Consider the following 57,671-nt stretch of genomic DNA (forward strand, 5'->3'; position numbering starts at 1 on the left):
TGGAAGTATATGTTGATTATGTCGGTTTCAACTATGTTAGGGTCATTTGTCTTTTGGTTTGACATTCACCGTTATGTTGGTGGGCCGGTCAAACACTTTTATCAATATCGCGCGACTGTTAAAGCAATTATTACTCTTTTGATTCCGCAAATTGCCACCCAAATTTATACTTCTCTCGATAAACCTATCTTGGGCCTCTTTCAAAATTCGACGCAGGTTGCCTTTTATGACAATTCCCAAAGAATTTCTAACATGGTTTTGGGAATTGTAACCAGTATTTCCTTAGTGATTATGCCTAAAATGGCGGGTGAAGGTAAAAAAGAACAACGGATAGTTTTAAAAAAATCCCTGGAAGCGACAGTGATGCTGGGAACTTTGTTTGCAGTTATTATTATGGCGAATACTAAAGAATTTGTGCCTTTCTTTTTTGGACATAAATTTATCCCGATGACGCCGTTAATGTTTTTCTTCACTTTGACTATCATAATGATTCCAACTGGTGGGGTTTTTGCCAATCAATTTGCCCTTGCCAATCATCGAGACCGAGATTATGCCATTCCTGTCATAGTTGGTGCTTTCTTGGAAGTAATATTAAGCTATTTTCTGGATCAACTGTACGGTGCAACAGGAGCAATGATTGCAATTTTAATAACTGAGTTTATAGTTTTGCTTTTACGACTATGGATTGTTCGTGATGGCTATGATTTTAAATATTCTTTTCGTGAAATTCCTAAATATTTTATAATTGCCATTATTGTTTTGGCAGCAGGGATGCTTTTGCCACAAATGTTTGCATCAGCATTTCTTAACATGCTAGTCAAATCAATCATTATGCTTGTTTTGTATATCGCTTTAATGTTCTTGTTGAAATTAGACTTTAATCAAGACATAATTTTGCTATTAAAGAAATTTTTTACTAGAGGTTAACTTATGATTCCTAAAATAATTCACTATGTCTGGGTGGGGGGCAACCCTAAGCCTAAAAATATTCAGCGTTGCATGAAAACTTGGACCAAGCATCTGCAAGACTACCAAATAATCGAATGGAACGAGCATAATTTTGACATCCACGAAAATAAATATGTTGAGCAGGCTTATCAAGCTAAAAAATGGGCGTTTGTTTCCGACTATATCCGGGCTAAAGCAGTCTGTGAAATGGGCGGCATTTATATGGATACTGACGTCTTGGTGCTAGATGATTTGCATGATTTATTAAATAATAGAGCTTTTGTTGGTTTTGAAAATAAAGAGAATCCGTTTACGGCAGTCTTTGGCGCTGAAAAAGGTCATCCATTAATTAAAGACATGCTTTCTTATTATGATGACCGAGATTTTACATTTGATAAGCAGGACCAATTGGCGGGAGTCAATACTGTATCGGTGTCTGACATTTTAAAAAATAAATATGGTGCTCAGCCTAATAACAAGGAGCAGCAATTGCAGGAAGGGATACATGTCTATCCTGACGGTGTTCTTTGTAATCCGTCAGCACAGTCAAAAACTATTCATGTGTTTACCGGAACATGGATGGAAGGAGCTAAGCCACTGAAAAGAAAAATAGTGACGGCTTTAAAAGTCAGGATCAAAACGAAAAAAGAGGCAGCACTATATGCCAAAGTTTTCAGATAATCTGACTGAAGAAGAATTACAGAACCTGGTGGCAGAAGTTTCTTTTAAGTATTTTGGCAGACAGTTTAAGCACCAAGTAAAAATTAATAAGCGCATGACAACAACTGGTGGTCGGTATCATTTAGATGATCACCACATTGAAATTAATGCGCATTTTTTAGTGCCGCAATATTATCAAGAATTGATTGGCATAATTAAGCACGAACTGACGCATTATCATTTGCACTTAACTCATAAAGGATATCGCCACAAAGATCAAGATTTCAAGGTTTTGCTTGATAGAGTAGGTGGTTCACGGTATGCCCCGGACATAGGTCTTAAACGCAAAAGAAAAGCAAAATATTTGTATGTTTGCACTATATGCGGTCAACAGTTTGTGCGGGTTCGGCGCGTTAATGTACGTCGTTATGGCTGTGGCAAATGCGGCGGCAGGTTAAGATTAGTCAGTTATAGATAAAATAATAAAATTTATTTTGACATTTTATTTGACAAAATGTTAGGTACCAAACTATAATTAATTTATAAAATATATTAGGTACCTAACTTTTTATTACATAAAAGGAGCATAACTATGAGTCAAGCAAGTGATCAATTAATGGAACAACTTCATTTTATTTTGCGGGCTAGTCGTTACTATATGTTTCAAAACAAAGAACCGATATCGGGACAAAAACGGGTATTGGCTGTTTTAAAGCTGGAAGACGGTTTAACCCAAAATTATTTAGCTGAAATCTTGGCTTTGAAACCCGGGTCTTTAGCAGAATTATTGAAAAAAATGGAACTAAAAGGTGATATCTCACGTGAAGTTGATGAGCAGGACAAACGAGTTAAACGTGTTTATCTCACAGCAGCTGGGAAAGAAAAGGCTGCCAAGCTGGCTGAATTAAAAGACAAGCAAGATACTGAGCCTTTCTTTGCCGGTTTGACTGCTGAAGAGCAGGAGCAATTTGGTCAATATCTGCAAAAAATTGCTGCTGGCTGGGATGAAGATTTTAAGGAAAAAGCCACCGATTTTGTTGATCCTGCCTACCGTATGGAAAGGATTAAAAAATGGCGTAAATATGCTTCAGACCATGACTTCTCCAGGTCTGATATGCGAGATATGTGCCGCCACATGTATAGGGCGCATCACTGCCATCATGACTTTGAACCAGGTGATTTTACCAAAAATTGTTACAATTATGATAAGATGCATAAATATGAGCGGGACTTTTGGCGCAAATTCTGGCATAATGAAAATGAATGATTATAATTAGCAAGATAAAATAAAGAGCTTTTCAATTATTGAAAAACTCTTTTATTTAGTCTAACTAAGGAAAGCCGGTATCTTTTATGGCATTCAAGTCACTTAAAGATAAAACACAAGGTGTTAAATTCAGTGATTTTTTAAACTTGCTAAAAAGTTTGAATGTTAAAAAATCGTTATTTGCACTAGGGCTGTTTCTCAGTCTGGTCACAAGTGTAGCAAATTTAGTATTGCCACTATTAACAAGAGAATTAGTGGATACGAGCAAGTGGGATAATTTTAATTACTCGAGCTTAATTATTATTATCGTTGTTTTTGTCCTACAATTAATTTTAGGAACAGTTGGCGGATTTGTTCTGCGCTATTTTGGTGAAAGCGTAGTTAAGAGCCTTCGTGAACGCTTATGGGGACATCTTTTAAAGTTACCTGTTACGTATTTTGATGTTACCAAAGTAGGTGAAAGCAGTTCTCGCTTGGTTAATGATACGGGAATTATTAAAGATTTGCTGGCTTCTCAATTCCCTAACTTTATTACTGGCGCAATACAACTCTTTTTCTCATCAATCATCTTATTTGTGATGGATTGGCAAATGGCTACCTTAATGTTTACTGTAATTCCTATTGTGGTAGTAATTTTATTGCCAATTGGTCGCATTATGGTGAGACTTGGTCGTAAATTGCAGTCAGAAACAGCTAAATTTAACGGTGATGTCAGTGAAAAATTGTCTGAAGTACGTTTAATTAAATCCAGTAATGGCGAAAAGTATGAACAAGAATCGGGTAACCACAGGATCAAGAAGATTTTTACTATTGGCGTACTAGATGCCCGTGTTGAAGCTATTTTGCAGCCGATTATCATGACTTTGATGATGGCGGCTTTTGCTGGCATCCTGGCATTTGGCATTATTCGCGTAGGTCAGGGTTCTTTGACCAGTGGGTCTCTTGTAGCATTCTTACTATATTTATTTAACGTGATTGCACCAGTTGCTAATTTTGCCACTTTCTTTTCACAGATACAAAAAGCCTTGGGTTCAACTGAACGCATACAGGCAATTTTACAAATTGAACCTGAAAAGAATTTAAGCCATCACACTTATGATTTGAGTAATAAAACGTTGACAGCACAAAACGTTTGCTTTAGTTATGTTAAAAATGAACCCGTTTTACAATCTGTTTCATTTGTTTCAAAACCCAACTCTGTAATTGCCTTTGTGGGACCTAGTGGTGGTGGCAAATCTACCATTTTTGCCTTATTGGAACGCTTTTATCAGCCTGAAAGTGGCAAATTCACTATTGGGGATGAGAATATTCAAGATATTGACCTGGCAAATTGGCGCTCCCAAATAGGCTATGTTTCTCAGAACAGCGCTATTTTTTCCGGAACGATCCGGCAAAATTTGGTTTACGGTTTAACCAGAGATATGACTGACGATGATCTTTGGCATGGACTCGCTTTGGCTTATGCCGATCAATTTGTGCGTGAATTTCCTGATCAAATGGAAACTGAAATTGGTGAACGTGGAATTAAACTATCTGGTGGTCAGAAACAACGTTTAGCTATTGCCAGAGCCTTTTTGCGTAATCCTAAAATCTTAATGCTGGATGAAGCTACGGCAAGTCTGGACTCGGAATCCGAGGGAAAAGTACAACAGGCTCTTGATAAACTAATGGTCAATAGAACCACTTTGGTTATTGCACACCGCCTGGCTACAATAGTTAATGCTGATCAAATTTATTTTGTAGAGCACGGTAAAATTACAGGTCATGGCACTCACCACGAATTAATGCAAAATCACAGTTTGTATGCCAAGTATGTAAATGAGCAAATGGTCGATTAAACCTTTTTAGACAAAATGAGTAAGAAAAGTCTTGTGTTAAATTTAATTTTGGGTTATAGTATTGAATGTGTTGCGGGCATGGCGGAATGGCAGACGCGCAAGACTAAGGATCTTGTGATCGCTTTTAGATCGTGGAAGTTCGAGTCTTCTTGCCCGCATTTTTTAATGGAGCTTTGGCTCCATTTTTTTGTATATTTAATTATAAATGAGCAAAATTGTTATGTTAGCTTACTACTTTTATTTTAAAAATTAATTACATTGCATAATTTATACTCAAGAGAGGTTATACTTAAGAAGAGATTTTTAAAGCAAGGGAAAACAAATGGCGAGAAAACGAAAAAGCAAGAAACTATCTAATACAGCGATCATCATTCGAACATTTATAATTCTATTTTTATTGATTATTGCTTTTGCAACTTTTCGTTATTATCGCAGACAGGCAATTCAATCAGAGCAGATTAGACAGGAGCAGCTTGCTCGAGAACAGGCCAGGCAGAAAATCATCAGGCAACACAAAGCTTTTATCAGAGAAATAGGTCCGATAGCTAAAGAAGTGGATAAATCCTTTGACCTTTTGCCAAGTATTACTATCGCTCAGGCTTGTCTTGAAAGTGACTATGGCAAAAGCGACCTTTCACAAAAATACAATAATCTGTTTGGCGTCAAAGGAAATAATCCTAATACTTCGGCAGTACTTAAAACCAAAGAGTTTGAAAAAGGTAAATGGATAGTTGTTAAAGCTCGTTTTCAAATCTATGATTCCTATGAAGCTTCTATAAGGGCTCATGCCAGATTGTTCCAAAAGGGGACAACCTGGGACGCAAAACAATATCGTCACGTTTTAGCTGCTAAGAACTATCAAACGCAGGCTCGAGCTCTAGTTAAAGACGGCTATGCGACTGACCCCAATTATGCGGACAAATTGATTAAGTTAATCGAAGAGTATGATCTTGCGCGTTTTGATAAATAGAATGCAATCAACTCAAATTATGGTCATGATTTTTGGTACAATAGAATAGTTAAAAAATTTTTGGGGTGAAAGAATTCAAAATGAGCGCAGAATCAATTTTAGCAGGTTTAAATCCACAGCAAAAAAAGGCTGTAAAAATCACTGAAGGACCATTATTAGTGGTTGCAGGAGCAGGTTCAGGGAAAACTTCTGTTTTAACCAGAAGAATTGCTTACCTTGTTGCTGAAAAAGGGATTGCGCCATGGAATATTTTGGCTATCACTTTTACCAATAAGGCTGCCACTGAAATGAGAGAGCGTGAGCATAAATTATTGGGACAGCAGGCTGACAGTATTTGGATGTCTACCTTTCACGCTCTTTGTGTGCGAATATTACGGCGAGATGCAGAAAAAATTGGTTATACCAGTAATTTTTCTATTGCTGATTCGGCCGAACAGCTCACTTTAATTAAGCATATTCAAAAAGAACAAAATATTAATCCTAAAATGTACGAACCACGCAGAATTTTGTCTGCTATTTCTAATGGCAAAAACGATTTACTCACTCCAGATGCATATTCTGCCAGTGCTACTTCACCTTTTGAAAAAGTAACTGCGCAAGTGTATCAAGAATATCAAAAACGTTTAAAGAATGATCAAATTATGGACTTTGATGATTTGATCATGCAGACCTTAGTTCTGTTTAAAACCGATCCTACAGTTTTGCATTATTACCAAAATAAGTTTCGCTATTTGCTAGTTGATGAATACCAGGATACCAACCAGGCCCAATATGAATTGTGTCATGCATTAGCTGCACAATATAAAAATATTTGCGTTGTGGGGGATGCGGATCAGTCTATTTATGGCTGGCGTGGCGCTAACATGGAAAATATCATGAACTTTGAAAAAGATTATCATGATGCAGGCGTGCAAACCGTCAAGTTGGAACAAAATTACCGTTCAACCGGTCATATTTTGGCTGCCGCTAACGCAGTCATTAAGAATAATAGCAACCGTAAGGCTAAAAAATTATGGACAGACCAAGGTGAAGGTGCAAAAGTAACTTATTATCGCGCTCAAAGTGGCGACGATGAAGCGCACTTTATCATTGCTAAAATTCAAGAAGAGGTCAAAGAGAAAAAACGTTCCTACCATGATTTTGCGGTATTATATCGTACTAATGCCCAGTCTAGAACAGTCGAAGAGTCATTCGTAAAGTCGAACGTGCCTTACCAAATTGTCGGTGGTCATAAGTTCTATGACAGAAAAGAAATCATGGACATTATGGCTTATCTGAAATTGGTTGCTAATCCTAGCGATTCAATGAGTTTTAACCGCATTATTAATACCCCTAAACGTGGTATTGGACCAGTTAGTGTCAGACGTTTTCTAGATTTTGCCCGTGAAAATAATTTGTCGATTCTAAAAGCTTTTGATCACATTACCATGTCAGGCATAACTACACGGGCAGCTGCCAAACTGACTGACTTCGGAGCTAAGTTGAGGGATGCAATTAAATATGCCAAAAATCATAGTGTTACCGGGCTCACGGAAAAAATACTGCAGGATTTTGGCTATACAGCTGCCTTGAAAGCTGAACATACAATTGAAGCAGAAACCAGACTAGAAAACCTGGATGAATTTTTGTCTGTTACGAAACGTTTTGATGACGAATATGAAGAAAATAACGACAGCGATGAGACCGAAAATGCTCTTAGTGACTTTTTAGCGGAAGTATCTCTTTTAAGCGACCAGGATGATTTAGCTAATAATGATGATCAGGTGGCATTAATGACGTTACACGCTGCCAAAGGACTGGAATTTCCAGTAGTCTTTTTAGTGGGGATGGAAGATGGACTTTTTCCTTTATCACGTGCTTTAATGGAAGATGATCAGCTGGAAGAAGAACGTAGACTGGCTTATGTGGGTATTACTAGGGCAAAGCGTGAACTGTTTTTAACAAATGCGTACTCACGTATGATGTATGGTAGAATGCAGAATAATCCGCCATCCAGATTTTTGGAAGAAATTGATCAAGATGATCTGGATATTGAAAATTCAGTTCCAATTACTTTCTCAAATGACAATTACCAGACACAAACTGCTCCGTTTGCTAATAGCGATGAACGAGCCCGTGCACAGGTTTACACTCCTAAAATCAAACCTGCTGGTGCAGTTGGAGCTGAGAAAAAGGGATGGAATGTCGGTGATCAAGTAGAACATAAGTCTTGGGGAAGAGGCGTTGTAACTAAGGTTAACGGTAAAGGCGAAGATATGGAGCTTGATATTGCATTCAGTGGCAAGGGAATTAAGCGGCTTCTAGCAGCATTTGCACCAATTAAAAAGGTATAATTAAGGTAGAAGTAAAAAAATACTATTTTTTAATCAGGAGGAAGAAAATGGCAGATTTAACTCTTGATGAGGCCAGAAAAGAAGTTGCTGCGCTAAGAGATAAGCTAGATGAATGGGCAAATGCATATTATACAAAAGACACACCTGAAGTTGAAGATAATGTGTATGATAAAAACTATAATCGTTTAGTTGAACTTGAACAGGAATTTCCGCAACTGGTGTCGCAAGATTCAATTACCCAAAAGGTTGGGGGTCAGATTGACAATCAGTTTGCTAAGGTTAATCACGAAATTCCGATGTTATCAATGGGTGATGTCTTTTCAAAAGAAGAATTACAAGAATTTGATGACAGAGTACAAAAACAGATTGGTCATGAAGTTGCTTATAACGTCGAATTAAAAATTGACGGTTTATCAATTGCACTTGAGTATACTAACGGTAAATTAACCAGAGCTTCAACTAGAGGTAACGGTCAAGTAGGTGAAGACGTTACTCCTAATGCACGCTATATTGCAGATATTCCCCAAACTTTACCTGAAAAATTGACAACGGAAGTACGGGGCGAATGTTATATGGGCAAAGAGCCTTTTGCAAAGCTTAATGCAGAACGTGATGAAAAAGGCGAAACAACTTTTGCTAATCCCCGTAACGCAGCAGCTGGGTCTTTGCGGCAATTAGATGCCAGCATTACCAAGCACCGTCATTTAAGTACGTTTATTTATACTTGGGTTAATCCACCAGCAGAAATTACCAGTCAACACCAGGCTATTGAGAAAATGACTCAGCTTGGTTTTCACACCAACCAAACTGGGAGCAGAATTGCTAAAATGTCTGACATTTTTGCTTTTATTGATGAATATACTGCAAAAAGAAATTCACTTGATTATGGCATTGATGGTATCGTCTTAAAAGTTGACGATCTGGATTTACAACAAGAACTGGGAAACACGGTTAAAGTGCCTCGTTGGGAAATAGCTTATAAGTTCCCACCAGAAGAGCAAGAAACTGTGGTTCATGAAATAAAATGGACTGTCGGTCGTACTGGTGTCGTAACGCCGACTGCTATCATGGATCCTGTGCAACTTGCTGGTACCACAGTTTCTCATGCAGTTTTGCATAACGCCGATTTGTTGCAACAAAAGGATGTCCGCATTGGTGATACCGTTATGCTGCATAAAGCGGGTGACATTATTCCTGAAATTTCAGAAGTGGTGCTAGCAAAACGGCCTAAGGATGCCCAGCCGTATCCAATTCCGACGAATTGCCCATCGTGTGGTGAAAAGCTGATTCATCTAAAAGATGAAGTGGCTTTGCGTTGCGTTAATCCGTCTTGTCCCGCTCAAATTGAAGAAGGAATTACTCATTTTGCCTCAAGACCTGCAATGAATATTGATGGTTTGGGACCAAAAATTGTGCGACAGCTAATTAAGAACGATCTGGTACATAATGTGGCTGATTTATACCATTTAAATGCATCTGATTTGGCAAAACTAGATCATTTCAAGGATAAGTCCATCAGCAATTTATTAAATGCAATTAATAATTCGAAAAGAAATTCAGTCGAATTATTGTTAACTGGACTGGGTATTGATCATGTTGGTGCTAAAGCTGCACGTTTGATTGCACAAAAGTTTAAAAATATGGCAAAGATTATGGCAGCGGACGTGCAAGATGTGGCTGCAATAGATACAATAGGCATGACAATTGCAGAATCTTTGACTACTTATTTTGCTCAAGATGAAGTCGTAGATTTAGTCAATGAACTTAAAAATAGCGGCCTTAATATGGATTATCTTGGTGCAGGTCCAGAAGAAACTGAGTCTATTCCAGATAATTACTTTAAAGATAAGACTGTTGTTTTAACAGGGACTTTGGCTCACTATACTAGAAGTGAATTTACTAAAAAATTGCAATCTTTAGGTGCAAAAGTAACTAGTTCTGTTTCTGGTAAAACAGACTATGTCATTTATGGTCAGGATGCTGGTTCCAAATACTCCAAGGCTCAGAAACTGGGCGTACCATTATTGACTGAGGAAGAAGCAATTGCTCAAGTTAAATAAAGGACCATTTAAAGTGAAAAAATACTTGCATATATTAGCGCTTTTAGGAATATCATTATGTTTGACGGCTTGTGGAAACTTGAAAAATTCTGACTTGGCGAATAATGCCAAAACATCTTCTAATTCCAATTCTAAAACTTATCAGACTACTGATACTGGTAACAACGGATATACTGTTTTACTTAAAAACGGGCATTATGTAACTAGTCCAATATCTGGTTTAACGGCAACTAATAATGATAATTCTGTGGATACCAGAGAATTAGAACGAGGCTTGGTTCAGATTTCTAAGGGTGTTTATTCAACCAATTCTTATGTTTTTCAAGAGGGTCAGTATATTTCTGCCAACATGGCTAATGAATGGCTAGGGCGCAAGTCAAAGTCAAATCCCAATGGTCTGAATCCTGAAGCTGGAACTAAGAAAAATTATCAGCCATATTATTTAGAAGAAATACTTGAACAAGATTTTTTGACAGGATCCGGTTCGAATTATCATATTGGCGGTATTAGCGTTGGTCTTGCTCTTAATTCCATTGATTACTACCAAAAGAAAAAAGATGGTCCTGAATATCAAGCCCAAATATCGCGTGCTAAGCAAAAACAATATGGTCAAAAAGCAGCTGAACAAGTAGTAGCTCGTTTGCGAAAAAAGAAGTCATTAAAGAAAATTCCAATTACAGTTGGACTTTTTGCTAAGGAAAGCAAAGACTCGTTAGTTGCCGGAACTTACTTTTTGAGCGGGACAGCGACTGCTAATAGTAGTAAAATAACTAAATGGAAAACTATTAATACTCAGTCTGAAGTTTTACCTACAGTTGGTGGAAAAAAAGCAATCAACAGCAGTGATGCTTCCAGTTTCAATAGTTTTAAAGAATCTATTCAAAATTATTTCCCTAATATCAGTGGTGTAACGGCAACTTTACGATATGAAAATGGTAAATTAGCTCAGGAAAATATTTCAATTACTACCCAGTTTTATGGGTATGAGCAAATCCAAAGTTTCACGAGACTTGTTTTATCAACTGCAAAGAAGTATTTGGCTAATAACGTGCCAATTGAAATAAAAATTGGCTCTGTTAATGACATCCAGGCTTTAGTTGCCAAGGAAACAGGAGATAGTAGTTATCAAGTCCATATTTATGGTGGCGAATAAGGAGGTATATTTGCGTGGAAATTACAGAAGATACAATTAAACACGTTGCGACTTTGTCGCGACTTGAAATTGATGAAAAAGATATTGGCAAAGTAACTGAACAAATGAGTTCAATTATTAATATGGCGGATCAATTGTCAGAAGTTAATACCGATGGCGTTAAGGAGACAGTTCAGGTTGTTGATCGTGATACTGTTTTTAGAGAAGATAAGCCTGAACACTGGCAAGACAGAGATGAATTAATGAAAAATGTTCCTGATCAAGCCAATGGCTTCATTAAGGTTCCAGTAATTATTAACAAGGATGAGGACGAGTAATGAATTATTTAAATGAAGATATTGACTCTTTAAATGAAAAGCTTGCCCAAGGAACTTTGTCTGCTGACAAATTAGCGCAAGATACAATTGATAATATTAAAAAAACAGATGACAAGTTGAATGCCTGGATTACTGTTCAAGAAGATGCTAAACCTGCAAGTAATCTTAATTTTGATCAAAATAAACTTGCTGGTATTCCAATTGCTATTAAAGATAACATTATAACTGATGGTGTTAAGACCACAGCTGCCAGTCATATTTTGGATAATTATATTCCGGTATATGATGCAACGGTTATTGAAAGGCTGAAAAAAGCACAAGTGACTTTCGTGGGCAAAACCAATATGGATGAATTTGCGATGGGTTCTTCTACTGAACATTCATACTTTGGCATTACTCATAATCCGTGGAATCTGGATAAGGTACCGGGTGGTTCATCGGGCGGTTCAGCTGTTGCTGTTGCTTCTGGACAAGTTGTAGCAGCGCTAGGATCTGATACTGGTGGTTCAATCAGACAGCCTTCTGCATTTAACGGTATTTTTGGTATTAAGCCGACATATGGTCGAGTTTCACGTTGGGGTTTAATTGCATTTGCTTCTTCATTAGATGAAATCGGTGTGATGAGTAAGCGAGCAAAAACCTCGGCTCAAGTTTTAAATGTTATTGCAGGTAGTGACGATCACGATTCTACTCTTTCAACTAGGGCAGTTCCCGATTTTACCAAGTATATTGGTCAAGATGTTAAAGGGGTGCATGTAGCAGTAGTTAAAGAATATATGGCTGCAGTAGATGGTGACATGCGTGCTGTTCTGCAAGAACAAATTGATGCTCTGGAAAAAGCAGGTGCTATTATCACTGAAGTATCATTACCATTAACTAAATATGCAGTTCCCGACTACTATATCATTGCTTCAAGTGAGGCTTCGTCAAACTTGCAAAGATTTGATGGTATTCGTTACGGCTACCGTGCTCAAGATACTAAGAATTTACTAGATGTTTACGTTAAGTCTCGGTCAGAAGGTTTTGGCGAAGAAGTTAAACGCCGGATTATGTTAGGCTCCTTTGCACTTTCAGCTGGCTCTTATGATCGTTTCTTTAGACAAGCATCTAAAGTGAGAACGTTAATTTGTGATGAATTCGATAAGATTTTCGCTGAAAATGATGTTATTGTGGGACCAACAACGACAACTCCTGCTTTTGGCATCGGCAGTGAAATTTCCGATCCAATCAAAATGTACAACAATGATATTTTGACAATTTCAGCTAATTTAGCCGGAATACCGGCTGCCAGTGTTCCAGCTGGTTTAGTTGACGGAATGCCTGTAGGTCTGCAGATTATGGCCAAACGCTTTGATGAAGGCAGTATTTTCCAAGTAGCTGACTTTATTGAAAGAACTAATAAGTTTTATGAAAAAACACCAACTGGAATGGAGGATTAACTGATGAATTTTAAATCAACGATTGGGTTCGAAGTTCACTTTGAATTAAAAACTAAAAGTAAGATTTTTTCACCTTCACCAGTAAGTTATGGTGCAAAGCCCAACACGGAAACAAATGTAATTGATTGGGCAATGCCGGGTGTTTTACCTTACGTTAACAAAGACGTTTATCGCTTAGGAATTATGGTTGCATTGGCAACGCACGCTCATATTTTGCCAACTACTCATTTTGATCGGAAAAATTATTATTACCCAGATAGCCCTAAGGCTTACCAAATCACTCAATTTTTCCAACCACTAGCTCGTGATGGCTATGTTGAAATTGAATCTCACGGTAAGAAAAAGCGTATCGGCATTCATGAAATGCACATCGAGGAAGATGCCGGCAAAAATACTCATGGTACAAACGGGTATTCATACGTTGACTTAAACCGTCAGGGAGTTCCTTTACTTGAAGTTGTTTCTGAGCCAGAAATTGCTGATCCTGATGAAGGATACGCCTACCTTGAAAAATTACGTAAAATTGTTCAGTTTACAGGAGCTTCCGATGTTAAGATGGAAGAGGGATCAATGCGTGTTGATACCAATATTTCCATTAGACCCGCTGGTCAAAAAGAACTGGGCACTAAAGTTGAAATGAAAAACTTGAACTCATTTGAACATGTGCGTAAATCTTTGGCATATGAAGAAAAGCGGCAAGCACAAGTTCTCCTTTCTGGCGGTCGCGTGCAACTTTCAACTCGCCGTTTTGATGAAGCAACTGGTAAAACTGTTTTGGAACGTGTCAAAGAAGGAGATGCAGATTACCGTTACTTCCCTGAACCTGATATTGCTCCTGATCATATCAGCCAAGAGTGGATTGATGAAATCAAATCAACTTTGCCACGCTCAGCTGAAGAACGATACAACCAATACGTGAATGAATTTGGTCTGAAAAAATACGATGCTAATGTTCTTTTGCAAACTAAAGAAAGTTCAGACTTCTTTGATCAAACTGTTGCTGCTGGAGCTGATCCTCAGCTTGCTGCCAATTGGATGAATACCCAAGTTAATGGTTATTTGAATGATAATCGCGTTGAACTTGCTGATATTAAGTTGACACCAGAGCATTTGGCTGCCATGATTAAGTTGATTAAAGATGGCACGATTTCTTCTAAAATAGCTAAAAAGGTCTTTGCAGAGACAATCGCTAATGGTACCGATCCTAAGAAATATGTTGAAGACAAGGGTATGGTGCAGTTATCTGATACCAGCGTCTTGGCACCTATGGTTAAAGAAGTTGTTGATAACAACCCACAATCAGTAGAAGACTTTAAGAACGGTAAAGACCGTGCAATTGGCTATCTTGTCGGCCAGTTGATGAAACAGACCAGGGGCAAGGCAAATCCAAAGGTAATTAATAAGTTACTGAATGAAGAATTGCAGAAGCGTTAAGTAAGTTTTGAAATAATAAGGGTAGAAATTATGACTGAAAAAGCAAGATTGATCTATAATCCTGTATCTGGTCACGAACAGATGCCTAAAAATGTCGCGGATATATTGGACGTTTTGGAACAAGCTGGATATGAGGCAAGTGCATTTAGAACTAAGCCGGAAAAGCAGAGTGCGCAAAAAGAAGCAACCCGTGTAGCTAATGAAGGCTTTGAATTGATTGTTGCCGCTGGTGGTGATGGCACTATCAATGAAGTAGTAAACGGCATAGCTTATTTAGAGAAAAGACCTAAGATGGCAATTATTCCTGCCGGTACAACTAATGATTATGCTCGTGCTCTACATATTCCACGAAATGATATTGCCGAAGCGACAAAAGTTATTCTCAAAAATAAAACTCGTAAAATGGACATTGGTCAAGCGACTTTTGCCAAAGATATTCAGTATTTCGTCAATATTGCAGCTTGTGGCTCACTAACCGAATTAACTTATGGAGTTCCTTCAGAAGTAAAGTCTGCTCTGGGTTATACCGCCTATTTAATTAAAGGTGCTGAAATGTTGCCTCATTTAACTGAAAATGAATTGCGTCTGACATATGATGAGGGCGTGTATGAGGGCAAGCTTTCAATGCTATTGCTCGGAATGACTAATTCTATTGGTGGTTTTGAACAAATAATGCCTGATGCTGAACTAAGTGATGGTTTATTCCAACTAATAATTGTTAAACCGTCTGATCCAGTAAAATTACTGAAATTGATGGCTTTGGCATTAAACGGCAAGCATGTTGATGACCCAGACATTATTTACACCAAGACACGTAGCTTAAAGATTGAATTAATGGGTAAAAGCAAGGGAGAGAAGTTGCCAGTTAACCTTGATGGTGAAATTGGTGATTATTGTCCTGTTACCTTTAAAAATTTACAACAACGAATTGAATTTTTTGTTGGTGAATAATTAAAACACAAAGAAAGAGCAACTACTGTTAATAGCAGCTGCTCTTTTTGCTTGTTAATAAAATCTATTAGTTGCGGCTATTGCCACTGCCACCAAAGATTTCCAACAAGAACATAAAAATATTAATGAAATCAAGGTAAAGTTGTAATGCACCGAGAACTGCTAAACCATTAGTTGAAACCTGATCACCGTAATTACTGTAAATTGCTTTCATTCTGTTAGCATCACTGGCAACTAAGCCCGTGAAAAGAATGACACCGATAAATGAGAAGACATATGTAACGGCAGGGCTACGTAAAAACATATTAACTACCCAGGCAACAACGAAACCAAGTAAAGCAGCACTCAAGTATGAATTCCAATTGCTAAGATCCCTTTTAGTAAAAGTACCAAACAAGGCCATGGCAATAAACACGGCAGCTGCTGAAACAAAAGCAGTGGTGATTTGGGTGCCGGTATAAAAGCCGGCAATTAAGGCAAACTCAAAGCCGTAAATTGCTGATAATATTGTTAACATTACTAAACTGGCAACTGGACTACGATCTGCCTTAAAGCTAATTCCCATTGATAAGCCAAAAGGTACAAATAAAATGAGCCACATCATAGCTACTGGCATGTTCATCACAGCGCTTCTGAATACGGTCATTGTTAAGTAAGCTGCTAATGCAGAAATCAGCACGGCACCACCCATGAGAGCATACATTTTAGTTAAAAAAGTATTAGTTTCGGAGATGGTGTGGATTTGGCGCCTATCTGAATTGGTATCATAATTATTCATGAAAAACGTCCTTTCTTTAATTTATTAGTATTAAAAGTAACACAGACTAAAGTAAGTGTGAAGGGATAAAGCTGAAATTAATTCAATATTAAGAATAGGCATGTACATTACTTTTGCTGGGATTTTTAGTAAAATAGATATATTAATCAGTGTTTGTAAAAAAGGACAAAATATGGAAAAGAATCAAATTATCAAACTTGAAATTACAGATTTATCATATGAAGCTATGGGAGTAGCTCATTATGAGGGCATGACAGTATTTGTCAACAATGCCTTACCGGGTGAAACGGTAGAAGCTAAGATTTTAAAAGTCAAAAAACACTTTGCTTTTGCTAAAATCGAGCAAATCATTAAGGAAAGCCCTGACCGGGTTAACATTAAACTTAACCAGTGGGTTCAAACAGGCTTAGCATCTTTAGCACACATCAAATATGATAAGCAGCTGGAATTTAAACATAATCAAGTAGTAAATTTACTGCAGAAAGCACATTTAGATGATGTAAAAGTAGGCGAGACCCTGCCTAGTCCAGAAGAAACGGGCTACCGTAACAAGGCACAGGTCCCAGTGCGTGAGGTTAAGGGCCAGCTTGAGATTGGCTTTTTCAGAAAGCATTCGCATGATTTGGTGCCTCTGACCAATTTCTTTACTACTGATCCTGAAATTGACCGCGTTTTAGTCGCTGTGCGTGACATTTTAAGACAGTATCATGTCCCAGCATACGATGAAATTCATAATCAAGGTGAAATCAGGTACCTGGATATTCGCCGCAGTAAAGCGACTGGTGAAATTATGGTCATCTTGGTTTGTTTGCACAAGGATTTTCCGCAACTACCTAAAGTAGCAGAGGCTATTAAACAAATTGCTGGTGTCACTAGCTTAGTATTGAATTATAACCCGAAGAAGACCAACGTTATTTTAGGTAAAGTTGATTACTTAATCTTTGGTAAGCCACAAATTACAGATCAAATTGGTGATGTTAAGTTTAAGATTTCCCCTGAAAGTTTCTTTCAAATTAATTCACTGCAAACTCCCCGCTTATATGACTTAGCTATTAAAAAAGCTGATTTAAAGGCGGACGATATCGTAATTGATGCTTATTCTGGTATTGGAACTATTGGTTTAAGCGTTGCTAAACACGTCAAATCTGTTCGCGGAATTGAAAGTGTGTCTGATGCGGTGAAAGATGCCAATAATAATGCCAAACTGAATGGTATCAATAATGCGAAATACGTGACTGGTAAGGCAGAAGAAGTGATGCCAAGATGGGCTGCTAAGGGAATGAAAGCTGATGTCATCTTTGTCGACCCACCACGAAAAGGATTAACACCAGAATTTATTGAAGCAGCAGTAAAAACTGGTCCGAAGAAGATTGTTTATATTTCATGTAATCCTGCAACCATGATTCGTGATTTGCAAGAATTTATGAATGAAGGCTACACCTTTAATCAAATCGATCCTGTTGATATGTTTCCACAAACGCCACATGTTGAAGCAGTGACGGTACTGGAACGGACTGGGAAATAAGTACTAAATGCTTGTATAGTGGGCATTTTAATAGAATAAAAGCGTGCTAATTCATTTTTAATGATTTGAATTAGTACGCTTTTTGTTTTCTACTTGGTAACATCTTAAATTATTGGTCTTATTGACGTCTCCAGATAACAGTGTTATATTGCAAATTGCAGATAACGATGTTATTCAAGGAGGTATGTAAATTGGACAACACACAAGATAAAATCATTCAAGCAACGGTAGAATGGATTAAAACAGATGATTATAAGAACTTATCGATGCGAAAATTGGCAACAAAAATAGGAATGACTACTGGGGCCATTTATAAATACTTTCAAAACAAGAATGAGTTGTTTTACCAAGTGTCGATTAAATTATCACAGCAATTTGCTGAACAACTGATTACTACTTCTGAGAGTTCACCAAAGGATGAACTACTTTCATTAGCTAATGAATTCTGTAAGTTGAGCCAGGAACAGGCGAAGCTTATCAACTTCCTATTTTTTAATTCAAGTTTGCAGAATTTTTACCAACATGCCAATCATGATTTTCAATTTTACGATCAGGTAATGAGGTTAGTTAATCAGATAAACAGTGGTGCAGTTACTGATCAACAATTCTTTACTCAGATTTGGGCCTTTATTCAAGGGTATTCGTTGTTAATCATAAACGGGGTAGCTGAATATGAGCCCATTTTAGTTGAAAAAACCTTAAATGAAATGATTGGGGGTATTAAAAAATGATTTTGATAATTTATTGTCATCCCTATGATCAGAGCTTTAATCATGCGGAACTAGAAATAATTAAAGAAAATCTAAGTGCTGCTCATCAGAAATACGAAATAATAGACTTGTATGCGGATCAATTTAATCCAGTGTACTCAAAGGAAGAATTGAGGCTCTATCATCAAGGTCAAACTACCGACCCTTTAGTTACTAAATACCTAAAACTATGTCAACAAGCGGATACTGTGATTTTTATTACACCTTACTGGTGGAATGATATTCCTGGGATGCTAAAAGGCTTTATTGACAAGGTGATGAAAGAAGGAGAAGGTTTATCACATACTGTTACTAAAATAGGAGTGAAAGGTGAGTTGACTAGTGTTAAACATTGTTATGTGCTAACCACTTCAACTTCACCAACATGGTATATCCGTTTCTTTTTAGGTAATGCTATTAAAAAAATTCTCATTAACAAAACTCTGCGCCAATTAGGTTTTAGGCACTGTTATTGGCAGAATTTTGGTGGTATTACTAATTCTTCGCTTGAACGAAGGAGGAAATACTTAGATCAATTAACTAAGCAGACTTTTAGCTAAAAAGTTTCCACTTGTTTTTTCAATTGTTTAATTAACAAGAGAAATTTGTACTAAATAATTTGTTCTTAAATCATGCTTTATTTATTTCAAATGCTTTGTTAACAAAATTAATTGATATAATTTTGAGCATTAACAGGTATTTTGGTAAAACAATTAATAGAAGTAAACTAAAAAGGAGGCATAGTTATGAACCGCGTTTTGATTGGTAAAGTTTCACAAAAAGGACAAGTTGTTATTCCGATAAAAATCAGGAAAGCTTTAGGTTTGAAAAAGGGAAGCAAAGTGTTATTCGAGTTAAATAATGGTGAAATTACTATCAAAAAATTACCAACGGCATTAGATTGGGCTAAATTGGTTGAGCAAATTCCGGTTGAAGATGTCAATATTGATAAAAATGGTTGTTTTGACCCTAAAAAATCGCCGGATTTCCATGACTGGATGATTAATGGCTAATAGAGTCAGGGGAATGAATGACTTTTGCAAGTATATTTAAAAAACATTGAACGTTTGAAAAATTTCTATCAAAGTGATTATTACAGTTGGTTAGAAATTAATGATCATAAAATGGTTAAAAATGTTGAAGATGCTCTATATGAAGATCCAGATAAGTGTGATGTTGAATTATACAAAGATCTAGCTCTTAAATATAATTTAAAGCGCAAGAAATGTAATTTATTTGTTGGCGTCAATAAGCAAAAGATAAAAATGTCAGCAGATATTGTTTGTGGTATTAAAAGTTTAAAAGATTTAGGGTCAAGTACGCCAGAATTCTTATCAAACTATGCCAAAATAAGATCAAGTGTAAAGTTACATTTCATATGGCCCCAGCATAAAGTTCCAACAATAAATACTTATCGTTATCAAATCTATCGCGATCGCATTGATTACTTGTTATATGATTTGAAACATTATTTTATGGGTAAAGAAACACCGATGCAAAAAGCATATCAAAATAATAATACTAAAATTTGGATAGATTCCTTTACTGATGATTTTCCAAAATTCGTTCGTGAAATGCACTTCGAAGATTTTGTTAATGAAAATTATGATGTGCTAGATATTGAATTTGGACAAAGAAAAACTGTTACTGGCGATTTACAGCAACTTAAGAGTAAATCAAAGAATAAAAACGCCCAAAGACAATACATGGAACAGCTATTAAATTTGAATAAGTTATTTTAATAAAATTAGTTTTGATCGTTTGTTGCGAAATAGTATTTAGTAATAAAATTTAGTTAGGAAGAATTTATTATTAATAAAACTATGTATGTAAATACTTGAAAAAGCAGGACAAATGAAAAAGAATAAATGGCAAGAAGAATGGGCCTACAATAAATATTGGGTAATGGCTCATTCGCAACAGTGCTATGAGCAGATTAGGTTGCTAGCTAAAGACAACGAATGGTCGGAACAAAAGAATATTGAATTTAAGGGTTTATTAGAAAAAGCAGCCAGGCAAACACCAACGGTTAAAACTTTAACTAACGCTTATCAACATGTCTGGGGCTACTTTAAGAAAATATCTACGCTGGAAGAAAAACAAACATATTTACATTTATTGCAAGGATTATCACCAACAAAAGATGAATTGGGTCCATTTTTAAGTCGTTTAGCTGAAAAGTATCAAGTTTCTTATTTACTAAATTCACGTTTAATTCAGGAGAATAAAGAAAAATCATGAGATTATGGCATCAAGACTTAATTTGGCGACTGCCTAGGCAACAATTATTGGGGCAACACCGCGAAATTGCTGCTTTGCGTGGACGTGGCTGGGGTAAGCCCCACGCTACCGTTAACTATGTTTTTCAACATTCACCTTACAAATTGTATCAATTTCATTTGTTAGTATTAGCTGAGATGCAACGGCGCCATTATCATCCAGATCTTAAATGGTTTGATCCATATTATAGAGGACAACATTGTCCTAAGTACGAAAGTTTACCAGCTATTCCTTGGACTAATCCAATTTATCCAGAACATGATGAGGCTTATTTACAAAGTTGCTTAGATAATTTGCACCAAAAAGGAATTGATTTGTATTAAGTTCGATTTGTTAAAAGCAGAAGATTGACACTTGATGATGACAATTTCCTATTTTTTTAAGAAACACAAGTAAAAAAGTTGAGCACTTTGATATGAATGCTCAACTTTTTTGCCATGGTAATTAGATTACTCTTTTTTGATTTTATGATTAATATTTGCAATTTCCTTTGCAATTTTATGGTAATTATAATACCAGCAAATTAAGTAGATGATGACGAAAATTACAGTAAATTTTGTTAAGTTAATCAAGTTTAAAGAAACCCAACCAGCTAAAAGGGCTAAAAAAACAAATCCAAAATAGTAGGTGAAGAAATTTATAACTGTCTTCTTTAATAATGACCAATGATTAATAGTGAAGATAAAACTGCCAAAACCGAAAAATATTCCAGTAACCGCCCAAAGAATAATTGAGGCGGTAAAAGCATTAAGCAAATTGCTAAAGTTTGTCGTAAAAGATGGACTGGATGGAACATAAACTGAGCTATGTGATGCGTAACTGCAAAAGATAGAAATCATTAAACCAATGAAGATGCCTTCAGTAGCAAAAGTAAACAAATAATTGATAAATCTCTTGGTATTTTTCATATTCCTAGCCTCTCTTTCAGGTTCTTAATATTTCTTCTAGATATCTGCACTCTATGCTTATTAGTCAAAACCACATCTATTAACCCATTATTAAGTAATTCAAGGTGGTCGATATGCTGGTAATTAAATATAGCGCTGCGTGAAGCTTCAATAAAATAGTTCGGTAGATCTGCTTTCAAATTTGATAAACGATCATTATATGTAAGTTGCTGCTTTTCTGTAAAAACATTGATATCTCTGTTAGCAACTTCAAGTGAATAAATATCTTCAAAATTAATCGGATAAATTTGAGATTGATAATGGCACCATAAAGAATTTTCGGACTTTGTTAATTTTTGCAAAAGTTCATTAATTGCTGGTGTCATTTTTTGGATCCATAATTCACCGTGTTCTTCACTAATATTAGGATCGATGTGACAATTAATTTTCATTCCTGGCGCTCCTTTCTGTTAATAAGTATAGTAGATGAATTCAACTTTTATCCTAGATTACTGCAAATGGTGGAATAAGTGTCATCAATGGTTACTAAATTTGTGTTTCTGGTTAAAGTTTAGCTTTTATAATTAAAAGAGGGTTTGAATGCATGAATATACTAAAGTATAATTTAAAGAAAAGTTGTTTTACTTAAATTACCCAACAAAGGATGAAGAGGATGCAAGAAATTAATGAATTAAGGTTGGATTGTGCAATTAAACAAAAACGAGGACTGCATATTATTTTGGCCTCTATTATTATTTGGCTAGTTATTGCAATTATTCACTTTTCGTCTATTCCAATATTAACGAAAAATCTTTTTACTTTTGTTTGCGCTGCAGTTTTATTGCCTTTATCTTATTTTGTTTCAAAGCTAATTAATGTTGATTTTCAAAATAAAGATAATCCATTAACTGAGTTAGGGATACTCTTTTCTGTTAACCAAGCGCTATATTTGCTAATTGCCATGTGGATTTATTCAACTATACCAGAGAAAATGCTTATGATTTTGGCAATTATTTTTGGCGCACATTTATTACCATATAGTTGGCTTTATAAGTCAAGGGTTTATTTGGTCTTGTCGATTTTAATACCCTTTTTGGCTTTAATCGTTGGACTAAACTTTGAGCCAGCAATTTTGGCTTTGACAATGATCGGAATTGAAATTATCTTTTCTTTGGCTTTAGTTTGGGAAAATAGGAAAATATAATTTTTAAACAAATAAAAATTATATTTAGAGCAGTGATACTAATCATCTGCTCTTTTTTTATGACTTAACAAATACGAAATAATATTTAATTGTATTTAGAAAAGCAAATTTGAATATTTTAAAACTAAAATGTTTAGTTTTAAAAAGCTTAATACTATAAATAATTAAGCGGATACAAATAATAAAAATATAAATTAGATAAAAAAAACTATTATAGTATACCTACTAATTTATAAAATTAAAATAATCATCACACACATATATATTCAAAGTGTATAATTTAATTAAGGTTTTTAACATAATGATTAAAGTTGAAGACAAAAGGAAATTTATTATATGGCAGCAAATACAAAAGAACTAAATATAGAAAATAAACTGTGGGAAACTGCAAATGCACTAAGAGGAAGTATGGATGCTTCTGAATATCGTAATGTAGTTTTAGGATTGATTTTTTTAAAATATGTTTCCGATGCTTTCGAAGCTAGACGAAGTGCATTATTAAAAACAGAATTTCCAGAAGATGCAGAAGATCCTGATATGTACCTTTCTGAAAATATTTTTTGGGTACCGAAAAAGGCACGTTGGGAATTGATTAAAGATTCTGCTAAATCACCTAAAATAGGTGAAATTATTGATAATGCCATGGATGCTTTAGAAAAAAATAATGATTCTTTGCGTGGAGTATTAAGTAAGAATTACGCCTCGCCTGACTTAGATAAAACCCGGTTGGGCGAAGTCGTAGATTTAATCTCCGATATCAGTTTAGGAAACGAAAAAGCTAAGCAATCTGATGTGCTGGGACGTGTCTATGAGTATTTTTTAAATGAGTTTGCTTCGCAGGAAGGAAAAAAGGGAGGGGAGTTTTATACTCCTCGGTCTATTGTACGAATACTAGTAGAAATGATTGAACCTTATAAAGGCAGAATTTATGATCCTTGTTGCGGTTCTGGTGGTATGTTTGTTCAATCTGATAAATTTGTGCAGGAACATCAAGGAAAGATTAATGATCTTTCGGTATATGGAGAAGAATCAAACCCGACCACTTGGAAATTAGCTAAGATGAATTTAGCTATTCGTGGTATTGATAATAATCTTGGACCTCATCAGGGTGATACTTTTCTCAACGATCTACATAAAGGTGAAAGATTTGATTTTATTCTGGCTAATCCACCATTCAATGTTAAAAACTGGAATGGAGAAAAGCTAAGAGAAGATGCACGTTGGAAATATGGAGTTCCCCCAACCGGTAATGCTAATTATGCATGGATAGAGCACATAATTAGTAAGCTGGCACCTAATGGCAAGGCAGGCTTTGTTTTGGCAAACGGCGCATTATCGACTTCTACAAAGGACGAATATGCTATTCGTAAAGCAATTTTGGAAGACGATAAAATTGATGCTATTGTGGCATTGCCTGATAAGATGTTCTATTCTACTGGAATTCCAGTTTCATTATGGTTTATCGACATGGATAAAGCTTTCCAAGGAGAGCGGGTTCGTAAAGGTGAAACTTTATTTATCGATGCACGCAATCTTGGAGAAATGGTGGACCGAACTCACCGAGAATTTTCTAAAGAGGATATTGCTAAGGTAGCTGACACTTATCATGCCTATCGTGGGACTAACAAGCAGAAGTATGAAGATGTTGCAGGCTTTTGCAAAATAGCTTCTTTAGATGAGATTGCAAAAAACGATTATGTTTTGACTCCCGGACGATATGTTGGTTTAGCCAAACAAGAAGATGATGGTGAACCCTATGAAGTTAAAATGACACGGCTTACTGGCGAACTAAAAAAGGAATTTGCTAAAAGCGATAAGCTTCAAGCTCAAATAAAAGATGTTTTAAAGGAGCTTGGATATGAAATATGAAAATATATCCGAATCTTTATATATTAAGGGAAGAATAGGATGGAAAGGACTAAAGAAAGGAGAATATTTAAAAACAGGTGATTATAGAATAATTAATGGTTCCAATATATCAAATGGGGTAATAGATTGGTCAAATTGTGGTTATATTACAAAGCAAAGGTATTTTGAATCTCCTGAAATAATGCTAAAGAAAGGAGATATTTTAATTACTAAAGACGGTACTATTGGTAAAGTTGCGATAGTTAATAAGCTTGAATATCCTAGCACTATAGCGTCAGGGCTGTTTATTTTAAGAAATAATGCACCCGAAAAATGGAACACTTTATTTTTATATTATTATTTACAGACAAATAGATTTAAAGAATTTGTTCATTCCAGAACTGAGGGAAGTGTTATTCCACATTTATATCAGAAAGATTTTGAAAATCTTGAAATCCCCTATATTTCGTTGACTGAGCAATATAAAATATCTTCAAAATTAGATTTGATTCAAAGAAAAATATCTTTAAATAGGCAGATAAATGATAATTTAGCTGCTTAGAAATATTGTCCAAGTAACACTTCCTTTACTTTTACTAAATTTTGCAATTCTATATTATTTACATGAATTTTTTCAAATATTGGCTTTGCAATTCTATTAAATCTATCCAACTGACCATCTTTATTTGGTACTGTGATTCTAATATTACCAAAGTCAGTTTTATTTAAATTTTTAATTGTTGTTCCACCGCTACCAAGATTTCTTATTTTGTATTTTAGAGACTTTAATTCAAGATATGTGCAATAAATATACTTATTATCAAGAATTAAAGAATTAATTTGTTGATTAGTTTGAACGGTTCTACCTATTAATGAAACGAGACCAGGTGTTCCAATGCAACTAACGATTATTGAATTTTCAGGTATATATTTATTCTTTTGAGAATTAGCACCAAAAATTGAAAGGTTTTGGGATGCTTCATCTATAAACACCTTATTACGCATATCAGGAATTTTAACAAATGGAATATCTGTACCGTAATTTTCTTTAACTTTAGTACTTGGAGTTTTCCCCGTAATTATCATCTTTGCAAGTCTTTTCAAAGTAATTTTATTATGAATATCAGCACTTTGATTTTCCCAAATTGATGATATAAGTTCGAGTAAATTATCATTTATTTCTGTAAATACAGTTTTTATTGTATGATTTTCTAAAAAACGGAGATTTTACAATGAGAAAAGATGAATCAGAAACAATAATTCGCGAAATGTTGCCGTACCTTAACAATCTAAACTTAATGAGACTAAAAACTATTTTAAATAATTTAGTTACGACAAAAACCGAATTTAAATCAAAATATGACAATAAAAACTTGCTTAAGAGGTATTTTGCCGCTAAAAGAGCCGAAGGTTGTTCGGAAAAGTCTCTTAAATATTATAAAGTAACAATTACAAAGGCGTTAATTGAAATTGATAAAAATGCTAGAGAAGTAAGTACCGATGAATTGCGAAACTATTTAATGACATATCAGGAAGTTCATTGCTCCAGTAAAGTGACCATTGATAATATTCGTAGAATTTTATCTAGTTTTTTTAATTGGCTTGAGGATGAAGATTATATTATTAAAAGTCCTATAAGGCGAATACATAAGGTAAAAGTCGCTACTACAGTAAAAGAAACCTATTCAGATGAGGAACTTGAAAAATTACGTGATAGTTGTACAAATGTCAGAGACTTAGCAATGATAGACTTCTTGGCCTCAACTGGTATGCGTGTTGGAGAACTGGTTCTACTTAATCGTAGTGATATCAACTTTCAAGAACGTGAGTGTATTGTTTTTGGTAAGGGTAATAAAGAACGGATCGCTTATTTTGACGCTAGAGCGAAGTTACATTTAAGAAAATATTTGAATGAGCGACATGATAACCATGAAGCCTTATTTGTTTCTTTGAGAGCAGAACATGAACGATTAACTATAAGTGGTGTCGAATCAAGGCTAAAGAAATTAGGTCAAAAAATTGGAATTGCAAAAGTTTATCCACATAAGTTTAGAAGGACACTGGCTACGAAAGCGATCGATAAGGGTATGCCAATTGAACAATTACAACAGCTTTTAGGGCATAAAAGGATAGACACAACACTGCATTACGCAATGGTAAAACAGCAAAATGTGAAGATAGCACATAGGAAGTATATAGGTTGATGAGGTATAAAATAGATGAAATAGTTCAACTCATTATGGATTATCGAGGGAAAACACCCAAAAAATTAGGAATGAATTGGACAGAAAATCAAAAAGATATTATTGCATTAAGTGCTAAAAATATAAAAGATAATAAAATTGTTAATACTGATAAAAGTCACTATGGTAGTGAACTTTTGTATAAGCATTGGATGAAAGATGGAGACATTGAGCCTGGTGATATTTTAATGACATCAGAGGCTCCTTTGGGCGAAGTATATTTGGTTTCTAGGCCAATTAAAGCTATTTTAAGTCAAAGATTGTTTCTATTACGATTCAATAAAAAGATAGTTAATCCTTGGTATATGTATGCTTTTATGAATTCGCAAAGCTTTAAAAATCAATTACTTTTAAGAGCCACAGGGACTACAGTTGTTGGTATTAAGCAAAAAGATCTTAGAAAGATTGAAGTTGAACTACCTAGTAGAGAGTTGCAGAACAAAATAGGCAGCATTTTTCAATTTTTATATAAGAAAATCCATATTAATGGAAGAATAAATGATAATTTACTCGAATTAGCAAAAGCTGTGCTTAATAAAAATGTAAATTCATGTAGTAAAACTTTATTATCTAATTATTTCTTACCTAAAAGAGGTAAGAATCTAGTAAAGAAAAACGTTATACCAGGAACAACTCCTGTTATAGCAGGAGGTATGATTCCCGCAGCTTTTCACAATAAGTCCAACACGATGGCTCCAGTAATTACTATTTCTGCATCTGGTGCTAATGCTGGTTATGTTCAAATTTGGGGTATAAAAGTCTGGTCATCAGATTCCTCTTTTGTAGATGAATCAGTATCCAATAATATTTATTTTTGGTACCTATTACTCAAAAAATACCAAAAACAAATCTATGAATCTCAAACTGGATCGGCCCAACCTCACATTTATCCCAAAAATATTGGAAATCTTCTAATACCAGTGGTAAGTGATGAAACTAGGCTCAATATTAATGAAAAAGTCAAACCAATTTTTAATAATATCTTTAAAAATAAGCATGAAAATAACTTACTAAATAACCTAAAAATAACTTTATTAGAAAAGTACTTTTGAAATGTTAAATTATCATTTAATTAACCAATATCTGTATAGAAAGGAGTGAAATTAATATGTCAAAAGGATATCTTTTAGAATCAGATGTTGAAAATTTAGCCTTAAAAACCTTACAGACTGTAGGATATAAGGTGTTTAAAAGTCCCACTTCAAGTGGTCCTAATCCAATTATTGATGCTGCGCGTGACAATGATCATACTTCAGCAATATTATTTGATAACTTAAATAAAGCTCTCAGGAGACTTAATCCTGGTTACGACGAAGAAATATATAATGACGCATTTAGACAAATAATTCGATTAGCTGATAATCCGGATATGATGATAAACAACCATTACTTTCATAAGTTATTGATTGAAGGTATCAAAGTAAGAACTACTTTAAACGGAGAAAATCATACAGATACACTATATCCGATAGATTTTGAAAAATTTGATGCTAATGAATTTATAGCTACCAATCAATTTACTTTTTCAGGTAAGAGAGAACGTAGACCTGATGCAACATTGTTTATCAATGGTATTCCTGTAGTTACTTTTGAGTTTAAGGACGCTGGCAATATACATGTTGGTATAGAAAGTGGTTATCAGCAATTACAAACCTATAAATCTGATATTTCTGACTATATGAAATATAACGAAATCCTGATTACTTCTGATGGTATTAATGCCAGAGCTGGATCATTAACTGCCGGATTTGATCGTTTTATGAGATGGAGAGCTCCTAAGAATAGTGAATCTGAAGATGAACTGGAATTAGTAACAATGATAAAGTTCATGCTCAGGCCAAAAGATTTACTTAATATCATTGAAAACTTCATAATTTTTGAAACAGACGGTGACAAAACAATCAAAATTCTTGCAGCCTATCACCAATACTATATGGTAAATAAAGCAATTAAAGCTGCTAACAAGGCAATAAAAAGCCCCGATGATAAGAGAATTGGGGTCGTTTGGCATACAACTGGTTCAGGTAAGAGCTTATCAATGGTTTTTTTTACTAGTATAGCTGCTCGTAAATTAAACAATCCTACGTTTGTGGTAATTAATGATCGTAATGATCTTGATGATCAACTATTTGATACCTTTGCTGCAGCACATGAATATTTGCGCCAAAATCCTGAGCATGTTGAATCTGGCGATGAATTACGTTCAACGCTGAAAAAACAAGCGGGTGGGATAGTTTTCTCTACTATTCAAAAATTTTCGCCTGATTTTAATAGTGGTGAAACTAGGATGCCAGTGCTGTCAAAAAGAAACGACATTATTGTTATTGCTGATGAGGCCCATAGGAGTCAATATGGTTTAAAGCCCAAGTTTACTAGTAAAGGCTTGAGATATGGCTTTGCTGAGTATTTAAGAGATGCATTGCCTAATGCTTCGTTTATAGGCTTTACTGGCACCCCTTTGTCTACAGCAGATAAGTCAACAGTGGCTGTTTTTGGGAATTACATCGATGTATATGACATTACGCAAGCTGTTAATGATCATGCAACCGTAAAAATTTATTATGAAAGTCATGTATTTCCCCTTAAGCTAAAAAGTGATGCGGATGAAAAATATCAAAGGCTTATACAACAAGTTGACCTAGATGATGACCCTACTAATGAAGATAACGCCAGACGAAATCGTGAGTTTTCGCGTTTAGAAGCTTTGGCAGGAGCACAACCACGTTTAAAAAGCATTGCAAAGCATTTTGTGAATCATTTTGAAACTCGTCAAGAAGAAACGTTTGGCAAATCAATGATTGTTGAGATGTCACGTCGTAACGCGGTTAGATTGTATGACGAAATAATAAAATTGCGTCCAGATTGGGAGAGTAAGGACTTAAAAAAAGGCAAAATTAAAGTTGTAATGACGTCTTCAGCTGCAGATGGTCCAGAGATGTCCAAGTTTCAAACAAATAAATCCGAAAGACGAATTTTGCAGCAACGGATGAAAGACGATAAGGATGAATTACAAATAGTGATAGTCGTTGACATGTGGCTGACTGGTTTTGATGTACCTTCATTGAATACTATGTACATTGATAAGCCGATGAAAGGTCATAATTTAATTCAAGCAATCGCACGGGTTAATCGCGTATTCAAAGATAAAGACAGTGGCTTAATAGTTGATTATATTGGTATTGCAGAAAATCTAAAGGATGCTTTAAAGGTTTATTCTACAGATGATCAAGGTCAAGTTGCTATTAATATGGATAAAGCGCTTGCGGTATTGAAAGAAAAATATGACATTATTACCAATGATTATCTTTATGGAATTGACTATTCAGACTTTAATTCTCCTGATGGTGCAGTTAGACTGAAAGTTACGCAAAAAGTTGCAAATGAGATTTTGCATGAGAATGAACAACGTCAGAAAAAGTTCTTAGACGTGGTTACCGAGTTAGAAAAAGCCTATGCTTTAACTGCAACGCAGCCTCAAGCACAAGCTTATGGTAAAGAAATTGCTTTTTTTAAAACTGTTAAAGTTTTTATTATGAAATTAAAAGCACCTGATAATTCAACAAACTATAATAACCATAAGGATATTAAATATCAAATGCAACAGTTGCTTGATCAATCGATTATTTCTGAACCAGATATCGATATTTACAATGAATTGGGTATTAAAAGACAAAGTGTTGATCTTATTTCTGATGAATTTTTGCAAAAAGTCAAAAGTATGCCTGAAAAAGATATCGCAATCACTTTATTAGAAAAGTTACTTAAAGGTAAAGTAAAAGCGATGATGAAAACAAATAAGGTAATGTCAGCAAGATTTCAGGAAATGCTTCAAAAAGCCATTGATGAATACAATAAGCGTGGAATTACTAGTGAATTGGTGATACGAAAGCTTATTGAAATGGCGAAGAAAATTAATGCTGAACAAGAACGAGGAAAAGATCTTGGACTTAGCCAAGAAGAAATTGCATTTTATGATGCTTTGGCTGATCATAAGAAGGCAGTTGAAGTTTTAGGAGAAGAAAAATTACATTTAATTGCTCAAGAACTTGTTAAACTAGTTAAAAAAGAGGCTGGTGTTGATTGGGAAAAACGTAGAAATATCCAAGCAAAAATGAGAGTTGCGGTCAAACACTTATTAAGAAAATACGGGTACCCACCTGATATAGCTCCAGCAGCAGTTGACACTGTTGTTGAGCAGGCAGAGTTGATGGCAGCAGATGATTAATACAGCTTTTATGGAACCAAAATAGCAATTAATGCTATCAGCTATGTTTTCTTAAATCAAAAAATTTTGCTAAAATTAAATTAAAGTGAATGAAACAATAATAACTAAAAACAGGTGAGTATTTAAATGGCTAATCGACAAATTAATCTTCAGAATGTAACTATGAAAGAAATTCTGATTGCAATGCGTCGTTTGGGTGGTCAAGTTACAAGACGGGAAATTAGTTCAGATATTCGTGACAATTCCACTGCAATCTCAGAACAAGAAGTAGATAAAATTAAAGTGTCTAAGAAAACGGGTAATAAATATAAACCTTTTGACTATACGCTGAATTATGCAGTTATCTATTTGGTGAGAACAGGCTATTTAGCTGAAGACGGTCATCAAGTAGAATTAACTGAAAAAGGGCGTAAAGTTGATCTTGATACTTTTGATCCAGAACAGGATGTACGGCCATTCTTAGAAGATAATGATTCTCAGGAATTAAAGAAAAAGAACTTGGCTGAAATTGATTCTGCTAAGGAAACTACGGATGAAGATACAGAAGAAGATCAGTGGAGACAAGATTTGCTAGATGCCCTGATGAAAATGAGTCCGAAAAAGTTTGAACTTTTTTGCCGTGGTTTACTTACCAAAATGGGAATTGACGTCGATAAGACGATTGGCGTTAACTATGTGGCTGACGGTGGTCTTGATGGTTTTGGCTATGTTCGTTCAAACGATTATCGGACTACCAGAGTAGCTCTGCAAGCAAAACGCTGGCAATCTAATGTGCCGGCACCTGAAATAGATAAGTTTCGCGGAGCAATGGATAAATACAACGCAGAATTTGGTATTTTTATTACTAATTCTGATTTTACTCGCGGTGCAATTAAGACGGCGCGTCAGGGCACAAGAATTATCACTTTGATTGATGGTGAGGAAATCTGTGACCTGGTGGCAAAATATAATTATTACGTGGAGCCTGTGACAACATATCGGTTGAAACCATTTTATACAGAAAAAGATTAAACAACCTTTACGTTAACTGATTTATCGTTATTGCTTTACAGATAAGGTGATACTATGTCGACTATACAATTTGGAATTAGATTAGATAAGAAAGAAAAGCAAGAATTAGATGATAATGCCAAGCAAATCGGCTTGACGGCTGCTACGGCAGTTAAAATGCTTATCTCTCAAGTTTAACCATGATAAAGGATTTAGTTATTCTGTAAATCGTAAAGAGGATAATATATCAGATACAAATTTACCTTCCAAAGTTGAAAAGGCTATAGTAATAGCTAAAGCTGAAGAGTTAGGATTGATTAAGGATAGTAGTATTAAAGTAGATAATCTAGATGATTGGAAAAAGCGGTGGACAGAAAATTAAAATATGAAGTGCGTTTTGAAAAATCTTTTGTAAAAAGAATGGATAATTTACAAAGTATGTTTAATCTTTCTTCTGTTGATACAATGGATGCAAGGATGAAAATTATAGATGCAGTTGAAATCCTAGCTATGGGAAAAGAACTAGATAGTGCATTTGATGATCATAAACTTTTGCGAGAACCTGGACTGGGTATCACGAATTTCATGTTCTTAATGATTTACTAGTAATTTATTATCAGGTGGATGCCAAAAAGCGTTTAAGGATGGTAACTATCACCAATCATAAGGAACTTTCTACTGGTAAGTTATGAAGTAAAATTCCAAACAGCATCTTTTAAGAAAATAACGCCAAATGAACAAAAACGAAACATTACATTACCTTGATCAACATGGAATTAAATATGAAATAGTGGAGCACCAGGCTGTTTATAATATGGCAGAAATGGAAAAGATTGCTCTGCCACACCCTGAAGCAGATGCTAAAAACCTGTTTGTGAGGGATGACAAGAAACGTGACTACTACCTTTTAACTATTAAGGGCGATAAAAGAGTCAACTTACATCAATTTCATGAGGAAAATAACACTCGCAGGCTTAGTTTTGCCTCACCGCAAGACCTAAAAGAAAAATTAGGTTTAGAACCAGGTTCCGTCACACCTTTGGGGTTGTTAAATGACTCTCACCACGAAATCCCCTTTTACTTAGATTCATATTTTAGTGACCAGCCTAGAATCGCTATTCATCCCAACGATAATACAGCTACTATTTGGCTAGATCCGCAAGATTTGCTTAAAGTCATAAAGGACTTGTGCAATCCAGTCAAAGTAGTGAAAATGTCGTCCAACCAATAACTGCTGAATATTAAGACGCAAATCAGTGATTTGTGTCTTTTTTATAGCAAATGCATACGGTAATTTATTTGTATATATTTATCAAATAAATACCACTAAATTATTAACAAAAGGTAAATATTTTTATTTATGAATGTAATTGGTTAAATTATATCAGCTTTCATTGTAGAATCTTTTTCGTTGCCGTTAATCTCTGGTCAGGACTAGGATATTGCTTTTAAAAGCACCAAGAAATTAAGACCTGAACGCAGCCAATAATGGTAACGAATCTGATGTTAAAAATATAGTTATCAGTTTAACCGTGACTTTAATTAAACATTTACATCATTGTTGATTAAGTATCTTTCTTTCTTGTGTATAAATCTAATTTCTCAATAAACTGTTGTTTTAGTTAGAATAATTCATATTCATTTAATCATTAAATTACTTTAAATTTCATCAGTTTAGTTTTTATTTGAATTTGCTAATATCTCATCAACGTTGAAACAAAATAGCGGATGATTAAAGCAAAAAGTTGAGGCTCTTGCCTTTTACCCCTTTCAGGAAAAAGGATTGTTAGTTGATCACTTAAGCTAATACTAGTTGCAAACTAGTAGAAAAAACGCATATGAGTAGGGATAGATTAATTATTAGCATTCTGACTTAACGACTAAAACCAGTGGTAATCACAACTAATTTTAAGTCGTAATTGGAGGTGTGGCATCAAAACGGTTAGCGATTACCTGTTACTAAAATTTACCTAGCATAAACTTAAAAAAAGCAATATCGTCAGGTTAAACAAAATTACTATTTTACAAGCATCAGAAAAGTAAGGCTAGGATGATAAAAAATTTTACCATTCTTAGCCAAGTAGTTAATGCTATACCCCCAAGTTGAACTGCCTATTTTTCGTTTTTACTTCATGATGTTGACATAATTAAGAAAAAATGATAGATTAAAGGTCAATTAAATAGCAAACATCTTGCAAAGCAGAGTAACTATTTTATTACTAATAAAGAGAGCTGATATTTGGTGAAAATCAGTTAGCAGTAAGTAGTGAACATGGGCTTCTAATTGATGTCCACTGGTGATAATCAGCCAGTGGCGGAGTTGCATCCGTTATTTTTGCAAGCTATTGTTTGATAGTTAATGAGGTTTATTACGTGAGTAATAAATGAATAAAAGGTGGTAACGCGAGCACTCGTCCTTAAGAAGAAAAGGATGAGTGCTTTTTTAATACAAAAATTGGAGGTTTGTTGATGACTAAAACTGCATATACTAATGTTAATTTATTTAATGGGGTTGATAATAAAATTCAACCCAATACGACTTTAGTGGTTGATGACGAAAGTGGTAAGATTACTGAAATTGATACAGGTACTGCACCTCAAGCAGATAAAACAGTTGATTTGCAGAATAAGTATGTGATTCCTGGTCTAATCAATTGCCATACACATATTATTATGGATCCTTTGACCCCCGATGGTGGCAGTGAATCTGATGTGGTATCTTCTACGGTTCGTGCAGTAAAACATTTGCATGATTTATTGAAATCTGGTGTCACCTATATTCGTGAATGCGGCAGCACGTACAATATTGATATTGCTCTTAATAATTTAATTAAGAAAAATAAGTTAACTAAGGTGCCAGAAATCGTGCCAGCAGGACACCCGTTTTCTATGACTGGGGGACACGGCGATTTGCCTAATTTTGGTGTGCTGGTCGATTCACCAGATGAAATGCGCAAAGCAGTTCGTCAGGGAATTAAAGCTGGTGCCAAGGCAATTAAAGTCATGGCCACAGGTGGCGTAATGACTGAAAACGATTCTCTTGATGATCCTCAATTAAGCGAAGCCGAGATGCATGTTGCTGTTGAAGAAGCTCACCATAAAGGTTTGACTGTGGCAGCGCACGCTGAAGGCAACCCAGGAATTTTGAATGCGATTAAGGCCGGCGTTGACAGTATTGAACACGGCTTTTACGTTAATGATGAAGAAATTAAACTGATGATTGAAAAAGGAACATATTTGACGCCAACGATAGTTGGAGCTTGGGCATTCATCGAATATGCTCCCGGCAAAATTCCAGACTGGGAAATGAATAAAATTGCGGCAGCTTGGAAAGATTTGCGCGGTAATATTACCAAGGCCAAAAATGCTGGTGTCAAGATCACTCTAGGTACTGATGCCGGCACACCATTTAATGACTTTACGATGACTCCTGAAGAACTGCCTTTACTAGTAGAACAAGGCTTTACTAATTTTGAAGCTTTAGAAACCAGCTATAATTCTGCTAAGCTACTAAAAATAGATAAAGAATATGGTTCTTTAGAAGAAGGCAAATACGCTGACTTTTTGGTATTGGATGAAAATCCGTTAGAGAAGATCAGTGCGGTTGTCCAAAAAGACAAAGCGGTTTACAAAAAGGGCAAAAGAGCTTACTAAAGAAAAGCACATTATTTTGTGATCGCGAACAAGTGTTCCATAATAAAAGAAGCTACTGAAAAAGCAGCTTCTTTTATTTTTTAGGAGGACAAAAATGAATCAGAAGTTTTTAGACGTCATGAATGATGAAGGACCAGTCACCATTGTTACTATTAATGCCAACCCAGCCAGTGTGGTAAATACGTGGATGTCGTATGTAAAAGTCGACGAGGCAAATAAATGCCTTTATATCCCTGCAGCGGGAATGCACAGTATTGAGAATGATTTTGCCCAAGATAATCATGTCCTATTAACTATGGGTTCAAAAAAAGTAGAGGGTACAGCTGGCCCAGGAGCTGGCTTTCATGTTAAAGGAACCGGGAAATTCTTGGCAGAAGGACCGGAACTTGCTGAAATGAAAGCTCGTTTTCCCTGGTTAAGAGAGGTTTTACAGGTTAATATCGACCAAATTGAACAAAAAATTTAATTTATAATGTGTAAATCTGAAAGTCTTATTAGCTTTCAAATGATTAGGCTTAAATTATTAATTATTATTTTTAAAATTTATCTTTAATTTTATTCTAATTTTAGATACAATAGGAAATATAAATTTTTTATCCAAAAAGGAGGATTAATAATGAAAGCTTTACTTTACAATATGACCCCGGAGCAACAGGTTTATGCTGACAAGTGGAATAAAGATCATCCTGAAGATGATTTGGTTTCAACTGAAGACAAGCTTGATGCTAAGACTGTTGAGATGGCGCAAGGCTATGATGTTGTCAGCGTTTTGCAGGTCTTTGACATAGATGAGGAAGAGGTCTATCGTAAACTGAGCTCATATGGAATTAAGCAAATAGCTTTAAGGTCTGTTGGGTATAACATTGTCAATTTTGATTTTGTGCACAAGTATCATATGATCGTAACTAATACACCGGCATATTCTCCTCGTGCAGTGGCGGAGAACACTTTGACTTCTGCAATGTACTTGTTGAGAAAGTGGGGTCCTATTTTAGATAATGAAAGAGAGCACCTCAATTTTGTTCGGTCTGAAGATTTGATGAGTGATGAAATCTATAACCAGACAGTTGGTATTATTGGTGTTGGGCGTATCGGTTCTTGCGTTGCAGAAATGTTTCATGCGTTAGGAGCCAAAGTACTCGGTTATGACTTGGTTGAAAATCCTGCCAATGAGGCATTTTTGGAATATACCGATTTTGATACTGTAGTCAAAAATGCGGACATTTTGACATTGCATACACCTCTTGAGCCTTCAATGGAAAACATGATTAGTGCCAAGCAATTTAAAGAAATGAAGAACACCGCATATCTGATTAATGCAGCAAGAGGTCCATTGGTTAACACTCAAGACTTGATTGATGCATTGAAGAACAAAGAAATTGCTGGTGCTTCATTGGATGTGATGACTGGTGAAGAGGCAATTGTTATGAAGAAATTCAAAGATATTTCCGAATTGCCAGTTGAGTACCAGGAATTAGCAAAAATGCCTAACGTAGTCTTTACGCCACATTCCGCATACTACACGAAGACCTCTGTCAAGAATATGATTGAACACAGTATGACTGATGTTAAGCGCGTTTTAAATGGTCAAAAACCAGTATATTTAGTTGAAGAATAATTTTTGTTTATTAAGTGATCGACTTTATAGTCGATCACTTTTTTTATTGCTAAGATTGTAGTTAGCAACTGTAGTGGAAAAATTGCTATAATGTACAGGTGTAGAAAAAATAAACGGAGAAAAAGATGAAAAGGTTTCATCATAAGTTTACGCTACCTGCAATTCTAATCTTACTAGTTGTTGCAATTGGACTTCTTATCACTGGTATAGCCAATATGCATAACCAGACGACATTGCCACCAAACGGTAATTCAAGTGCAATTGGCGTCGAATTAAACCAGGATTATGGTTATGTTGATTTACATGAACTGCAGGCTAATGGCATTTCATTTGTCTATTTGAGAAGTACACAGGGACGCTCATACTTTGACGATGATTATCTGTCATATCGTGATCAAATATTAGGAACTAAACTGGCTTTTGGTACTATTGTTGCCTACAGCAATGAGTCAACGCCATTGCAGCACTATCAGTATTTTTTGAAAAAGGTAGGCACAGACACGGGAAGTTTACCAATTTGTATAGAACCAGCTATTGATAGCTATGATTTATCATATATTAAACAAATGGCTCAATTTGCTGGCATGCTTCAAGGATTAAATAAACGCGTCATGGTAGATATCCCAGTTAAATATAAAAAATATTTTCCCCATGGTGTACAGTTCATTACTGGTGGCAAAAAGGCCCCGAACAAAATGCAATATTCATTTTGGCGCTATAACAATGACGGCCGGGTAAAGTCTGTAAGAAATTTAGAAAGTGGGGTAGTTATGCTAACATACAATGGTACAGTTACCCAGTACAAGGAGAAATACGGACAATTAACACAATAATGAAACAAGAAATTCAAGCAGTTTTAACAAAATTAAAAATGGCTGAACCAACTTTGATTCAGCAAGAAACGCGAACTCCAATTTTAAATGGTGCAAGTTGTATCGCGCTTGCCAAAACAGGAACGGGAAAAACCTTGGCTTATGCGTTACCTGCATTGGAAAAAGTAGAAAAAGGCAAACCCAATAGTTTAATTATTATTGCACCAACAACAGAATTAGCGGTGCAAATTCGTCATGCCATTAATCCTTTTATTCATGCTCTCGCTTTAACTGGAATTACACTTGTTGGAGCAGGAAATCGCCAACGTCAGGAAGATAATTTAAAAAAGAAACACCCTGAAATTGTCGTTGCCACTCCCGGAAGATTTTTTGATTTCTTTTCCGCTAATCGTATAAAAGTTAATCAAATAAGAACTCTGGTAATAGATGAGGCGGATGACGTTTTAGAATTCAATAAAATGGAATTATTAAGTTCTTTAGGACAAAATATGACAGCTAATTCGCAGATCTTGCTTTTTGGTGCTACTGAATCAGATATAACCAAAAAGGCAGAAGATATTTTTGCTCGTAAATTTATCACGATTGATGTGCGACCAGAACAGAAATCAACTGTTAAAAATTATTTTTTGCAAATAGACAATGCGCATAAAGTTGATTTTATTCAGCGGTTGATGCGCCTTGATGGTTTTAAAGGCATTCTGTTTTTTGATTCAAACCAAACTATGATGCGTTTTGCGGGTATTTTAGCACATACTAAGACTAAATTTGGTATTTTAGCTAATGACTTTGGCAAGCAGAGAAGAGAGGCGGCTCTTAATAATTTTAAAGTTGGCAAAATTAAATTGCTCCTAGCAACAGACTTGGCTGCGCGTGGTTTAGACTTAGCAGGAGTAACATATGTGATAAACTACGACATTCCTAGTGAAGTTAACACATACATGCATCGTGCCGGAAGAACTGGCCGCATGGGTGCTAAGGGATTTGTGGTTACCCTGGGTGATGATCATGATTTGCGCGATCTTAGGAAGCTGCTCGAGCAGAGTGTTAAAATTGAACGTGTATATTTTGCAGGGTTTCATTTAACTATTAAAAAGCCACGTAAAAAGGAAAATAAGAAACAGGACGCAACTAAAGAAAAGAAGGTTAGTGGATCAAACAAAAAACATAAAAAGCATAAGAATAAAAACAAGGGCTATCATCCCCATTATTTGAAAAGAAAGGAGCAAAAATGAGTCGATTAGTAGCTTGGCTAGAAGACTATATTTTGCCTTTAGCAAATAAATTAGGGCAAACTCACTGGCTGGTGGCATTAAGGGATGCATTTGTCTCAGTAATGCCAATTACTATTGCCGGTTCCCTGGCTGTTTTGGTCAAAAGCCTGATTGCTGCAGCCAAAACTGAATTAGGCTGGCACACTTTTGCTTGGGCAATGCAGCCACTCTCACTAGTGTGTAATGTAGTTTGGCGCGGTACCTTTGCTTTATTTGCCCTCTTTTTGTCAATGTCTTTGGGCTATCATTTAGCTAAAAGCATGGAAGTTGATCCAGTTGCTGGAGCAATTGTTTCTTTATCTTCTTTGGCCATGAGCATTGCTAATTTAACTAAACTTAAAATTAACGGCAAAGTAGTTCCTGTTCATAAAGTTTTTAATATTTCACAATTTTCGACTACTGGCATTTTTACTGCTATTTTATTTGGTTCAATCGGTGTTGCTATTTTTGCACTTTGTTTTAGAGCTAGAATCAGGCTTCACCTTTCTGCTAATTTGCCTTATGCTGAGCAGATGGCATTTGATTCACTCATTCCCGCAATTATTGCGATATTTTGCGTTGGTATGATTAATTTTGTCTTTCAGACAATCACGGGAACTTTTTTTGGCAACTGGCTGCTCAATTCGATTCAAACCCCTTTAGTAAAATTAGGCCAAGGCTTCGGCATGGTAATGCTTGTGACCTTATTAGTTCAGATTTTCAGCTTTTTTGGTTTTAATGGCTTAAGCGTTTGGGCTCCAATTTTAGATTCAATTTGGTTAACTGCCCAGAATGTCAACGTCACAGCTGCTCGTGCAGGAAGAGAAGCACCTTTTATTTGGGTTCGCGGATCGTTTGATGCATTTGCCTGGTTTGGAGGAGCAGGGGGAACATTGATGTTAATTGTGGCCATACTGCTGTTTTCCAAGAGGAGTGACTACCGGACAATTGCTAAAGTTGCACTAGCTCCAGGAATTTTTAATATCAATGAACCAATTATTTTTGGCTTGCCTGTAGTTCTTAATCCCGTTTATTTTATTCCATTTGTCCTTGCCCCATTAGTCAATGTGGCTTTTTCTTACGGTGTCAGCATGATGAATTTAGTTAATCCTGTCCAAGTAGCAGTTCCTGCCGTTGTGCCCCCAATCATCGGGCCATTTTTAGCTTGTAATTATGATTGGCGTGCTATCGTATTGTCAATTGTTAACATGCTGATAGCTTTAGCCATTTGGACACCCTTTGTTTTTGCGGCAGATAAAATCGCTGATTCTAATGCACCACAACCATATTTTACTCGTCAATATTAGTTACTAAAAAAATTGGCTTTTATCACTCAAATTTGGTAAAGTTAATCTATTGCGACCCTGTAGTTTATCTGGATAGAACAATGGTCTCCTAAACCGTAGAGGTGAGTTCGAATCTCACCGGGGTCATATAATGTTTAATTTAAATGAAAATTTGGTAGCATTTAAATTTATTAGAAACAGTTGCTAATCTTTTGTAGCAGGACAATTTTGTCTTAACTAACCTATTTTAAACGAGATTGGCTTTTTTAGTTTAATTAGATTTTTTAAAAATGAATCCACACAAAATGTCTTTACCCGAAGTTTTAGCTAATTTTCGGGCACGTAATGTAACTTTTGAATTAAAAGATGGTACTAAAAGAACAATTTTTGTTAATGAAATTGAGGATGAAGATGATGACCAGCCTGAAATGATTTTTATGGCTGATGATCCAAAAGATGATGTTTTTATCTCTCAAGTGGTTGATGCAATTCCAGGCAGCGCCAATTTTTCTTTGGCTATACATCAAATGACATACTGTGAATTAAAATTTGTCCTAAAAGGTAAAAAAGCTGAATTTAAACTTAAAGATGGTGCAGTTAAAACTTTTATTGTAACGAATGTTTTAATCAAAAATGCAGCAAAGACCAATTTCACATTTGTTGGTAACAAAAAAGAAGATAGTATTGATAGTTCAGATATTTTAGGAGTAAAAATAATTGTGGACAAATAAAAGTCTGATTACCAATAAGATAATCAGACCAGAATTTGAAAGATTTGTTATTTATGTAAATATGAATAAAATAAAGCTTATATTTTAGTTTGAGAAATATAGATTAATTAAAATGTCAGAATAGATAAAATATATGAAAATAGTAGTAATAACAATGTATCGATATATTAGCCTGCGGCTTTGGGACTGTCACGACCATACGAATTTTTAAGATTAATACGCCCGTTTCTTTTTTGACTAATTAGTTCGGTCTTTTTCTTTTGTGCCAGACTTTTTGCATATTCTAAAGCATCAGCTTTTCTGTCAAAAGTTTTAGAGATTTTGTCGCTACCAGCAATTTTAACAGCCCATTTATCGCCGTGAGTAGTGACCCAAACATTTTTAGTGACTTCCTCCTTGCCCATAATTTATTCACCTCTTTTCAAAATTATTATACAGCGAATTAATATATAAAGTGAAAGAATAAACACTTTTATAAAATAAATATTTGTGTAGTTACTGATCTAGAGCATTTTCTTACTATATTTTTAATATAAAGGTGATTTCAAAATACGAATAACTAAAAAGATAATTAATATGAATAGAATTACTGCTATTCCAAGTAAAATTCTTCTGCATTTGACTGTCTTTCTGCCGTCAAAACTAAAGACAAAACAAAAAGCTGCTAAAACTATTAACAGTCCTGTAATTAGTAAGAATTTAAATCCATGATACATTTCTTCACCAACTTTTGTTATTCAATAGTTATTAAACCATAATTTACTTGTTTTTTTGCCGCTAATTTACTAATATATTAATAAAATGGAGGAAATTATGAGCAAAATTAGGGTAATGACTGTTTTTGGTACCAGGCCTGAGGCCATAAAGATGTCTCCGTTGGTACAGAGACTAAAAAAAGATGATCGATTTGAAGAAGTTACGGTGGTTACAGCACAACATCGAGAGATGCTGGATCAAGTTCTTAATATATTTAAAATCAAGCCGGAGTATGACTTTAATATTATGAAGAAAAACCAAACTTTAGAGAGCGTGACAGCCAAAGTATTAATCGACATGACAAAAGTTCTAAAAGAAGTTAAACCAGATATTGTTTTGGTTCATGGAGATACAACTACCAGCTTTGCTGCTGGTTTGGCCAGCTTTTATCTTCAATGCCCACTCGGTCACGTTGAAGCTGGCCTTAGAACCTGGAATAAGTATTCACCTTTTCCTGAAGAAATGAACAGGCAAATGACTGATGATTTAACTGATCTTTATTTTGCACCAACTGCGGTTAGCAAGCAAAACTTGATTAAAGAAAACCACAATTCTGATAATATTTTTATCACTGGTAATACAGCTATTGATGCCTTGGAAGAAACTGTTCAAAGTGATTATCACCATGAGGTTTTAGACCAGATTAAGCCTGGAAACAAGATAATTCTTGTGACCATGCACAGGAGGGAAAATCAGGGAGAACCTATGAGACGGGTTTTTAAGGTGATGAAGCAGGTCGTAGACAACCATGATGATGTTGAAATTATTTATCCTGTGCATTTATCACCAAGTGTCCAAAAAGTTGCTCACGAAGTTTTAGGCAACGATCCGCGATTTCATTTGATTGCCCCTTTAGATGTGGTTGATTTTCATAACTTAGCCAAATTAAGCTACTTCATCATGACAGATTCTGGAGGAGTTCAAGAAGAAGCTCCTGCTTTAAACAAGCCAGTCCTAGTTTTAAGAGATACCACAGAGAGGCCAGAAGGTGTTAAAGCTGGTACACTCAAATTAGTGGGAACACAAGTTGATAATGTTAGAAACGCAATGTTGGAGTTACTTGATAATAAGAAGGTATATGAACAAATGGCTAACGCCAAGAATCCTTATGGTGATGGTCATGCATCAGAACGAATAATGGATGATATTGCTTACTATTTTGCTCAAAATAAGGGTGAAAAACCAGCTGATTTTAAATGAGCTGTCTAAATTTTGTTATACAAAAAGCCAAGAAAATTTTTTTCTTGGCTTTTATTTATTACTTTTTTCTTTACGTGACTTAATTTTTTCTTTTGCTCGCGCAATCATGGTAGTTTCTTGAGCTTGAAAAACTGATCTGGTAGTGAGGTAATTAAAAATACCCACTAAAATTTGATCAACAATTTTTACTAACAGTGCATCTAAATGAAGCCAGGACAATCCGACCAACATAATTAAACTGTCCGGAATAAGACTAATAATTCTATAAGTAAAAAAGATAATCAGTTTTTGCCAAGTTGAATGTTCCTCATCAACATTATTGATAAAGACAGCCTTTTGGTTAAATACAAAGGAAGCCAAGTTAGAAACAATAAATGCAATAGTATTCGATACTAAAACAACGCTATGCCACCATTTATGTAAAACCATAAAAACTACTGTGTTAATTAGAGCCGCTATAAAGCCAAAAATCATGTAAACAAATAAATTGCGATGTCTTTTGACTACGTTTTGCGCTAAGTGGTGGATTTTAGGATCAGACATTGAGTCAAATTTTTGTGAATCCATTTTCTTTTTCTTAACCATTTAACTGATCAGCCATTTCCTTAGCTGCATTATCAATTGCATCTATATCGTTATCGTTTGGTGCATTTTCAATTGTAACTGGTTTAGTCACTTCTTTTGCTCCAACTTGCTTAAACATTTTTTCAAAATCAAAGACATTTTCACAAAAATGATCAGCATACATCATGTCACCACTGCCCATCACAGCAAAATATTTTCCAGTTAAATCCAAGTCATTTAGTTGGTCATAAAAATCTGCAATATCGTCGGTCATAGTGCCTTCGCCATAGGTATAAGTAATAAAGATGCACAAATCACTTGATAAGTAATCACTGGCGTCAGTAAATTCAGCTTCGCTCGTTTCAACGTCAAAGCCTAAATCTTGTAAATCTTCTTCCAGAATATCTGCTATATCAGCATCGTTGCCAGTCATACTTGCATAGACTATTCTAGCTTTCATTAAATTCATACCTTTCACAAAAACTAATTCATCAAAACATTATACCTAATTTTGCGTAATTAATGAAATTCTTTAGTAAACTTTTAAAAAACGCTATAATGTAGTCAAACATCAATTAATAGAGGAGAATTTAAATTTGATTACAATTAAATCCATTAGAGAATTAAAGGGTATGCAGGCTTCAGGCCGCTTATTAGCATCAATGTTTGAGGGCCTGCGAGACGTGATTAAACCTGGAATTACTACTTGGACTATTGAAGAATTTTGTCAAGATTTTGTCAAAAGTCGTGGTGGTCGATTGTCAGAGCAAGGCTTTGAGGGTTATAAATATGGGACTTGCATTTCCGTTAATGATCAGATTGCTCATGCTACGCCACGTAAAGACACAATTTTAAAGGAAGGGGATTTGGTCAAGGTTGATGTGACTTGCAATCTCAATGGCTTTGAAACAGATTCTTGTACTACTTACCCAGTAGGTGAAATTTCCCAAGCAGATCAAGATTTGATGGAAACTACCAAAAAGGCTATGTATTTGGGTATTGATCAAGCTGTTTTAGGCAATCGTATTGGGGACATCGGAGCCGCAATACAACATTTTGTAGAAGATGAACATCACTATGGTGACGTTAAAGAATTAGTCGGACACGGCATTCAACCCAGCATTCACGAGGATCCCGAAGTACCACATTGGGGTAAGGCAGGACACGGACTAAGATTGCGCGAAGGAATGACTATTACCTGTGAACCAATGGTTGAAGCGGGTGGTGACTGGCGCATTGTTGAAAAAAGCGTTGCGGATCCAAAAGATGATTGGGTCTTTTACGCTACACCGGATGGCTCAAAATCCGCACAATTTGAACATACCTTTGCAATAACTAAGGATGGTCCTAAAATTTTAACGCTACAAAAGCCATATGATGGCTACGAAAAATACTTACCACATTTTGACGAAATGGATGACTAAATTGCATGGGTAAAAAAGCTGAGGCAATCAGGAAACGCTCTTTTTTATTTTATAAAACTGTTTCCCTGAAATTTACTCAAGGTGAAGTTTTAACCAGCGCAATTGCGATTGCCTACTACGTTTTGTTTTCGATATTTCCGTTAATTATTATTATCGGAAATATTTTGCCGTTATTTAATATTAATACTGAACCGATTGCCAGTTATTTAAAATTAATTTTTCCAGATAAAATTGCTAAATTTATTATGCCGATAATTAACTCACTATTGAAAAGCAAATCAAGTGGCTATATTTCATTTGGTATCGTATTGGCATTATGGTCAGTTTCTTCGTTAGTCAATGCCATTAGAATTGGTATGAATCGCATCTATGGTGTTCGTGCTCAAGAATTAAAGCAAAAATGGCAGGTCACTGTCTGGACAAGATCTATTACGATTATGTTGACCAACCTCATGATCATAGTATTTGCTTTACTTAATTTAACTTTGATTTTTGGTCAGCAAGTACTCGAATTTCTACGCCCAATTTTCTCCTTTTCTGTCGGTGAAATTGAAAAAATTTTTAGTTATCGTTACCCAGTAATTATTATTACAATGATAGGTTCACTGTATTATGTCAATTATTTTTTACCCAACATCAGATTAAAGAAAAAAGTTATTTGGCCAGGTGTTTTTACTACATTATTCGGCTGGATTATTCTTTCCTGGCTTTTTAGTTTCTATCTGCATCATTTTCGTATTAGCTGGGAAAACTATGGCATTATCGGTACTTTTATTATTTTCATGTTGTGGTTGAATATTTCCTCAATCCTCTTTTTACTGGGGACATGTGTAAATGCTGCGATAGTGACAATGAATTATGGAGAAGTACATTATTCAGTGGGTCGCTTAGCTGAATATATCCAAAGAAAGCGCAGTCATTAAAAATTGGCGCATTCAATTTTATTTTGGTATATTAGTTTTATGATTTTAAAGAAAGCGTAAAAAATATGAAAGTAAGAAAAGCAATTATTCCTGCTGCTGGTCTTGGTACTAGGTTTATGCCGGTAACTAAAGCAATGCCCAAGGAAATGTTGCCGATTGTCGACAAACCGACTATTCAATTTATCGTTGAAGAAGCTAAAAAATCTGGTATTGAAGACATTTTGATTGTCACTGGAAAAAATAAGCGCTCGATTGAAGATCATTTTGACTCCAATCCTGAACTTGAACAAAATCTGCAGGAAAAAGGTAAGACTGGTCTACTTAAAATGTCGCAGGAAATTACCCATTTGGGAATTAATATTTATTATACTCGTCAACCCTATCCAGCAGGTTTAGGGGATGCGATTGCCCGTGGACGTAGTTTTATTGGAGATGAACCATTTGTCGTTATGCTTGGCGACGACTTGATGATGGACAAAGTACCATTAACAAAGCAATTGATTGACCGTTATAGTGAAACGAATGCTTCCACAATTGCAGTTATGCCGGTGCCACATAAAGAGGTTTATAAATATGGCATAATTGAACCGGATAGTGAAATTGCACCTGGCTTAATAAATGTTAAATCTTTTGTAGAAAAGCCAGAAGTAGACAAGGCTCCGAGTGATTATGCCATTATTGGTCGGTATCTTTTAACTCCAGAAATTTTTCCAATTTTGGCTGAACAGAAACCAGATAAAGGCGGGGAGATTCAATTAACTGATGCAATTGATACCATGAATAAAACTCAACGGGTTTTAGCGCACGTATTTAAGGGGACTCGTCATGATGTTGGGAATAAGGAAAGTTATTTGGAAACATCGATAGAATATGGCTTAAAACATCCGGAAACGAAGGATGCATTACGTAAATATATTATTGATTTAGGAAAGAAATTAGAAGAACAAAATTAACAATAACAAATAAATCAATTATGCAATTAAAGGAACCATCATTTAATGGTTTCTTTTTTTATGTAAAATTTTTCTTAATGTCTGACTAATTACTGTCCTCGAGTTGAAAATTTTTGTATCATGCAACTTGAAACTTTTCGCTAAGGGATAGGTTAAATGAAAGATATATATATTGTTGCAGCTAAAAGAACTCCTTTTGGTCGCTATCATGGGTTATGGGCTGAAAAAAATGCAATAGATTTAGGAGAGTTAGCCTTAAGAGAAACACTAAAAAGCATTGATCTGCCTGCTGAAAAACTGGACGCCTTATTTATGGGTAATGTTTTGGGTGCTGGGTTAGGACAAAATATGGCTCGGCAAATTGCTCTGAAAACGGGTATGAGTCCCAAAAGCAGCAGCGTTACAATTAATGAAGTCTGTGGTTCAAGTTTAAAAGCTCTCAGACTGGCTCAAGGACAAATGGAACTGTGTGACTTTGACTTGGTAGCTGTTGGCGGTGCTGAAAGTATGTCTAATGCTGTTTATTTAACAGAGGACAAAGAAAAACCACAGTTTCAAAGCGAAATGCTGCAGAATGGCCTCATTGATGCTTTTTCTCATGAGCATATGGGTTTAACGGCTGAAAACGTAGCAGAAAAATATGGAGTTACGCGTACAGAAATGGATCAATATAGTTTAGCTTCTCATCGCAAAGCAGTTGAAATTGTTCAGCAAAACATTTTTCAAGATGAAATAATTGGCGTAGAAGTAAACGGTAAAATGATCCAGCAGGACGAAACAATTCGAGCTGATACTAATTTAGAAGCACTAAGCAAGTTAAAACCTGTTTTTAAGAAAGATGGTTTAGTTACAGCTGGCAATTCTTCGCCCTTAAGTGATGGTGCCAGTATGATTATTTTGGCAAGCGCAGAAAAAGTAAAGGAACTCAAACTGCAACCTCTGGCGCGGTTGGGATCGTTTGCTGAATCTGGTACTGATCCGGCATACATGGGTGTAGCGCCATATTTTGCAGTAGAAAAATTATTACAAAAAACAAACAATACCATTAATGATTATGATGCAATCGAAGTTAATGAAGCTTTCGCTGCACCTAGCGTTGTCTTAGCTCGAAAACTCCGAATTCCACCCGCTAAACTAAACATTTTTGGTGGAGCCATTGCACTAGGTCATCCTCTTGCTGCTACCGGAACTCGTTTAGTAGGAACAGCTGTCAATATTATGAACCATATCAATGGTCACAAGGCTTTGGTAACTCTTTGTATTGGTGGCGGACAAGCAATTGCATATGAAATAGAGAAATTTTAAATGAAGTTTTATAAGTTAGCACCAGAAAAAAGACGAGAAATGCTGCAAAAACAAGGAATTAAACTGGATCAAGTTGATTCTCAGGTTTTGCATGACTTGGATTTATTAAGTGAAAATGTAATTGGTCAATTACGTTTACCTGTTGGTTTAGCACAAAACCTATTGGTTAATGGTCAAAATTACCAAGTGCCAATGGTGACCGAAGAGGCCTCGGTAGTTGCAGCGGCTAATAATGGCGCTGGTATTGTTGCAAAAGCTGGAGGCTTTACCGCAAGTAGTCAACGAGACGGTATTTGGGGTCAAATTGTAATGCAAGTGGCTGAAAATTTTGAAGTCTCCAACTTGCAAGAAGTATTGCCAACTCTTATTAAAAAGACAAATACTGATTTTGCCAGTCTTATAAGTCATGGCGGTGGAGTCCGTAAAATAGAACTTAAGCAAATAAATGATTTGCTTTATATAAAAGTATTAGTTGATCCTGCAGAGGCTATGGGTGCAAATAAAGTAAATTCAATTTTAGAATTTATGGCAGATGAGTTAGAGAATTTTGCTGGCATTAAACAAAAATTATTTGCCATTTTGTCAAATTATCCTAGCCAAATCACAACGGTCAAGGCTGCAATTCCTGTTGATTTAATAGGTGGAACAGAAATTGGCAGAAAAATTGCTTTATTGAGTCAAATTGGTCAGGACGACCCAATGAGAGCTGTTACCAATAACAAAGGAATCATGAACGGAGTTGATTCTGTCTTACTGGCAACTGGAAACGATACTCGCGCAGTAGAGGCAGCTTGTGGTGTTTTTGCAAGTAAAAAGGATACCTACACTAGTCTCAGCAAATGGCAGCTTGAAAATGAAAATCTTGTCGGAAAGCTTAGCATTCCCTTACCAATTGGAACTGTTGGCGGCTCAATTAATACCAGAAAAGATGTTAAGCAAAACTATCGTATTTTAGGGGAGAAAATTACTGCAGAACAATTGGCTAATATTATTGCTGCCATTGGTTTAGCTAATAATTTAGCAGCATTACTGGCAATTTCTACCAAGGGAATACAGGCAGGACACATGAAACTACAGGCCAGAAATATTGTGACAAGTTTAGATGCTACTGCTGCCGAGAAAAAAGTAGTATTCCAAAAAATCATAAATAGCAAAAAATACAGTCAATCTGCAGCTAAGGAATTTTTAAAAGAAATCAGAGAGGAAAATAATGCAAGTCGGAATTGATCAAATTGGTTTTTATACACCAAACAAATACGTTGATATGGTGGATTTGGCAAAAGCTCGAAATGAAGATCCTAATAAATTTTTGATTGGTATTGGTCAAAATAGAATGAGTGTTGCTGATCAGACTCAAGATGCAGTATCAATGGGAATTAATGCAACGCTTAGATATTTAGATCAAATTGAACTTAAAAAAGTCGGTTTATTAATCGTTGGAACAGAAAGCAGTGTTGACCAGTCTAAATCAGCTTCGCTTTTCATCAAATCGGCTTTGGAATTACCGGCAAATGTTAGAACTTTTGAAGTAAAAGAAGCTTGCTTTGGCATGACTGCAGGCATCATGATTGCTCGGGATTACGTCCTCCTCCATCCGCACCATAGTGCAATTGTAATTGGCTCTGATATTGCTCGTTATGGAGTTAACACGGGGGGTGAGGTGACACAAGGAGCTGGCAGCATTAGCATGTTGATAAAGGCTGATCCCCAAATTTTGGCTATCAATAAGGAACACAGTTCATACAGCGAGGATATTAATGACTTCTGGCGCCCTAATGATTCAGCAGTTGCCGTAGTTGATGGTAAATATTCTAAAAATGTATATTTAGATTTTTTTAAACACACATTCAAGGATTATCTTAGACAAACTGGAATAAAAACTAGTGATTTCACAGCATTACTTTATCATTTGCCTTTTGTAAAAATGGGCTTTAAAGCAAATGAATGGGCAATTACTGATCTGGATGAAAAGGCAAAGAAACGACTGACAGAGAATTTTACTGCTGCTGCTCGTTATGGCAAGGAAGTCGGTAATATTTACACTGCTTCTTTATATTTAAGCCTTTTGAGTTTGCTGGAAAATGCTAAATTGCCAGCAAATGCAAAAATCGGTTTATTTTCTTATGGTTCGGGGGCAATGGGTGAGTTTTATTCAGGACAAATTGTTGAGGGCTATGAAAAGAATCTACATGCAAATGCAGATCAGAAAATGATTAATCGCCGTCAAAAATTAACGATTCCTGAATACGAAAAAATTTTTAATCAAGCTTTAGAATCTCCACAAGATGATATGGAGCTTCAAAGTGACGAACAAACCGGCAACTGGTATTTTGCTGGAACCAAAAACCGCATTCGGCAATATTTGCAAAAATAGTTAGAAAAAGCTGCCCAACGACAGCTTTTTTAGGTTAGCCTAACTCCATTTTGATCAGGCAAAATTTGAATACCATAAACAGCAATTTTCTTTTTTGGGTTATATATAAATATTGGAATACTGCGACCGTGGATATTTTTAACCAAATTAACCAGTTTGCCTTTTGTTAGTGGCTTTTTTCCGGGAAAAAGGAGGCATTCACTGCTTGAAATTTTTACTTTTGCCAAAGGAATAGTTTTTTGGCCGATGGTTAAATACAAGTTAGTTTGGTTGCTTAGATCATTGGTTAATTGTAATAAATCTGTTAATCTCATTTTTAATATTCCTATACAAATTTAAAATGTTATACTATAAGATATTATTTTAGTGAGGGTGGCTGAACTAATTGAAAAAATTAAAACATAAAAAGCTATGGCTTTCATCAATTATTATTATCTTACTAGTATGTGTATTATTTACAGGAGCAGGTTACTATTTCTTTAAAGTGGCATGTGTACCAGGTAAAAAAAGTTTTTTAAGTTCTTCCAGTGATGTGATCAAGAAATCAGATCCTCTTTACCGTGAAAAAATTTGGTTTAAAAAAACTGCTAAACAAAAGTGGTATATTGAATCAGCTGATGAAAAATTCAAATTAGACGCAAATTTTATTCCTTACAAAACTTCCAACAAGACAGCTATTGTTTTACCTGGATATATGGACACGAAAGAAGATATGGGAGAATATGATGCCTTGTTTCATCAATTAGGCTATAATACTTTAACTCCAGATCCGAGAGCTCAGGGAAAGAGCGAAGGAAAATACATTGGGTATGGTTGGCCGGAAAAAGAAGACGTAAAAAAATGGGTCTCGTATTTATTGCAAAAATATGGTCAGAACCAACAGGTAGTAATTTATGGCTTAAGTATGGGTGCGGCAACTGCTATGATGACAAGTGGGCTTAAACTTCCTCATCAAGTTAAAGCGTTTGTAGAAGATTGTGGCTATACCAGCGTCAAGGATGAAATTGAGCATGAAGCAGGAGTCTTGTACAATATGCCTGCTTTTCCTCGTTTTCCACTAGTTGAAATTCTAAGTGGCATTAATAAGATAAAAGTTGGCTATTTCATGGGTAATGCCTCTAGTGTTAAACAGTTACATAAAAATCATAGACCAATGCTGTTTATTCATGGCAGCCGTGATACTTTTGTACCAACTAAAATGGTCTATCCTAATTATAATGCTACCAGAGGACCAAAGGAAATATGGGTAGCTCCCGGAGCTAAACATGCCAAGTCATTTTCAAAGCATCCAAAGGAATATAAAAGACGTGTTGCGACATTTTTAGCTAAATATGTGAAGTAAACTATGCATTTTATTTGCTAGCGCTTACATTTATCTGCTATTATTAAAGTGTGGTTAAGGTTACAAGATTTCTATCTCCATAATATGTTTGTTATCTAATTTTAAAATGACAAGTTTATCGCGAAAATTTGTAAAGTTTTATATATTTGTATATGAGGATTTTATCTCAAGAAATATTCTCAATTGACACCCGATCCACAAAAATAGTTGTCGCTGATTGCGACAACTATTTTACTTTTTATTTATCTTAAAGTAAGTTTAACGACACATTCACATCTAGGTGTTTGGGGTAGCATGTCGACATTTTCAATCAATCTGACATTGTATGCCTCACTTAAAAGAACTAAATCTTGAGCGAGAGTAGATGGGTTACAGGAAATGTAAACAAACGTTTTGGGTTTTACTCTCAACAGGGTTTTGATCAAACTTTTCGCTAAACCAGTTCGGGGCGGATCGACAATCAGCGCATCAATTGGAACGCCATTTTTTACTAGTTCAGGTAAAATCTTTTCCACACTTCCCTGGATATAATTAGCATTTTTGATATGATTTAATTCCACGTTATGATTAGCGTCAGCAATTGCTTCAGGAATAGTTTCAATGCCAATAACCTGCTTGACTTGATCTGATGCCAAAATTCCCAGCGTTCCCACACCACTGTATGCATCAATCAGCGTTTCATCTGGACTCAAATCTAAAAATTTAAGTGCGCGTGAATACAAAGTACTAGTTTGTACCGGGTTTAACTGAAAAAATGCTCGCGGTGACAAGGCAAACTTTTTGCCTAAAATTTCATCAGTGATTTGATTTTTACCTGCTACTTTAGTGGTTTTGTTGCCCCAGACTTGTGGGTTGCGCCAATCAGTTTCATTTTGAAAAACACTGACTACATCAGGAAGCCTCATAATTTCTTTTGCAAGTTGATTAATATTTTTAAGACTGTGGCCCACTGTAATTAAAGTTACTTGAATTTCGTGAGTGGCATAAGCTTGTCGTACTACAATGGTCTTAAGACCATCAAAGTGCCGCAAAGGATCTGCAATTCTAATGTGCAATTTTTCCACTAAACTTTTAATTTTACGTTCGGTGTCTTGGGTTGCCTTACTTTGAGTTGGCATTTCAGGCAAATCAAATAGTTCGTGTGAGTTAGGGGCAAAAAGTCCCAAACTGATCTGACCATGAGATTGTTCAATTTGATATTGGGCTTTATTGCGATAATGCCATTCTTCTGGAGCCGGAATTGTTTTTTTAACTTTATACTTGCTGTAACCACGGGGATGAAATTTCTTGAGGGCTTCAAGAACATTGTCGCGTTTAAATTCAAGCTGTTTAGGATAATCTAAATGAGCAAGTTCGAGTCCACCAATTTCTGGATTAACATTAGTGGGGAAAGGTACTCTATCAGGACTTTTTTCCTTAATGCGGACAAGCTCAGCTTCAATATAGCGCGGGTATTCTGTAATAATTTTGGCAACAACTACTTCATTAGGCAGGGCACCGGGAATAAAAATTATTTTTTTACGGTAATAGCCAATGCCTTCACCATTAATACCCAGTCTTTTAATTGTAATAATAATATCTTTTTCTTTTGGCTGATTTTGATTAAATTTCTTGTACATAATTTTCTTTCTACAATAAAATAGTAAATGTTAATAATTAATTGTACTCCCAGTAAAAAGGATTTAGCAAGAATGAGCAAAATTTGCTAGCATGGATTTAGGGAGTGGAAAGGTGAGTCACTATGCCAATAATTACTAAAGTCAGCAGCCAAAAAAGACCTGGTCGTTTTAATATCTTTTTAGACGGAAAATATTCTTTTTCGGCTGCTGAACAAACTGTGGCTGAGTTTATGCTCTTAAAAGGGCAGGAGCTTTCTGAAGAACAAATTGTGGAAATTAAACAATTTGATACAGATGCTAAGGCAACTAATATTGCAACTAAATTTTTAAGTTATGAACCCAGAACAGTTTTTGAAGTTTTACAATACCTCAATAAACATGACATTGACAATGAACCTGCACAAGCAGCAGTTAGTCAGCTGACAGAAATGGGTTTTTTAGATGATGCCAAGTACGCTCAATTGATGATTAGACAAGATTTACGTATAGGTACTGATGGACCACTTAGTTTAAGCAATAAGCTTAGACAAAAAGGAATTGATCCTGAAATAATTGACAATGCTTTAGCTGAAGTAGATGACGATAAGTGGCTGGATGCAGGCAAAAGAGTGCTCAAATCAATGAGAAGCAAAGTAGGCAAATTAGCAAAACGTGAGCTGGAACGAAAAATGACGGTGAAATTATTAAGTCATGGCTTCTCCAGTTCTCTGGCCAGCACAATAATTGCTCAAATTGATTTACCACAAAATGATGAAGACCAAACAGAAGCCTTAAAAAAGCAGGGCATAAAAGCATATAAGCGTTTTCGGCGTTTACCAGAAAGCGAAAGGCAAATTAAAATACGTAATTATCTCTTCACACATGGATTTGCCAGTAACGAAATTGATGCCTTTCTGGCCGGTGAAATTATTCCTTTAGATGAACTAGCTGAATATTAGGAGAATTTATGAAAAAACTGCAAAAAAAAGTAACATTTGTTGGTCGTCCTTTTCCAGATCAGGTAATGGATGAACAAAAAACTTTTAATCAGGCAAACATGGAAATGGAACAAAATCAAGATTTCCAAGATTTTATTAGCAAAAACAATTTGAAAAATACTAGGAGCAGTATGGTGGTTTTTGGTCCTGAAAATTTTATGTACTGGTACGGGGTAATTGCGCCAAACGAGATTGAGGTTCCTAAAGGACTGATGAAATTTGTTTTGCCTGAAACTCAAGTAGCTGTTGAAGAAAAAGACAAGCAAAATATTTCCTTTTTTAGTCAACCTTTAAATATGGTAATTTCACAGTTTTTAGCTGCTGTTGCAGATGAAGGCATTAAAATTTACCAAAATCCGGGAGATAGTTTGACTCCCTATATTTTGCAAAACTTGAATTTAGACACAAAAAAACTGACCCAAGAATTATATCTTGAAGACAGTCTTAAAAATTAGTGTTGTTTGGGATCAATTGACAGGTTATCATACTCCACATATGCACCAAGACAAGTTGACAAAAGCATGATCAGCATCACGATACCAACTGATTTGCCCACAATCTGATCTAGTGTTAAAAATTCTCTGACTACAAAAGTGGCAGCAAAGCAGAGAATGAAATCTAAAATTACATTAGCAATTTGCAAAAGGTAGCGTCTTCTGATACTGAAAAAACGTAGCAATTGCTTTAGAAAGCCATCGTTTATCTCAACGGCTAGCAAATCGACTGGTCTCTGAATTGTTGCCTTAATGGCAAACATAATTAAAGCACCAACTGTTGCACCAATAGTAGTGCGAAAAAGATCAGCTGAATGCAAAACCAGAGCATCATAGCCAATACCAATAATGGTAAGACTGCATAGATAGGGAATTAACAGTAAGAATGTGAAAACAAGTATGACATGACTTTTTTTCATAGTTTGACCTCATTTCTTACGTGCTATTCTAACATATTGTTTGCGTACATGATATAATGTTGGTATTTAATACGTTATTTTAAGAAAGAGAGCAATAAAATGGCTAGCGACCCCGACAAGGGGAATTTATTTGAGCGTTTCAAAAATAAATTTTCCCCTACAAATGATGAAGAAACAAGAGAGCACTTAATTACAGAAATTGAAGATTTACATAAAAATAAGAAAATTAGTGACAATGAATTTTCAATGTTAAATGCAGTTTTGGATTTTCAGGGACGAATGGTACGTGAAGTGATGGTACCCAGAATTGATGCTTTCATGGTTGATTGCCAGGAAAGTTTGCAGGATCATCTCAAAGAAATACTGCGTGAACCATATTCCAGAATACCGGTTTATCAACATGATAAGGACAAAATAGTTGGTATTATTCATATTCGCACCGTTTTGCGTAAAGCTTGGGAGAAGGGTTTTGATAAAATTACCTACGATGATGTCATGAATCCGCCACTTTTTGCACCAGAAACAACCGAACTTAGAGAGTTACTCGTTGAGATGCAGCAGACACAGCAGCAATTAGCTATTTTAACCGATGAATATGGTGGGGTGGTCGGAATTGCAACCATTGAGGATATTATTGAGGAGATAGTTGGTAATATTGATGATGAAGTAGATCAAACTGAGGTTTTAGTGCATCAGATTGCACCGAACAAGTTTGTCATTTATGGTAAAATGCCTCTTGATGATTTTAATGAACAATTTGGCACGGATCTTGAAATGGAAGATGTGGATACCATTGCCGGCTATATGATTACCAAATTAGGCATAATTCCTGCAAAAGGCGAAAAACTCTCAGTCAAATTAGACAATGGCATGGTTTTAACTACCAGAAGAATGATGCGTTCAAGACTAATGACAGTTTTATTAACTATACCTGAAGCAAAACCTAAAAAGAAAGAAGAACAAAATACTTAATGAGTAACGAACTGTTAGACAAAGTAAAAAGAAGAAGAACATTTGCTATCATATCGCACCCAGATGCAGGGAAAACTACGATCACGGAGCAAATGCTTCTTTTTGGTGGCGTGATTCGCAGTGCTGGAACGGTTAAAGCACGTAAAAGCGGTCATTATGCTACAAGTGACTGGATGGAAATTGAAAAGCAACGTGGCATTTCAGTTACCAGCTCCGTCATGCAATTTGAATATCAGGGAAAGAGAATTAATATTCTTGATACTCCTGGGCATGAAGATTTCTCTGAAGATACTTATCGTACTTTAATGGCAGTTGACTCAGCAGTCATGGTGATTGATTCTGCTAAAGGTATCGAACCTCAAACTAAAAAATTATTTAAGGTCGTAAAACAAAGGGGAATTCCAATTTTTACCTTCATGAACAAGTTGGATCGTGACGGCAGACCTCCGCTAGATCTGATTGCTGAACTTGAAGATCTGCTGGGCATTGAAGGCGTAGCTATGAATTGGCCAATTGGTTCAGGCCAAACCTTGCAAGGACTGTATGATATCGCTAATAACAAAATTGAAATGTATCATAAAGATGGCCCTGACCGCTTTTTACCATTAGATAAAAATGGTAAATTGCCAGACAGTGAACCCTTTAGTCAGAATCCGCAGTTTCAAGATACCTTAGGAGAAATTGAATTAATTAAAGAAGCCGGCAATCAATTTGATTTGCAAAAGATTGCTAAAGGAGATCAGACTCCAGTATTCTTTGGTTCTGCCTTGACAAATTTTGGTGTTGAAACTTTTCTGCAAAGCTTTGTCAAACTGGCTCCTGCGCCTGCAAGTCATATAGTTAATGAAACTGAAGAACTGGCTCCTGATGATTCAGAA

60 protein-coding genes, 2 tRNA genes and 1 other annotated feature (2 of these 63 running past the window's edge) are annotated in these 57,671 nt (G+C 35.5%); of the genes, 52 read left to right on the top strand and 10 right to left on the bottom strand.

Annotated features, from left to right (window positions below):
- The 14 genes from F5ESL0261_RS02815 to F5ESL0261_RS02880 all read left to right on the top strand — a co-directional run.
- Positions 1–927: the 3' portion of an oligosaccharide flippase family protein gene (locus tag F5ESL0261_RS02815; RefSeq protein ID WP_122052082.1), read on the top strand. 504 nt of this gene lie to the left of the window's left edge; only the last 927 of its 1,431 coding nucleotides appear in the window; its start codon lies beyond the left edge, outside the window; the stop codon is at positions 925–927.
- A gap of 3 nt (positions 928–930) precedes the next feature.
- Positions 931–1,629: a glycosyltransferase family 32 protein gene (locus F5ESL0261_RS02820; RefSeq protein ID WP_122052083.1), complete on the top strand. Its 699-nt coding sequence runs from the start codon at positions 931–933 to the stop codon at positions 1,627–1,629.
- A 1-nt stretch (position 1,630) separates the two neighbouring features.
- Entirely contained in the window at positions 1,631–2,086 is a 456-nt protein-coding gene (locus tag F5ESL0261_RS02825) for a SprT family protein (RefSeq protein WP_122052180.1), read from the top strand.
- 114 nt (positions 2,087–2,200) lie between these two features.
- Entirely contained in the window at positions 2,201–2,875 is a 675-nt protein-coding gene (locus tag F5ESL0261_RS02830; RefSeq protein WP_122052084.1) for a MarR family winged helix-turn-helix transcriptional regulator, read from the top strand.
- 86 nt (positions 2,876–2,961) lie between these two features.
- Positions 2,962–4,713 (top strand): ABC transporter ATP-binding protein, encoded by a 1,752-nt coding sequence (locus F5ESL0261_RS02835; RefSeq protein WP_122052085.1) that lies wholly within the window; start codon positions 2,962–2,964, stop codon positions 4,711–4,713.
- 72 nt (positions 4,714–4,785) lie between these two features.
- Positions 4,786–4,871 (top strand) — tRNA-Leu (locus F5ESL0261_RS02840).
- A gap of 164 nt (positions 4,872–5,035) precedes the next feature.
- Positions 5,036–5,683, top strand: a complete 648-nt coding sequence (locus F5ESL0261_RS02845; RefSeq protein ID WP_045927718.1) for a glycoside hydrolase family 73 protein — start codon at positions 5,036–5,038, stop codon at positions 5,681–5,683.
- An 80-nt stretch (positions 5,684–5,763) separates the two neighbouring features.
- Positions 5,764–8,016: a DNA helicase PcrA gene (gene pcrA, locus F5ESL0261_RS02850; RefSeq protein ID WP_122052086.1), complete on the top strand. Its 2,253-nt coding sequence runs from the start codon at positions 5,764–5,766 to the stop codon at positions 8,014–8,016.
- 47 nt (positions 8,017–8,063) lie between these two features.
- Positions 8,064–10,076, top strand: a complete 2,013-nt coding sequence (gene ligA / locus F5ESL0261_RS02855; protein ID WP_122052087.1) for an NAD-dependent DNA ligase LigA — start codon at positions 8,064–8,066, stop codon at positions 10,074–10,076.
- A gap of 13 nt (positions 10,077–10,089) precedes the next feature.
- Positions 10,090–11,229, top strand: a complete 1,140-nt coding sequence (locus F5ESL0261_RS02860) for a CamS family sex pheromone protein (RefSeq protein ID WP_122052181.1) — start codon at positions 10,090–10,092, stop codon at positions 11,227–11,229.
- A gap of 14 nt (positions 11,230–11,243) precedes the next feature.
- On the top strand, positions 11,244–11,546 hold the full coding sequence (gene gatC / locus F5ESL0261_RS02865) for an Asp-tRNA(Asn)/Glu-tRNA(Gln) amidotransferase subunit GatC (protein WP_045927721.1): 303 nt from the start codon (positions 11,244–11,246) through the stop codon (positions 11,544–11,546).
- On the top strand, positions 11,546–12,985 hold the full coding sequence (gene gatA, locus F5ESL0261_RS02870) for an Asp-tRNA(Asn)/Glu-tRNA(Gln) amidotransferase subunit GatA (RefSeq protein WP_122052088.1): 1,440 nt from the start codon (positions 11,546–11,548) through the stop codon (positions 12,983–12,985). Before gatC ends, gatA begins: the two co-directional genes overlap by 1 nt.
- A gap of 3 nt (positions 12,986–12,988) precedes the next feature.
- On the top strand, positions 12,989–14,419 hold the full coding sequence (gene gatB, locus F5ESL0261_RS02875) for an Asp-tRNA(Asn)/Glu-tRNA(Gln) amidotransferase subunit GatB (protein WP_109586010.1): 1,431 nt from the start codon (positions 12,989–12,991) through the stop codon (positions 14,417–14,419).
- Between the two features lie 30 nt (positions 14,420–14,449).
- Positions 14,450–15,370, top strand: coding sequence for a diacylglycerol kinase family lipid kinase (locus F5ESL0261_RS02880; protein ID WP_122052089.1), 921 nt, complete (start codon positions 14,450–14,452; stop codon positions 15,368–15,370).
- A gap of 67 nt (positions 15,371–15,437) precedes the next feature.
- Here the strand turns inward: F5ESL0261_RS02880 and F5ESL0261_RS02885 are convergent, their stop codons facing one another.
- The gene (locus tag F5ESL0261_RS02885; protein ID WP_046331795.1) at positions 15,438–16,148 is read right to left on the bottom strand and encodes a Bax inhibitor-1/YccA family protein; all 711 of its coding nucleotides are present in this window, start codon (positions 16,146–16,148) and stop codon (positions 15,438–15,440) included.
- Positions 16,149–16,320: 172 nt separating this feature from the next.
- Between F5ESL0261_RS02885 and rlmD (F5ESL0261_RS02890) the strand changes: the two genes are divergently transcribed.
- The 7 genes from rlmD (F5ESL0261_RS02890) (at position 16,321) to F5ESL0261_RS02920 (ending at position 21,025) form a co-directional block, all read left to right on the top strand.
- A complete protein-coding gene (gene rlmD, locus F5ESL0261_RS02890) occupies positions 16,321–17,673 on the top strand; it encodes a 23S rRNA (uracil(1939)-C(5))-methyltransferase RlmD (protein WP_122052090.1) in 1,353 nt (450 codons plus the stop codon).
- A gap of 191 nt (positions 17,674–17,864) precedes the next feature.
- Positions 17,865–18,404, top strand: coding sequence for a TetR/AcrR family transcriptional regulator (locus tag F5ESL0261_RS02895; protein ID WP_122052091.1), 540 nt, complete (start codon positions 17,865–17,867; stop codon positions 18,402–18,404).
- Positions 18,401–18,982 carry an NAD(P)H-dependent oxidoreductase gene (locus F5ESL0261_RS02900; RefSeq protein ID WP_122052092.1) on the top strand — a complete coding sequence of 194 codons (582 nt, stop codon included), beginning with the start codon at positions 18,401–18,403 and terminating at the stop codon, positions 18,980–18,982. Before F5ESL0261_RS02895 ends, F5ESL0261_RS02900 begins: the two co-directional genes overlap by 4 nt.
- A 186-nt stretch (positions 18,983–19,168) precedes the next feature.
- Positions 19,169–19,435 carry an AbrB/MazE/SpoVT family DNA-binding domain-containing protein gene (locus tag F5ESL0261_RS02905; RefSeq protein WP_122052093.1) on the top strand — a complete coding sequence of 89 codons (267 nt, stop codon included), beginning with the start codon at positions 19,169–19,171 and terminating at the stop codon, positions 19,433–19,435.
- Positions 19,436–19,459: 24 nt separating this feature from the next.
- A complete protein-coding gene (locus tag F5ESL0261_RS02910; RefSeq protein ID WP_122052094.1) occupies positions 19,460–20,164 on the top strand; it encodes a hypothetical protein in 705 nt (234 codons plus the stop codon).
- Between the two features lie 112 nt (positions 20,165–20,276).
- On the top strand, positions 20,277–20,663 hold the full coding sequence (locus F5ESL0261_RS02915) for a YbgA family protein (RefSeq protein WP_122052095.1): 387 nt from the start codon (positions 20,277–20,279) through the stop codon (positions 20,661–20,663).
- Positions 20,660–21,025: a TIGR02328 family protein gene (locus F5ESL0261_RS02920; RefSeq protein ID WP_122052096.1), complete on the top strand. Its 366-nt coding sequence runs from the start codon at positions 20,660–20,662 to the stop codon at positions 21,023–21,025. Before F5ESL0261_RS02915 ends, F5ESL0261_RS02920 begins: the two co-directional genes overlap by 4 nt.
- A gap of 126 nt (positions 21,026–21,151) precedes the next feature.
- Here F5ESL0261_RS02920 and F5ESL0261_RS02925 read toward each other — a convergent pair whose 3' ends face one another.
- Together F5ESL0261_RS02925 and F5ESL0261_RS02930 are read right to left on the bottom strand one after the other, a co-directional pair.
- Positions 21,152–21,610 (bottom strand): DUF3021 domain-containing protein, encoded by a 459-nt coding sequence (locus F5ESL0261_RS02925; RefSeq protein WP_122052097.1) that lies wholly within the window; start codon positions 21,608–21,610, stop codon positions 21,152–21,154.
- Positions 21,607–22,041: a LytTR family DNA-binding domain-containing protein gene (locus tag F5ESL0261_RS02930; protein ID WP_122052098.1), complete on the bottom strand. Its 435-nt coding sequence runs from the start codon at positions 22,039–22,041 to the stop codon at positions 21,607–21,609. The genes F5ESL0261_RS02925 and F5ESL0261_RS02930 overlap by 4 nt, the downstream gene beginning before the upstream one ends.
- A gap of 221 nt (positions 22,042–22,262) precedes the next feature.
- Between F5ESL0261_RS02930 and F5ESL0261_RS02935 the strand changes: the two genes are divergently transcribed.
- From F5ESL0261_RS02935 to F5ESL0261_RS02945, 3 genes are all read left to right on the top strand, one after another.
- Positions 22,263–22,793, top strand: coding sequence for a hypothetical protein (locus F5ESL0261_RS02935; RefSeq protein WP_122052099.1), 531 nt, complete (start codon positions 22,263–22,265; stop codon positions 22,791–22,793).
- A 336-nt stretch (positions 22,794–23,129) separates the two neighbouring features.
- Positions 23,130–24,662 carry a class I SAM-dependent DNA methyltransferase gene (locus F5ESL0261_RS02940; RefSeq protein WP_122052100.1) on the top strand — a complete coding sequence of 511 codons (1,533 nt, stop codon included), beginning with the start codon at positions 23,130–23,132 and terminating at the stop codon, positions 24,660–24,662.
- On the top strand, positions 24,652–25,203 hold the full coding sequence (locus tag F5ESL0261_RS02945; RefSeq protein WP_122052101.1) for a restriction endonuclease subunit S: 552 nt from the start codon (positions 24,652–24,654) through the stop codon (positions 25,201–25,203). The genes F5ESL0261_RS02940 and F5ESL0261_RS02945 overlap by 11 nt, the downstream gene beginning before the upstream one ends.
- Here F5ESL0261_RS02945 and F5ESL0261_RS02950 read toward each other — a convergent pair.
- On the bottom strand, positions 25,200–25,745 hold the full coding sequence (locus F5ESL0261_RS02950; protein ID WP_255409675.1) for a restriction endonuclease subunit S: 546 nt from the start codon (positions 25,743–25,745) through the stop codon (positions 25,200–25,202). The genes F5ESL0261_RS02945 and F5ESL0261_RS02950 overlap by 4 nt on opposite strands.
- A gap of 128 nt (positions 25,746–25,873) precedes the next feature.
- On the opposite strand from F5ESL0261_RS02950, the gene xerA reads away from it, so the two are divergent.
- From xerA to F5ESL0261_RS03025, 16 genes are all read left to right on the top strand, one after another.
- Positions 25,874–26,845: a site-specific tyrosine recombinase/integron integrase gene (xerA, locus tag F5ESL0261_RS02955; protein ID WP_122052103.1), complete on the top strand. Its 972-nt coding sequence runs from the start codon at positions 25,874–25,876 to the stop codon at positions 26,843–26,845.
- Positions 26,845–27,936 carry a restriction endonuclease subunit S gene (locus F5ESL0261_RS02960; RefSeq protein ID WP_122052104.1) on the top strand — a complete coding sequence of 364 codons (1,092 nt, stop codon included), beginning with the start codon at positions 26,845–26,847 and terminating at the stop codon, positions 27,934–27,936. Before xerA ends, F5ESL0261_RS02960 begins: the two co-directional genes overlap by 1 nt.
- 56 nt (positions 27,937–27,992) lie before the next feature.
- The gene (locus F5ESL0261_RS02965; protein WP_122052105.1) at positions 27,993–31,109 is read left to right on the top strand and encodes a type I restriction endonuclease subunit R; all 3,117 of its coding nucleotides are present in this window, start codon (positions 27,993–27,995) and stop codon (positions 31,107–31,109) included.
- Between the two features lie 126 nt (positions 31,110–31,235).
- Entirely contained in the window at positions 31,236–32,120 is an 885-nt protein-coding gene (locus F5ESL0261_RS02970) for a restriction endonuclease (RefSeq protein WP_122052106.1), read from the top strand.
- Between the two features lie 54 nt (positions 32,121–32,174).
- Positions 32,175–32,297, top strand: a complete 123-nt coding sequence (locus F5ESL0261_RS10255) for a hypothetical protein (RefSeq protein ID WP_255409676.1) — start codon at positions 32,175–32,177, stop codon at positions 32,295–32,297.
- A 168-nt stretch (positions 32,298–32,465) separates the two neighbouring features.
- Positions 32,466–32,705, top strand: coding sequence for a hypothetical protein (locus F5ESL0261_RS02975; protein ID WP_122052107.1), 240 nt, complete (start codon positions 32,466–32,468; stop codon positions 32,703–32,705).
- A 2-nt stretch (positions 32,706–32,707) separates the two neighbouring features.
- Positions 32,708–32,791, top strand: a complete 84-nt coding sequence (locus F5ESL0261_RS10300; RefSeq protein WP_233559192.1) for a hypothetical protein — start codon at positions 32,708–32,710, stop codon at positions 32,789–32,791.
- 41 nt (positions 32,792–32,832) lie between these two features.
- Positions 32,833–33,330, top strand: a complete 498-nt coding sequence (locus F5ESL0261_RS02985; protein ID WP_122052108.1) for a prolyl-tRNA synthetase associated domain-containing protein — start codon at positions 32,833–32,835, stop codon at positions 33,328–33,330.
- A gap of 952 nt (positions 33,331–34,282) precedes the next feature.
- Positions 34,283–34,521 (top strand) — a binding site (T-box leader).
- 47 nt (positions 34,522–34,568) lie between these two features.
- A complete protein-coding gene (locus tag F5ESL0261_RS02990) occupies positions 34,569–35,753 on the top strand; it encodes an amidohydrolase family protein (RefSeq protein WP_122052109.1) in 1,185 nt (394 codons plus the stop codon).
- Between the two features lie 94 nt (positions 35,754–35,847).
- A complete protein-coding gene (locus tag F5ESL0261_RS02995; RefSeq protein ID WP_122052110.1) occupies positions 35,848–36,219 on the top strand; it encodes a pyridoxamine 5'-phosphate oxidase family protein in 372 nt (123 codons plus the stop codon).
- A 150-nt stretch (positions 36,220–36,369) separates the two neighbouring features.
- Positions 36,370–37,371: a D-2-hydroxyacid dehydrogenase gene (locus F5ESL0261_RS03000; RefSeq protein ID WP_122052111.1), complete on the top strand. Its 1,002-nt coding sequence runs from the start codon at positions 36,370–36,372 to the stop codon at positions 37,369–37,371.
- A 125-nt stretch (positions 37,372–37,496) separates the two neighbouring features.
- The gene (locus F5ESL0261_RS03005; RefSeq protein ID WP_122052112.1) at positions 37,497–38,204 is read left to right on the top strand and encodes a GH25 family lysozyme; all 708 of its coding nucleotides are present in this window, start codon (positions 37,497–37,499) and stop codon (positions 38,202–38,204) included.
- Positions 38,201–39,436, top strand: a complete 1,236-nt coding sequence (locus F5ESL0261_RS03010; RefSeq protein WP_122052113.1) for a DEAD/DEAH box helicase — start codon at positions 38,201–38,203, stop codon at positions 39,434–39,436. Before F5ESL0261_RS03005 ends, F5ESL0261_RS03010 begins: the two co-directional genes overlap by 4 nt.
- On the top strand, positions 39,433–40,761 hold the full coding sequence (locus tag F5ESL0261_RS03015; RefSeq protein WP_122052114.1) for a PTS sugar transporter subunit IIC: 1,329 nt from the start codon (positions 39,433–39,435) through the stop codon (positions 40,759–40,761). The genes F5ESL0261_RS03010 and F5ESL0261_RS03015 overlap by 4 nt, the downstream gene beginning before the upstream one ends.
- A gap of 53 nt (positions 40,762–40,814) precedes the next feature.
- Positions 40,815–40,887: transfer RNA gene (locus F5ESL0261_RS03020), tRNA-Arg, on the top strand.
- Positions 40,888–41,030: 143 nt separating this feature from the next.
- Positions 41,031–41,471, top strand: a complete 441-nt coding sequence (locus F5ESL0261_RS03025) for a hypothetical protein (protein WP_122052115.1) — start codon at positions 41,031–41,033, stop codon at positions 41,469–41,471.
- A gap of 167 nt (positions 41,472–41,638) precedes the next feature.
- On the opposite strand, the gene F5ESL0261_RS03030 is transcribed toward F5ESL0261_RS03025, so the two are convergent.
- Positions 41,639–41,875, bottom strand: a complete 237-nt coding sequence (locus tag F5ESL0261_RS03030; RefSeq protein ID WP_122052116.1) for a DUF2188 domain-containing protein — start codon at positions 41,873–41,875, stop codon at positions 41,639–41,641.
- 409 nt (positions 41,876–42,284) lie between these two features.
- Here F5ESL0261_RS03030 and wecB point away from each other — a divergent pair, with 409 nt between their 5' ends.
- Positions 42,285–43,427: a non-hydrolyzing UDP-N-acetylglucosamine 2-epimerase gene (gene wecB / locus F5ESL0261_RS03040; protein WP_122052118.1), complete on the top strand. Its 1,143-nt coding sequence runs from the start codon at positions 42,285–42,287 to the stop codon at positions 43,425–43,427.
- A 51-nt stretch (positions 43,428–43,478) separates the two neighbouring features.
- Here the strand turns inward: wecB and F5ESL0261_RS03045 are convergent, their stop codons facing one another.
- Positions 43,479–43,994 carry a GtrA family protein gene (locus F5ESL0261_RS03045; RefSeq protein WP_122052182.1) on the bottom strand — a complete coding sequence of 172 codons (516 nt, stop codon included), beginning with the start codon at positions 43,992–43,994 and terminating at the stop codon, positions 43,479–43,481.
- A 10-nt stretch (positions 43,995–44,004) separates the two neighbouring features.
- Positions 44,005–44,451, bottom strand: coding sequence for a flavodoxin (locus F5ESL0261_RS03050; protein WP_122052119.1), 447 nt, complete (start codon positions 44,449–44,451; stop codon positions 44,005–44,007).
- A 136-nt stretch (positions 44,452–44,587) separates the two neighbouring features.
- Here F5ESL0261_RS03050 and map point away from each other — a divergent pair, with 136 nt between their 5' ends.
- The 6 genes from map to F5ESL0261_RS03080 all read left to right on the top strand — a co-directional run bounded on the left by map (position 44,588) and on the right by F5ESL0261_RS03080 (position 50,970).
- Positions 44,588–45,415: a type I methionyl aminopeptidase gene (gene map / locus F5ESL0261_RS03055; protein ID WP_122052120.1), complete on the top strand. Its 828-nt coding sequence runs from the start codon at positions 44,588–44,590 to the stop codon at positions 45,413–45,415.
- Positions 45,416–45,420: 5 nt separating this feature from the next.
- A complete protein-coding gene (locus tag F5ESL0261_RS03060) occupies positions 45,421–46,338 on the top strand; it encodes a YihY/virulence factor BrkB family protein (protein ID WP_122052121.1) in 918 nt (305 codons plus the stop codon).
- Positions 46,339–46,403: 65 nt separating this feature from the next.
- On the top strand, positions 46,404–47,291 hold the full coding sequence (galU, locus tag F5ESL0261_RS03065; RefSeq protein ID WP_045927754.1) for a UTP--glucose-1-phosphate uridylyltransferase GalU: 888 nt from the start codon (positions 46,404–46,406) through the stop codon (positions 47,289–47,291).
- Positions 47,292–47,447: 156 nt separating this feature from the next.
- Positions 47,448–48,596, top strand: a complete 1,149-nt coding sequence (locus F5ESL0261_RS03070) for a thiolase family protein (protein WP_122052122.1) — start codon at positions 47,448–47,450, stop codon at positions 48,594–48,596.
- Complete coding sequence (locus F5ESL0261_RS03075; protein WP_122052123.1) at positions 48,597–49,823, top strand: hydroxymethylglutaryl-CoA reductase, degradative; 1,227 nt, start codon at positions 48,597–48,599, stop codon at positions 49,821–49,823.
- Positions 49,807–50,970, top strand: coding sequence for a hydroxymethylglutaryl-CoA synthase (locus F5ESL0261_RS03080; RefSeq protein WP_122052124.1), 1,164 nt, complete (start codon positions 49,807–49,809; stop codon positions 50,968–50,970). The genes F5ESL0261_RS03075 and F5ESL0261_RS03080 overlap by 17 nt, the downstream gene beginning before the upstream one ends.
- 29 nt (positions 50,971–50,999) lie before the next feature.
- Here F5ESL0261_RS03080 and F5ESL0261_RS03085 read toward each other — a convergent pair whose 3' ends face one another.
- On the bottom strand, positions 51,000–51,284 hold the full coding sequence (locus F5ESL0261_RS03085; RefSeq protein ID WP_122052125.1) for a hypothetical protein: 285 nt from the start codon (positions 51,282–51,284) through the stop codon (positions 51,000–51,002).
- A gap of 71 nt (positions 51,285–51,355) precedes the next feature.
- Between F5ESL0261_RS03085 and F5ESL0261_RS03090 the strand changes: the two genes are divergently transcribed.
- Positions 51,356–52,312 carry an alpha/beta hydrolase gene (locus F5ESL0261_RS03090; RefSeq protein WP_122052126.1) on the top strand — a complete coding sequence of 319 codons (957 nt, stop codon included), beginning with the start codon at positions 51,356–51,358 and terminating at the stop codon, positions 52,310–52,312.
- Between the two features lie 242 nt (positions 52,313–52,554).
- Here the strand turns inward: F5ESL0261_RS03090 and rlmD (F5ESL0261_RS03095) are convergent, their stop codons facing one another.
- Positions 52,555–53,931, bottom strand: coding sequence for a 23S rRNA (uracil(1939)-C(5))-methyltransferase RlmD (rlmD, locus tag F5ESL0261_RS03095; RefSeq protein WP_045927760.1), 1,377 nt, complete (start codon positions 53,929–53,931; stop codon positions 52,555–52,557).
- A 122-nt stretch (positions 53,932–54,053) separates the two neighbouring features.
- Between rlmD (F5ESL0261_RS03095) and recX the strand changes: the two genes are divergently transcribed.
- Together recX and F5ESL0261_RS03105 are read left to right on the top strand one after the other, a co-directional pair.
- Positions 54,054–54,869, top strand: coding sequence for a recombination regulator RecX (gene recX, locus F5ESL0261_RS03100; RefSeq protein ID WP_122052127.1), 816 nt, complete (start codon positions 54,054–54,056; stop codon positions 54,867–54,869).
- 8 nt (positions 54,870–54,877) lie between these two features.
- Positions 54,878–55,363, top strand: a complete 486-nt coding sequence (locus F5ESL0261_RS03105) for a hypothetical protein (protein WP_122052128.1) — start codon at positions 54,878–54,880, stop codon at positions 55,361–55,363.
- On the opposite strand, the gene F5ESL0261_RS03110 is transcribed toward F5ESL0261_RS03105, so the two are convergent.
- Positions 55,360–55,821, bottom strand: coding sequence for a hypothetical protein (locus F5ESL0261_RS03110; protein ID WP_045927763.1), 462 nt, complete (start codon positions 55,819–55,821; stop codon positions 55,360–55,362). The genes F5ESL0261_RS03105 and F5ESL0261_RS03110 overlap by 4 nt on opposite strands.
- Before the next feature lie 99 nt (positions 55,822–55,920).
- On the opposite strand from F5ESL0261_RS03110, the gene F5ESL0261_RS03115 reads away from it, so the two are divergent.
- Positions 55,921–56,793: a hemolysin family protein gene (locus tag F5ESL0261_RS03115; protein ID WP_045927764.1), complete on the top strand. Its 873-nt coding sequence runs from the start codon at positions 55,921–55,923 to the stop codon at positions 56,791–56,793.
- On the top strand, positions 56,793–57,671 hold the 5' portion of the coding sequence (locus F5ESL0261_RS03120; protein WP_122052129.1) for a peptide chain release factor 3. 693 nt of this gene lie beyond the right edge of the window; the window shows 879 of its 1,572 coding nt (coding positions 1–879); the start codon lies at positions 56,793–56,795; its stop codon lies off the right edge, out of view. The genes F5ESL0261_RS03115 and F5ESL0261_RS03120 overlap by 1 nt, the downstream gene beginning before the upstream one ends.

Source organism: Lactobacillus sp. ESL0261 (assembly GCF_003693025.1).
GTDB lineage: Bacteria > Bacillota > Bacilli > Lactobacillales > Lactobacillaceae > Lactobacillus > Lactobacillus kullabergensis.

Bases quoted from the DNA above. Each gene is read 5' to 3' on its own strand.
- F5ESL0261_RS02820 (WP_122052083.1), top strand. From the start codon at position 931: ATGATTCCTAAAATAATTCACTATGTCTGGGTGGGGGGCAACCCTAAG.
- F5ESL0261_RS02830 (WP_122052084.1), top strand. From the start codon at position 2,201: ATGAGTCAAGCAAGTGATCAATTAATGGAACAACTTCATTTTATTTTG.
- F5ESL0261_RS02835 (WP_122052085.1), top strand. From the start codon at position 2,962: ATGGCATTCAAGTCACTTAAAGATAAAACACAAGGTGTTAAATTCAGT.
- F5ESL0261_RS02845 (WP_045927718.1), top strand. From the start codon at position 5,036: ATGGCGAGAAAACGAAAAAGCAAGAAACTATCTAATACAGCGATCATC.
- pcrA (WP_122052086.1), top strand. From the start codon at position 5,764: ATGAGCGCAGAATCAATTTTAGCAGGTTTAAATCCACAGCAAAAAAAG.
- ligA (WP_122052087.1), top strand. From the start codon at position 8,064: ATGGCAGATTTAACTCTTGATGAGGCCAGAAAAGAAGTTGCTGCGCTA.
- gatA (WP_122052088.1), top strand. From the start codon at position 11,546: ATGAATTATTTAAATGAAGATATTGACTCTTTAAATGAAAAGCTTGCC.
- gatB (WP_109586010.1), top strand. From the start codon at position 12,989: ATGAATTTTAAATCAACGATTGGGTTCGAAGTTCACTTTGAATTAAAA.
- F5ESL0261_RS02880 (WP_122052089.1), top strand. From the start codon at position 14,450: ATGACTGAAAAAGCAAGATTGATCTATAATCCTGTATCTGGTCACGAA.
- F5ESL0261_RS02885 (WP_046331795.1), bottom strand. From the start codon at position 16,148: ATGAATAATTATGATACCAATTCAGATAGGCGCCAAATCCACACCATC.
- rlmD (WP_122052090.1), top strand. From the start codon at position 16,321: ATGGAAAAGAATCAAATTATCAAACTTGAAATTACAGATTTATCATAT.
- F5ESL0261_RS02900 (WP_122052092.1), top strand. From the start codon at position 18,401: ATGATTTTGATAATTTATTGTCATCCCTATGATCAGAGCTTTAATCAT.
- F5ESL0261_RS02905 (WP_122052093.1), top strand. From the start codon at position 19,169: ATGAACCGCGTTTTGATTGGTAAAGTTTCACAAAAAGGACAAGTTGTT.
- F5ESL0261_RS02915 (WP_122052095.1), top strand. From the start codon at position 20,277: ATGAAAAAGAATAAATGGCAAGAAGAATGGGCCTACAATAAATATTGG.
- F5ESL0261_RS02920 (WP_122052096.1), top strand. From the start codon at position 20,660: ATGAGATTATGGCATCAAGACTTAATTTGGCGACTGCCTAGGCAACAA.
- F5ESL0261_RS02925 (WP_122052097.1), bottom strand. From the start codon at position 21,610: ATGAAAAATACCAAGAGATTTATCAATTATTTGTTTACTTTTGCTACT.
- F5ESL0261_RS02930 (WP_122052098.1), bottom strand. From the start codon at position 22,041: ATGAAAATTAATTGTCACATCGATCCTAATATTAGTGAAGAACACGGT.
- F5ESL0261_RS02935 (WP_122052099.1), top strand. From the start codon at position 22,263: ATGCAAGAAATTAATGAATTAAGGTTGGATTGTGCAATTAAACAAAAA.
- F5ESL0261_RS02940 (WP_122052100.1), top strand. From the start codon at position 23,130: ATGGCAGCAAATACAAAAGAACTAAATATAGAAAATAAACTGTGGGAA.
- F5ESL0261_RS02945 (WP_122052101.1), top strand. From the start codon at position 24,652: ATGAAATATGAAAATATATCCGAATCTTTATATATTAAGGGAAGAATA.
- xerA (WP_122052103.1), top strand. From the start codon at position 25,874: ATGAGAAAAGATGAATCAGAAACAATAATTCGCGAAATGTTGCCGTAC.
- F5ESL0261_RS02960 (WP_122052104.1), top strand. From the start codon at position 26,845: ATGAGGTATAAAATAGATGAAATAGTTCAACTCATTATGGATTATCGA.
- F5ESL0261_RS02965 (WP_122052105.1), top strand. From the start codon at position 27,993: ATGTCAAAAGGATATCTTTTAGAATCAGATGTTGAAAATTTAGCCTTA.
- F5ESL0261_RS02970 (WP_122052106.1), top strand. From the start codon at position 31,236: ATGGCTAATCGACAAATTAATCTTCAGAATGTAACTATGAAAGAAATT.
- F5ESL0261_RS10255 (WP_255409676.1), top strand. From the start codon at position 32,175: ATGTCGACTATACAATTTGGAATTAGATTAGATAAGAAAGAAAAGCAA.
- F5ESL0261_RS02985 (WP_122052108.1), top strand. From the start codon at position 32,833: ATGAACAAAAACGAAACATTACATTACCTTGATCAACATGGAATTAAA.
- F5ESL0261_RS02990 (WP_122052109.1), top strand. From the start codon at position 34,569: ATGACTAAAACTGCATATACTAATGTTAATTTATTTAATGGGGTTGAT.
- F5ESL0261_RS02995 (WP_122052110.1), top strand. From the start codon at position 35,848: ATGAATCAGAAGTTTTTAGACGTCATGAATGATGAAGGACCAGTCACC.
- F5ESL0261_RS03000 (WP_122052111.1), top strand. From the start codon at position 36,370: ATGAAAGCTTTACTTTACAATATGACCCCGGAGCAACAGGTTTATGCT.
- F5ESL0261_RS03005 (WP_122052112.1), top strand. From the start codon at position 37,497: ATGAAAAGGTTTCATCATAAGTTTACGCTACCTGCAATTCTAATCTTA.
- F5ESL0261_RS03015 (WP_122052114.1), top strand. From the start codon at position 39,433: ATGAGTCGATTAGTAGCTTGGCTAGAAGACTATATTTTGCCTTTAGCA.
- F5ESL0261_RS03025 (WP_122052115.1), top strand. From the start codon at position 41,031: ATGAATCCACACAAAATGTCTTTACCCGAAGTTTTAGCTAATTTTCGG.
- F5ESL0261_RS03030 (WP_122052116.1), bottom strand. From the start codon at position 41,875: ATGGGCAAGGAGGAAGTCACTAAAAATGTTTGGGTCACTACTCACGGC.
- wecB (WP_122052118.1), top strand. From the start codon at position 42,285: ATGAGCAAAATTAGGGTAATGACTGTTTTTGGTACCAGGCCTGAGGCC.
- F5ESL0261_RS03045 (WP_122052182.1), bottom strand. From the start codon at position 43,994: ATGGATTCACAAAAATTTGACTCAATGTCTGATCCTAAAATCCACCAC.
- F5ESL0261_RS03050 (WP_122052119.1), bottom strand. From the start codon at position 44,451: ATGAAAGCTAGAATAGTCTATGCAAGTATGACTGGCAACGATGCTGAT.
- F5ESL0261_RS03060 (WP_122052121.1), top strand. From the start codon at position 45,421: ATGGGTAAAAAAGCTGAGGCAATCAGGAAACGCTCTTTTTTATTTTAT.
- galU (WP_045927754.1), top strand. From the start codon at position 46,404: ATGAAAGTAAGAAAAGCAATTATTCCTGCTGCTGGTCTTGGTACTAGG.
- F5ESL0261_RS03070 (WP_122052122.1), top strand. From the start codon at position 47,448: ATGAAAGATATATATATTGTTGCAGCTAAAAGAACTCCTTTTGGTCGC.
- F5ESL0261_RS03075 (WP_122052123.1), top strand. From the start codon at position 48,597: ATGAAGTTTTATAAGTTAGCACCAGAAAAAAGACGAGAAATGCTGCAA.
- F5ESL0261_RS03080 (WP_122052124.1), top strand. From the start codon at position 49,807: ATGCAAGTCGGAATTGATCAAATTGGTTTTTATACACCAAACAAATAC.
- F5ESL0261_RS03085 (WP_122052125.1), bottom strand. From the start codon at position 51,284: ATGAGATTAACAGATTTATTACAATTAACCAATGATCTAAGCAACCAA.
- rlmD (WP_045927760.1), bottom strand. From the start codon at position 53,931: ATGTACAAGAAATTTAATCAAAATCAGCCAAAAGAAAAAGATATTATT.
- recX (WP_122052127.1), top strand. From the start codon at position 54,054: ATGCCAATAATTACTAAAGTCAGCAGCCAAAAAAGACCTGGTCGTTTT.
- F5ESL0261_RS03105 (WP_122052128.1), top strand. From the start codon at position 54,878: ATGAAAAAACTGCAAAAAAAAGTAACATTTGTTGGTCGTCCTTTTCCA.
- F5ESL0261_RS03110 (WP_045927763.1), bottom strand. From the start codon at position 55,821: ATGAAAAAAAGTCATGTCATACTTGTTTTCACATTCTTACTGTTAATT.
- F5ESL0261_RS03115 (WP_045927764.1), top strand. From the start codon at position 55,921: ATGGCTAGCGACCCCGACAAGGGGAATTTATTTGAGCGTTTCAAAAAT.